Origin of the sequence: Pseudofrankia coriaricola (genome assembly GCF_001854805.1) — a bacterium.
In the GTDB taxonomy this organism is placed as follows: Bacteria; Actinomycetota; Actinomycetes; order Frankiales; family Frankiaceae; genus Pseudofrankia.
The window spans coordinates 1-56,451 of sequence record NZ_MBLO01000279.1 but is presented as its reverse complement, the minus strand read 5'-3'; the positions used below and the strand labels follow the sequence as shown (position 1 = coordinate 56,451).

The 56,451-nt window shown below is 70.9% G+C and carries 52 protein-coding genes and 3 pseudogenes (1 of these 55 only partly in view); 26 read left to right on the top strand and 29 right to left on the bottom strand.

Going from position 1 to position 56,451, the window contains the following annotated elements; all coding sequences use genetic code 11:
• The 10 genes from BCD48_RS44615 to BCD48_RS44570 all read right to left on the bottom strand — a co-directional run.
• Positions 1–555, bottom strand: the 5' end (the start) of a protein-coding gene (locus tag BCD48_RS44615) for a DUF2207 family protein (RefSeq protein ID WP_071054899.1). The gene continues 1,353 nt to the left of window position 1, outside the view; only the first 555 of its 1,908 coding nucleotides appear in the window; its start codon is at positions 553–555; the stop codon falls past the left edge of the window.
• Between the two features lie 13 nt (positions 556–568).
• Positions 569–1,144: a LemA family protein gene (locus BCD48_RS44610; RefSeq protein ID WP_071054897.1), complete on the bottom strand. Its 576-nt coding sequence runs from the start codon at positions 1,142–1,144 to the stop codon at positions 569–571.
• Between the two features lie 53 nt (positions 1,145–1,197).
• A complete protein-coding gene (locus tag BCD48_RS44605) occupies positions 1,198–1,635 on the bottom strand; it encodes a type II toxin-antitoxin system death-on-curing family toxin (protein ID WP_071054895.1) in 438 nt (145 codons plus the stop codon).
• 2 nt (positions 1,636–1,637) lie between these two features.
• A complete protein-coding gene (locus BCD48_RS44600) occupies positions 1,638–1,832 on the bottom strand; it encodes a ribbon-helix-helix domain-containing protein (protein ID WP_241842471.1) in 195 nt (64 codons plus the stop codon).
• Positions 1,833–2,037: 205 nt separating this feature from the next.
• Positions 2,038–3,471 carry a 4-hydroxyphenylacetate 3-hydroxylase family protein gene (locus BCD48_RS44595; protein WP_071054891.1) on the bottom strand — a complete coding sequence of 478 codons (1,434 nt, stop codon included), beginning with the start codon at positions 3,469–3,471 and terminating at the stop codon, positions 2,038–2,040.
• Between the two features lie 23 nt (positions 3,472–3,494).
• A complete protein-coding gene (locus tag BCD48_RS44590) occupies positions 3,495–4,916 on the bottom strand; it encodes a dihydrolipoamide acetyltransferase family protein (RefSeq protein WP_241842470.1) in 1,422 nt (473 codons plus the stop codon).
• Positions 4,913–5,920 (bottom strand): alpha-ketoacid dehydrogenase subunit beta, encoded by a 1,008-nt coding sequence (locus tag BCD48_RS44585; protein ID WP_198543665.1) that lies wholly within the window; start codon positions 5,918–5,920, stop codon positions 4,913–4,915. Before BCD48_RS44585 ends, BCD48_RS44590 begins: the two co-directional genes overlap by 4 nt.
• A 173-nt stretch (positions 5,921–6,093) precedes the next feature.
• On the bottom strand, positions 6,094–7,218 hold the full coding sequence (gene pdhA, locus BCD48_RS44580) for a pyruvate dehydrogenase (acetyl-transferring) E1 component subunit alpha (protein ID WP_071054888.1): 1,125 nt from the start codon (positions 7,216–7,218) through the stop codon (positions 6,094–6,096).
• On the bottom strand, positions 7,215–8,414 hold the full coding sequence (locus BCD48_RS44575) for a prephenate dehydrogenase/arogenate dehydrogenase family protein (RefSeq protein ID WP_131804245.1): 1,200 nt from the start codon (positions 8,412–8,414) through the stop codon (positions 7,215–7,217). Before BCD48_RS44575 ends, pdhA begins: the two co-directional genes overlap by 4 nt.
• Positions 8,411–9,943 carry a wax ester/triacylglycerol synthase domain-containing protein gene (locus BCD48_RS44570; protein ID WP_071054884.1) on the bottom strand — a complete coding sequence of 511 codons (1,533 nt, stop codon included), beginning with the start codon at positions 9,941–9,943 and terminating at the stop codon, positions 8,411–8,413. The genes BCD48_RS44575 and BCD48_RS44570 overlap by 4 nt, the downstream gene beginning before the upstream one ends.
• 1,127 nt (positions 9,944–11,070) lie before the next feature.
• Between BCD48_RS44570 and BCD48_RS44565 the strand changes: the two genes are divergently transcribed.
• The 4 genes from BCD48_RS44565 to BCD48_RS44550 all read left to right on the top strand — a co-directional run bounded on the left by BCD48_RS44565 (position 11,071) and on the right by BCD48_RS44550 (position 14,682).
• Complete coding sequence (locus BCD48_RS44565; protein WP_241842469.1) at positions 11,071–12,336, top strand: wax ester/triacylglycerol synthase family O-acyltransferase; 1,266 nt, start codon at positions 11,071–11,073, stop codon at positions 12,334–12,336.
• 153 nt (positions 12,337–12,489) lie between these two features.
• The gene (locus BCD48_RS44560) at positions 12,490–13,938 is read left to right on the top strand and encodes an MFS transporter (protein WP_083420167.1); all 1,449 of its coding nucleotides are present in this window, start codon (positions 12,490–12,492) and stop codon (positions 13,936–13,938) included.
• 64 nt (positions 13,939–14,002) lie between these two features.
• On the top strand, positions 14,003–14,263 hold the full coding sequence (locus BCD48_RS44555; protein WP_071054878.1) for a hypothetical protein: 261 nt from the start codon (positions 14,003–14,005) through the stop codon (positions 14,261–14,263).
• Between the two features lie 11 nt (positions 14,264–14,274).
• A complete protein-coding gene (locus BCD48_RS44550) occupies positions 14,275–14,682 on the top strand; it encodes a hypothetical protein (protein WP_071054957.1) in 408 nt (135 codons plus the stop codon).
• A gap of 801 nt (positions 14,683–15,483) precedes the next feature.
• Here the strand turns inward: BCD48_RS44550 and BCD48_RS44540 are convergent.
• Positions 15,484–15,897: a winged helix-turn-helix transcriptional regulator gene (locus BCD48_RS44540; RefSeq protein ID WP_071054874.1), complete on the bottom strand. Its 414-nt coding sequence runs from the start codon at positions 15,895–15,897 to the stop codon at positions 15,484–15,486.
• 67 nt (positions 15,898–15,964) lie between these two features.
• Here BCD48_RS44540 and BCD48_RS44535 point away from each other — a divergent pair, with 67 nt between their 5' ends.
• The 5 genes from BCD48_RS44535 to BCD48_RS52835 all read left to right on the top strand — a co-directional run bounded on the left by BCD48_RS44535 (position 15,965) and on the right by BCD48_RS52835 (position 18,939).
• Complete coding sequence (locus BCD48_RS44535) at positions 15,965–16,213, top strand: hypothetical protein (protein WP_071054872.1); 249 nt, start codon at positions 15,965–15,967, stop codon at positions 16,211–16,213.
• A gap of 10 nt (positions 16,214–16,223) precedes the next feature.
• Positions 16,224–17,162, top strand: a complete 939-nt coding sequence (locus tag BCD48_RS44530) for an NADP-dependent oxidoreductase (protein WP_071054870.1) — start codon at positions 16,224–16,226, stop codon at positions 17,160–17,162.
• A gap of 322 nt (positions 17,163–17,484) precedes the next feature.
• A complete protein-coding gene (locus BCD48_RS52845) occupies positions 17,485–18,447 on the top strand; it encodes an IS1634 family transposase (protein ID WP_198543664.1) in 963 nt (320 codons plus the stop codon).
• Positions 18,429–18,599: a hypothetical protein gene (locus BCD48_RS52840; protein WP_198543663.1), complete on the top strand. Its 171-nt coding sequence runs from the start codon at positions 18,429–18,431 to the stop codon at positions 18,597–18,599. Before BCD48_RS52845 ends, BCD48_RS52840 begins: the two co-directional genes overlap by 19 nt.
• A gap of 109 nt (positions 18,600–18,708) precedes the next feature.
• Complete coding sequence (locus BCD48_RS52835) at positions 18,709–18,939, top strand: hypothetical protein (RefSeq protein ID WP_198543662.1); 231 nt, start codon at positions 18,709–18,711, stop codon at positions 18,937–18,939.
• 86 nt (positions 18,940–19,025) lie between these two features.
• Here the strand turns inward: BCD48_RS52835 and BCD48_RS44520 are convergent, their stop codons facing one another.
• The 3 genes from BCD48_RS44520 to BCD48_RS44510 form a co-directional block, all read right to left on the bottom strand.
• Entirely contained in the window at positions 19,026–19,595 is a 570-nt protein-coding gene (locus BCD48_RS44520; protein WP_241842468.1) for a cupin domain-containing protein, read from the bottom strand.
• Positions 19,588–20,340, bottom strand: coding sequence for a CGNR zinc finger domain-containing protein (locus BCD48_RS44515; protein WP_071054868.1), 753 nt, complete (start codon positions 20,338–20,340; stop codon positions 19,588–19,590). The genes BCD48_RS44520 and BCD48_RS44515 overlap by 8 nt, the downstream gene beginning before the upstream one ends.
• A 507-nt stretch (positions 20,341–20,847) precedes the next feature.
• On the bottom strand, positions 20,848–21,633 hold the full coding sequence (locus tag BCD48_RS44510; protein ID WP_083420166.1) for a TetR/AcrR family transcriptional regulator: 786 nt from the start codon (positions 21,631–21,633) through the stop codon (positions 20,848–20,850).
• 130 nt (positions 21,634–21,763) lie between these two features.
• Between BCD48_RS44510 and BCD48_RS44505 the strand changes: the two genes are divergently transcribed.
• Entirely contained in the window at positions 21,764–23,407 is a 1,644-nt protein-coding gene (locus BCD48_RS44505) for a DHA2 family efflux MFS transporter permease subunit (protein WP_083420165.1), read from the top strand.
• Positions 23,404–24,249 carry an SDR family NAD(P)-dependent oxidoreductase gene (locus BCD48_RS44500; protein ID WP_071054866.1) on the top strand — a complete coding sequence of 282 codons (846 nt, stop codon included), beginning with the start codon at positions 23,404–23,406 and terminating at the stop codon, positions 24,247–24,249. Before BCD48_RS44505 ends, BCD48_RS44500 begins: the two co-directional genes overlap by 4 nt.
• A gap of 261 nt (positions 24,250–24,510) precedes the next feature.
• Here BCD48_RS44500 and BCD48_RS44495 read toward each other — a convergent pair whose 3' ends face one another.
• On the bottom strand, positions 24,511–26,805 hold the full coding sequence (locus BCD48_RS44495; RefSeq protein WP_071054862.1) for an effector-associated domain EAD1-containing protein: 2,295 nt from the start codon (positions 26,803–26,805) through the stop codon (positions 24,511–24,513).
• A gap of 190 nt (positions 26,806–26,995) precedes the next feature.
• Entirely contained in the window at positions 26,996–27,355 is a 360-nt protein-coding gene (locus tag BCD48_RS44490; RefSeq protein ID WP_071054860.1) for a helix-turn-helix transcriptional regulator, read from the bottom strand.
• A gap of 66 nt (positions 27,356–27,421) precedes the next feature.
• Between BCD48_RS44490 and BCD48_RS44485 the strand changes: the two genes are divergently transcribed.
• A complete protein-coding gene (locus BCD48_RS44485) occupies positions 27,422–27,877 on the top strand; it encodes a flavodoxin family protein (protein WP_071054858.1) in 456 nt (151 codons plus the stop codon).
• Positions 27,878–27,925: 48 nt separating this feature from the next.
• Here the strand turns inward: BCD48_RS44485 and BCD48_RS44480 are convergent, their stop codons facing one another.
• Complete coding sequence (locus tag BCD48_RS44480; RefSeq protein ID WP_071054856.1) at positions 27,926–28,867, bottom strand: AraC family transcriptional regulator; 942 nt, start codon at positions 28,865–28,867, stop codon at positions 27,926–27,928.
• Positions 28,868–28,947: 80 nt separating this feature from the next.
• Here BCD48_RS44480 and BCD48_RS44475 point away from each other — a divergent pair, with 80 nt between their 5' ends.
• Entirely contained in the window at positions 28,948–29,793 is an 846-nt protein-coding gene (locus BCD48_RS44475) for an NAD(P)H-binding protein (RefSeq protein ID WP_071054951.1), read from the top strand.
• 245 nt (positions 29,794–30,038) lie between these two features.
• Entirely contained in the window at positions 30,039–30,491 is a 453-nt protein-coding gene (locus BCD48_RS44470) for a flavodoxin family protein (RefSeq protein WP_071054854.1), read from the top strand.
• Positions 30,492–30,583: 92 nt separating this feature from the next.
• On the opposite strand, the gene BCD48_RS44465 is transcribed toward BCD48_RS44470, so the two are convergent.
• Positions 30,584–31,024 carry a MerR family transcriptional regulator gene (locus BCD48_RS44465; protein WP_071054852.1) on the bottom strand — a complete coding sequence of 147 codons (441 nt, stop codon included), beginning with the start codon at positions 31,022–31,024 and terminating at the stop codon, positions 30,584–30,586.
• 98 nt (positions 31,025–31,122) lie between these two features.
• Here BCD48_RS44465 and BCD48_RS44460 point away from each other — a divergent pair, with 98 nt between their 5' ends.
• Both BCD48_RS44460 and BCD48_RS44455 read left to right on the top strand, forming a co-directional pair.
• Entirely contained in the window at positions 31,123–32,025 is a 903-nt protein-coding gene (locus BCD48_RS44460) for an NAD(P)-dependent oxidoreductase (protein WP_198543660.1), read from the top strand.
• Positions 32,026–32,231: 206 nt separating this feature from the next.
• A pseudogene (locus BCD48_RS44455) lies at positions 32,232–32,471 on the top strand (flavodoxin); the annotation flags it as partial.
• 171 nt (positions 32,472–32,642) lie between these two features.
• Here BCD48_RS44455 and BCD48_RS44450 read toward each other — a convergent pair.
• Positions 32,643–37,304, bottom strand: coding sequence for a trypsin-like peptidase domain-containing protein (locus BCD48_RS44450; protein ID WP_198543659.1), 4,662 nt, complete (start codon positions 37,302–37,304; stop codon positions 32,643–32,645).
• 98 nt (positions 37,305–37,402) lie between these two features.
• On the opposite strand from BCD48_RS44450, the gene BCD48_RS44445 reads away from it, so the two are divergent.
• Both BCD48_RS44445 and BCD48_RS54700 read left to right on the top strand, forming a co-directional pair.
• Positions 37,403–37,831, top strand: coding sequence for a hypothetical protein (locus tag BCD48_RS44445; protein ID WP_071054844.1), 429 nt, complete (start codon positions 37,403–37,405; stop codon positions 37,829–37,831).
• Between the two features lie 80 nt (positions 37,832–37,911).
• Positions 37,912–39,585 (top strand): TIR domain-containing protein, encoded by a 1,674-nt coding sequence (locus tag BCD48_RS54700; RefSeq protein WP_241842467.1) that lies wholly within the window; start codon positions 37,912–37,914, stop codon positions 39,583–39,585.
• A 31-nt stretch (positions 39,586–39,616) separates the two neighbouring features.
• Here BCD48_RS54700 and BCD48_RS51845 read toward each other — a convergent pair whose 3' ends face one another.
• Both BCD48_RS51845 and BCD48_RS57130 read right to left on the bottom strand, forming a co-directional pair.
• Positions 39,617–39,757 carry a WD40 repeat domain-containing protein gene (locus BCD48_RS51845; RefSeq protein ID WP_157910646.1) on the bottom strand — a complete coding sequence of 47 codons (141 nt, stop codon included), beginning with the start codon at positions 39,755–39,757 and terminating at the stop codon, positions 39,617–39,619.
• A gap of 16 nt (positions 39,758–39,773) precedes the next feature.
• Positions 39,774–39,833 (bottom strand): annotated as a pseudogene (locus BCD48_RS57130) (hypothetical protein); the annotation flags it as partial.
• A gap of 248 nt (positions 39,834–40,081) precedes the next feature.
• On the opposite strand from BCD48_RS57130, the gene BCD48_RS44430 reads away from it, so the two are divergent.
• Complete coding sequence (locus tag BCD48_RS44430; RefSeq protein WP_083420163.1) at positions 40,082–40,333, top strand: flavodoxin; 252 nt, start codon at positions 40,082–40,084, stop codon at positions 40,331–40,333.
• Positions 40,334–41,210: 877 nt separating this feature from the next.
• On the opposite strand, the gene BCD48_RS44425 is transcribed toward BCD48_RS44430, so the two are convergent.
• Positions 41,211–41,600: a hypothetical protein gene (locus BCD48_RS44425; RefSeq protein WP_071054840.1), complete on the bottom strand. Its 390-nt coding sequence runs from the start codon at positions 41,598–41,600 to the stop codon at positions 41,211–41,213.
• Between the two features lie 74 nt (positions 41,601–41,674).
• On the opposite strand from BCD48_RS44425, the gene BCD48_RS44420 reads away from it, so the two are divergent.
• Both BCD48_RS44420 and BCD48_RS44415 read left to right on the top strand, forming a co-directional pair.
• Positions 41,675–42,262 (top strand): TetR/AcrR family transcriptional regulator, encoded by a 588-nt coding sequence (locus BCD48_RS44420; RefSeq protein ID WP_157910645.1) that lies wholly within the window; start codon positions 41,675–41,677, stop codon positions 42,260–42,262.
• Positions 42,263–42,338: 76 nt separating this feature from the next.
• Positions 42,339–42,806 carry a flavodoxin family protein gene (locus BCD48_RS44415; protein ID WP_071054836.1) on the top strand — a complete coding sequence of 156 codons (468 nt, stop codon included), beginning with the start codon at positions 42,339–42,341 and terminating at the stop codon, positions 42,804–42,806.
• Between the two features lie 36 nt (positions 42,807–42,842).
• Here BCD48_RS44415 and BCD48_RS44410 read toward each other — a convergent pair whose 3' ends face one another.
• Positions 42,843–43,712, bottom strand: coding sequence for an NAD(P)H-binding protein (locus BCD48_RS44410; RefSeq protein ID WP_071054834.1), 870 nt, complete (start codon positions 43,710–43,712; stop codon positions 42,843–42,845).
• Between the two features lie 109 nt (positions 43,713–43,821).
• On the opposite strand from BCD48_RS44410, the gene BCD48_RS44405 reads away from it, so the two are divergent.
• Positions 43,822–44,613, top strand: coding sequence for an AraC family transcriptional regulator (locus BCD48_RS44405; RefSeq protein WP_198543658.1), 792 nt, complete (start codon positions 43,822–43,824; stop codon positions 44,611–44,613).
• A 221-nt stretch (positions 44,614–44,834) separates the two neighbouring features.
• Here the strand turns inward: BCD48_RS44405 and BCD48_RS57125 are convergent, their stop codons facing one another.
• On the bottom strand, positions 44,835–45,809 hold the full coding sequence (locus BCD48_RS57125; protein ID WP_083420162.1) for a nitroreductase/quinone reductase family protein: 975 nt from the start codon (positions 45,807–45,809) through the stop codon (positions 44,835–44,837).
• A 159-nt stretch (positions 45,810–45,968) separates the two neighbouring features.
• Between BCD48_RS57125 and BCD48_RS44390 the strand changes: the two genes are divergently transcribed.
• The 3 genes and pseudogenes from BCD48_RS44390 to BCD48_RS44380 form a co-directional block, all read left to right on the top strand.
• A complete protein-coding gene (locus tag BCD48_RS44390) occupies positions 45,969–46,283 on the top strand; it encodes a flavodoxin (protein ID WP_241842466.1) in 315 nt (104 codons plus the stop codon).
• A 196-nt stretch (positions 46,284–46,479) separates the two neighbouring features.
• Positions 46,480–47,976, top strand: a complete 1,497-nt coding sequence (locus BCD48_RS44385; RefSeq protein ID WP_116271867.1) for an AAA family ATPase — start codon at positions 46,480–46,482, stop codon at positions 47,974–47,976.
• Positions 47,977–48,048: 72 nt separating this feature from the next.
• A pseudogene (locus BCD48_RS44380) lies at positions 48,049–48,291 on the top strand (flavodoxin); the annotation flags it as partial.
• A 117-nt stretch (positions 48,292–48,408) separates the two neighbouring features.
• On the opposite strand, the gene BCD48_RS44375 reads toward BCD48_RS44380, so the two are convergent.
• The 3 genes from BCD48_RS44375 to BCD48_RS44365 all read right to left on the bottom strand — a co-directional run bounded on the left by BCD48_RS44375 (position 48,409) and on the right by BCD48_RS44365 (position 51,743).
• On the bottom strand, positions 48,409–49,551 hold the full coding sequence (locus tag BCD48_RS44375) for a hypothetical protein (RefSeq protein WP_198543656.1): 1,143 nt from the start codon (positions 49,549–49,551) through the stop codon (positions 48,409–48,411).
• 415 nt (positions 49,552–49,966) lie between these two features.
• Positions 49,967–50,671, bottom strand: coding sequence for a DUF4386 family protein (locus BCD48_RS44370; RefSeq protein ID WP_071054831.1), 705 nt, complete (start codon positions 50,669–50,671; stop codon positions 49,967–49,969).
• Positions 50,672–50,807: 136 nt separating this feature from the next.
• Positions 50,808–51,743 (bottom strand): NAD-dependent epimerase/dehydratase family protein, encoded by a 936-nt coding sequence (locus BCD48_RS44365; protein ID WP_071054829.1) that lies wholly within the window; start codon positions 51,741–51,743, stop codon positions 50,808–50,810.
• Between the two features lie 123 nt (positions 51,744–51,866).
• Here BCD48_RS44365 and BCD48_RS44360 point away from each other — a divergent pair, with 123 nt between their 5' ends.
• On the top strand, positions 51,867–52,538 hold the full coding sequence (locus BCD48_RS44360) for a TetR/AcrR family transcriptional regulator (RefSeq protein ID WP_071054827.1): 672 nt from the start codon (positions 51,867–51,869) through the stop codon (positions 52,536–52,538).
• Positions 52,539–52,659: 121 nt separating this feature from the next.
• Here BCD48_RS44360 and BCD48_RS44355 read toward each other — a convergent pair whose 3' ends face one another.
• Together BCD48_RS44355 and BCD48_RS44350 are read right to left on the bottom strand one after the other, a co-directional pair.
• On the bottom strand, positions 52,660–54,240 hold the full coding sequence (locus tag BCD48_RS44355) for an MFS transporter (RefSeq protein WP_083420160.1): 1,581 nt from the start codon (positions 54,238–54,240) through the stop codon (positions 52,660–52,662).
• A gap of 421 nt (positions 54,241–54,661) precedes the next feature.
• On the bottom strand, positions 54,662–56,014 hold the full coding sequence (locus BCD48_RS44350) for an APC family permease (protein ID WP_071054825.1): 1,353 nt from the start codon (positions 56,012–56,014) through the stop codon (positions 54,662–54,664).
• Positions 56,015–56,451: the final 437 nt, after the last annotated feature.

Genomic DNA, 56,451 nt, shown 5'->3' with positions numbered 1-56,451 from the left:
CGTCGCGACGAGCACCGCGAGCGTCGCCGCCGCCGCGGCCACCATCAGCACGGTCTTGATCTGGCGGGAGAACCGGCGGCGCGTCAGCCCGCGCCGGCGGGCGTCGGCGATCACCTCGGCCTTCAGCCGCCGGGACCAGGCCTTCGCCTGTCCGGGGTCGCGGAAGGTGAGCGCGGTCATCGGGACCACCCCGCCGGTGGCGAGGCCCTTTACCCGGTCGAGGACGCGTCGCTCATAGTTCGTGAGGCCGGCGTCGCTGTCGTCGCCTGCCTGCCTGGGCAGGTGGATCGTCGTCTGGCGCGGGTCGCCACCGGGCTGGCGCAGCTCGAGGCGGCGGCGGGCGGCCAGGTCGAGCAGGGTCGAGCGGGCGGCGTCGCCGGTGTGCTCCCAGCCGTGCGCGAGCAGGCTGACGACGGCCGGCGGCTCGTCGCCGCCGAAGTCCTGCGTCGGCGCGGTGGGTGAGACGCGGCGTGGCCTGGTCAGCAGCACGAAGGCTCCGAACAGTGCGAACCAGCCGACGATCGCGGCGATCGCGAGGCCCAGCTCGAAGCCCATCAGCCGAGGCCCATTAGAACTGGACGCGGATGTCCGCGCGCTCGGCCTCCGCCGCCTCGAAGAAGGGCTCCTGGTGGAAACCGCCGAAGGCCGCGACGATGTTCGTCGGGATGGACTGGACGGCCGCGTTCAGTGACTGGACGGCGCTGTTGTAGAACTGGCGCGCATAGGCAATCTTGTTCTCGGTCTCGCCGAGCTCGCCCTGCAGCGGGAGGAAGTTCCGGCTGGCTTTCAGATCGGGATATGCCTCGGCGACCGCGAAAAGCCGGCCGATCGCCTGGGTGAGCATTCCTTCGGCGGCGCCGCGCTGCCCGGGGCCTTGCGCCGCCGCCATGGCGCCTGACCGCGCGGAGACGACCGCGTCGAGGGCGGCGCGCTCGTGCGCGGCGTACGCCTTCACGGTCTCGACCAGGTTGGGAACCAGCGACTGGCGCCGCCGGAGCTGGACGTCGATCTGCGCCCATGACGACTGGACCTGCGTGCGCAGCCGGACCAGCCGGTTGTGGGCGCGCACCGCCCACCAGGCCAGCCCGACCACGACCAGGACGACGACACCGCCGACGACCGGCAGCAGGACGGAGGGGCTCATCTGCGATCTCTCTGTGTGGAATCTCTCTGTGTGGAATCGGAGCGCTGCGGTGCTCATCTGCTCGTGGTGTGCGGGCCGGTCGTGGACCGCGGGCCGGCCCTCCGGGACGCGTGAGGCACCGCGAGCACAACCAGTCGATCGGCAATCTCTTCCAGGTCGGCCTTGCCTTGTGCTGCGTCCATCACCAGGTCGAAGGTCGCGTCGTCGGTCATCTCCACGGCTAGTCCATTGAGATCGAGGAAGACGGCTACGGCGAGCCAGGCGAGCCGTTTGTTCCCGTCGACGAGTGCGTGGTTGCGGACGAGTGATTGCAGCAGCGCGGCAGCCTTGAGTGTGACCGTTGGATAGGCGTCCCGTCCGAACGCGCTCGATCGGGGGCGGGACGCGGCCGCGTCGAGCAAACCCACATCGCGTACCGGGCCGACGCCGAGAGCGCGGATGAGCGCGAGCAGATCGTCGAGATCAAGGTAGATGACCGGGTTCGCCGGCATCGTCACACTGTGCCGAGACGGTGCAGGACGTCGCCCCAGCGTTCGATCATCCGGTCTGCGCTGTCCTCAACCCGAGCGGCGTGGCCGGCACGTTCGTAGCGCTCCAGTACCGCCCGTCGGATGATCTCCTGGCGGGACGTTCCCTCGGCGGCGGCCAGCACGGTGAGCGCGCGCTCCAGTTCGTCATCCGTTCGCACGGTCAGAGCCATGGCCGATACGATACCGAGTTGATACCAAGAGCGTCATCCGGCTTGGTCGCGCCGGCCGTCGAGCGAGTCCCGGCCGTCGGCCGAATGCCGCGTTGTGGGCAAGTGCTGTGCCCGCGCCACTGGTTGTCCGCGGTCCGCGGTCCGCCGTCGCGGGTGACGCGGGTGAGGCGAGAGGCGGTGCTCGCCGGGCGGGTCAGGGCAGGACCGAGGCGACCAGGGCGAAGTCGGCGTCGCGGGCCGCCTGGCGCTGGGCGAGCTGCAGGAAACGGCCCGGCGAGCCGAGGTAGAACCGCTCGTACAGGTCGGAGCGGCCGGCGAGGCTGGTGCCGACGAAATCCCAGGCCAGCCGGAACAGCGCCGTCCGCTCGTCGGCGGGCAGGCCGTTCGCGCCCTGGTAGTAGCGCTCCACCAGCGGGCGCAGCAGTGGGTTCGCCAGCTCGGCCCGGGTCGGGGTGGCCAGCAGGCTGTGGCTGCCCAGCAGCTTGATGATCTCGGTCACCCGGGGGAACCAGCGGGGCAGGGTGGGGCGCAGGGCCGCGAATGGGGGCTCGGCGCAGAACCAGGTGCCCGACCCCCACTCGTGGGCGCCGGCCTCCGCGGCGATCAGCGTCGACCGGGTCAGCTCCAGATAGCTCCAGATCTCGCCGAGCATCTCGACGGCCGCGGGGCTGGTGTTGTTGACCGCCTCGGCCATCCTGGTCGCGAGCTCCCAGGCGAACTGGAGTTTCGAGATGGCCCGGATCGTCGTCTGCTGCATGACGTTCGCGGTCCAGCCGGACCGTTGCATCACACGGTTGTACAGATCCACGTCGCCGTCGAGGAACACGCGGTGGCGCGGCACCTCGACGTCGTCGAACACGATGACGGCGTCCTGCTCGTCGAACCGGCTCGACAGGGGCGCGTCGGCCGCCGGCGCCGGCGAGGAGTAGCTGTCCCGGCAGAGCACCCTCAGGCCCGGGGTGGCCATCGGGATCGCGAAGATCACGGCGTAGCGCTCGTCGCCCTCGGCCAGCGGATAGCCGGGGTAGACGAAGATCTCGTCGGCGAACGGCGCGAGGGTCGCCAGCGCCCGGGCGCCGCGCACCACGATCCCTTCCGAGGTGTCGGCCACCTTGTGCACGACGACCTCGCCGCCGCCGGCGGCGGTCTCCGGCAGCGACCGGTCGACGGTCGGGTTGACGATCGCGTGGGTCAGCGCCAGGTCACGGGACATGACGTGGCGTTGATAGGCGAGCAGGTTGGCCGTGCCCTCGTCGTTGCCGCCGCGCCTGAACACGTCTGGGCGCCCGGCGAAGCCGGCGAGCGTGACGTTGAGATAGTCCGGGCTGCGGCCCATGAGCCCCAGGGTGCGCCGCGCGATGCCGGCGATCGCGTCGTGCCGGCGGGCCAGGTCCGCGGCCGAACGGGGGATCAGGTGCGTGACCGCGACCGTCTCCCCGCTCTCCGGCTCCACGGCCAGGTACTGGTCGGGCCGCTCGTGCTGCAGGTCGAACAGGCCGGCGAGGGTCCTGGCGGCGCCGGCCGTCCGCGGATGCGTGGTCACGTCGGCCACTCGTTCGCCGTCCAGCCAGACCTCGCGGTCGTCCAGCAGTCCCTCCAGGAACTCCTTACCGGTTCGCGCGCCCATTTTCGGTACCTCGTCCTTCTTTCCTACAGCTCGGTGATCATGAGGAGTGGCTGCTCGACGCAGTGGGCCAGGAAGGTGATGAAGCCGGCGACCGGCGCGCCGTCGCAGGCGCGGTGGTCGAAGGCGACGGTGAGCTGAGCCACGCGCCGCGGGCGGATCTCGCCGTCGACGACCCACGGCCGCTCGGCGATGCGGCCCACCGCGAGCTGCGCGACCTCCGGATGGTTGATGATCGGGACGGCGCCGTCCGTGCCGAGGGCGCCGTGGTTGTTGAGGGTGAACGTGCCGCCGGTGAGCTCGGTGGGCACCAGCGAACGGTCGCGGGCCCGGGAGGTCAGCTCCCGGAACCGTTCGGACAGCCGCGGCGCCGTCATCGTGTCGGCGTTCCTGACGACGGGGACGACGAGGCCCCCGGCGCCGTTGACCGCGAATCCCAGGTTGACCGACGGATACCGGACGATCTCGCCCCGCGCGGTGTCCACGGTGGCGTTGAGCTCGGGATGGCGCGCGAGCCCCGCGACGCAGATCCTGGCCAGCAGGCCCAGCACGCTCACCGGCCGGTCCGGACTCCGGGCGTTGATCGCGTCGCGGGCCGCGAGCAGGTCGGTGAAGTCCACGTCGCGCCAGGCCGTCGCCTCCGGGATCTCCTGGCGGCTGCGCACCATCCGCTCGACGACCACGCGCCTGGCCGCCAGGGGGATCCGACGGACCGCCGGTGCGGCGGGCGGCTCGGGGGATGCCGGGGGATGGCCCTCGGCGCGGCCGGCCGCGGCCAGCAGCCGTTCGACGTCGGCTCGGCGGACGATGCCGTCGGCGCCGGTGGTGGGCACCGCGGCCAGATCGAGGCCCGCGGCCTGGGCGAGCCGCCGAACCACCGGCGAGATGACCCTCGGCGCGGTGGTCGCGGTGGTCGCGGTGGTCGCGGTGGTCGTCTTCGGAGGCCTCGGTCGCCTGGCCGGGACGGGTTCCATCGCGGCGGGGCCGAAGCCGACGAGCGCCGGCGCGGCCATCGCCGGAGCCTGGCGCGGAGTCTCGCCCACCGCCCCCGGCGGGCCTGTGACCGGCGGGTGCGACGAGTCCGGGACCCGCGGGCGTGCCGGCCGGGCCGGCTGGTCGGTGCCCGTGGCGGTCCGCTCCCGGACCCGCACGAGAGGAGAGCCGACGGGAAGGACGTCGCCGGCACGCCCGTGGCGGGCCTCGATGATCCCGGCGTAGGGACAGGGGACCTCGACGAGCGCCTTCGCCGACTCCACCTCCACGAGGGGCTGGTCGATCTCGACCTGGTCCCCGACCTCGACGAGCCACCGCACCACGACGGCCTCCGTCAGCCCCTCGCCGAGGTCGGGGACGGCGAACTCGGCGACTCCGCCCATGCCGCCGGCGCCGCCCGCGCGGGCGGCGGTACCTGTCGGGGCCGCGGGGGCTGCCTCACGCGAACCGGTCATGACGTCCGGCCCCCCGGCGGGTCGAGCCAGCGGGTGTCCGGCTCGTCGTCCCACTGCAGGCGCTCGAACGCGGCCAGGATGCGCGCGACGCCCGGCTGGTGGTGGTGCTCCAGCTTCGGGGCGGGGTACGGGACGTCCCACCCGGTCACCCGCAGGACCGGCGCCGCGAGCGAGTGGAAGCAGCGCTCCTGGACGCGCGCCGCGATCTCCGCGCCGACCCCGGCGAATCCCTGGGCCTCGTGCAGGACGACGCAGCGGCCGGTGCGCCGCACGCTGGCGACGACCGTGCCGTCGTCGAACGGCACGATCGACCGCAGGTCGACGACCTCGACATCCCAGCCGCGCCCGGCGGCGGCCTCGGCGGCCTCCAGCGCGACCGGGACCGTCGCCCCGTAGGTCACGACCGTCACGTCCCGCCCGGCCCGGCGCAGCGCGGCCCGGCCCAGCGGCTCGGCGCGGGCGGGCAGGTCCACCGGCGACCGGGTCCAGTACAGCCGTTTCGGCTCCAGGAACACCACCGGGTCGGGATCGTCGATCGCGTCCCGCAGCAGGGAGTAGGCGTCCGCGACGGTCGCCGGGGTCACGACCTTCAGGCCCGCCGTGTGCGCGTAGTACGCCTCCGAGCTGTCCGAGTGGTGCTCCACCGCGCCGACCCCGCCCCCGTAGGGGATGCGCAGCACCATGGCGGGCCGGAGGCGGCCCGCGGTCCGTGCGCCCAGCTTCGCCACATGGCTGACCACCTGCTCGAACGCCGGATAGGCGAACGCGTCGAACTGCAGCTCCACGACCGGCCGGAGGCCGTACATCGCCAGGCCGACCGCGAACCCGACGATCCCGGCCTCCGCCAGCGGCGTGTCGAGGCAGCGCCGCTCGCCGAAGGCGGCAAGCAGCCCGTCGGTGACGCGGAAGACCCCGCCGAGGCGGCCCACGTCCTCGCCGAGGACCAGCACCCGTTCGTCCGCCGCCATCGCGTCCCGCAGCGCCTGGTTGAGCGCCTGCGTCATGGTCATGGTCACCGTCGACGCCGGACCCGCCTCGTCCCCGTCCGCGTCCGTGTCCGTGTCCGGGGCCAAAGCCGCCAGGGCCGGCGGAACATCGGCCTCTCCGCGAACCCGCCAGATCCGCTCCGCCGAGCCGGCGGGCGCCCTGGACGGGACCGCGGTGGATCGGCCCGTGGTCATCGCGCGCCCTCGCCGTCCGCGCCGAGTTCGGACAACAACGCCGCCCGCTGCTCCGCCAGGACGGGCGGCGCGGCGGCGTAGACATGGTCGAACATCTCCGTCGGGGCGACCCGCGCGTCGTCGGCCACGCCGGCCCGCACCTGGGCGGCGAGCGTCTCCGCCCGCGCCGCGACGGCCGCCTCGGCCGCGTCGCCGAGCAGGCCGCGCCCGCGCAGGTACGCCCGCAGGCGCTCGATCGGGTCGCGCACCCGCCACATCGCCACCTCGTCGTCGTCCCGGTAGCGGCCGGGGTCGTCCGAGCTGGTGTGCGGTCCCATCCGGTAGGTGTGCGCCTCGACCAGCATCGGCCCGAGGCCGGCCCGGGCGTGGCCCACGGCCTCGGTCAGCACCGCCAGGACGGCCACGGCGTCGTTGCCGTCGACCTGCTCGGCGCGTACCCCGTAGCCGACGCCCTTGTAGGCCAGCGACGGCGCCGCGCTCTGCCGGGAGAGGGGGACGCTGATCGCGTAGCGGTTGTTCTGCACCAGGAAGACCACCGGAGCGCGGAACACCGCGGCGAAGTTCAGCGCCTCGTGGAAGTCTCCCTCGCTGGTCGCACCGTCGCCGAGCAGGACGAGCGCGACCTCGTCCGTGCCCTTCCAGCGGGCCGCGACGGCGAGGCCGGTGCCGTGCGGTGCCTGCGTCGCCAGCGGTGTGCTCATCGGCGCGCACCGATGGGCGAGGGGGTCGTAGCCGCAGTGCCGGTGGCCACGGACCGGGGCCAGCACCTCCAGCGGGTCGACGCCCCGGGACAGCAGCGCGCCGCTGTCCCGGTAGGTCGGGAACAGCCAGTCGCCCGGGCGCAGCGCCAGCGCCGCGCCGGCCTGGCACGCCTCCTGGCCCGAGGACGACGGGAACGCCGCGATCCGGCCCTGCCTGGCCAGCGCCGTGGCCTGGGTGTCGAAACGGCGGACCAGCGCCATGGCCTCGTACGCCCGGACCGTCAGCTCGTCCGACGGCGGCCGGTAGCCGCCGTGCTCGTCGACCGGCTCGCCGGCGGGGTCCAGGAAACGAATCGGCGACGGCGAGGGGAGCAGCCCGGCGACGAGTTGGCCGAGCCCGCCGGTGGCCTCGGTGGTCATGCCGACAGCCGCCCGTTGACGCCGCTGAGGTGGTCGACGCCGCTGAGGTGGTCGTCGACGGCCGCCCGGGGGGCGGGCAGGGCCTTTGCCGCCTCCAGCCGGCAGCGGCCCGTGTTCCCCAGCCGGAACAGCGACTCGACGACCGGCGCGGTCCCGTTGCCCTGGGCCGCGCCCGCGCCGAGGGCGTCCCGTACCGCGCCGAGGTCGGCGACGACGTCGGCGAGCAGGTCGGCCAGCGGGGAGGCGTTGGCCTCGACGATCTCCGTCCACAGGTCGGCGTTCGCCCCGGCGATCCGGGTGAAGTCCATCAGGCCGGGACCGGCGAGGCGGGCGAGGTCCTCCGGCATCGTCGCCAGCCGGGCCGCGAAGGCGCTGGCCACGATGTGCGGCAGGTGGCTGAGCAGGCCGAGCGCGAAGTCGTGCGTGCGCGGGTCGAGCCGCGCGACCCAGGCGCCGCAGCCGATGGCCACGAGGCTCGCGTGCCGCTGGGCGAGCCGGGACGTCACCGCCGACGGGGTGATGACCCAGGGCCGGTTGGTGAACAGGTCCGCCACGGCCCACTCAGGACCGCCGCGCTCGCGGCCGGCCACCGGGTGGGCGCCGCAGATCCGGGACATGTCCGCGCCCAGCCGCTCGGCGTCGGTCAGCGGCTCGACCTTCACCGACGCCGTGTCGCTGAAGGTCGCCCCGGGGAGCAGGCGCTGCCAGGCGACGAGCGTCTGGCCGACGTCGCGCGGGGGGACGGCGATCACGACATGGTCGACGGCCTGTCCGGCGCTCGCCGCGAGGTCGCCGGCTCTCGCCGTCAGCTCGTCCGCCGCCGGGTCGTCCGCTGCGCCTGCCTGGCGCGGCCCGACGACGCCGGCCTGGCGGGGGTCCGGGAACGGCCAGGCCCGGCCGGCGCCGCGGCGCGCCGCCACGGCCGTCTGGGCCGGGTTCCGGTCGTAGAGCAGGACGTCGGTCCCGTGCCGGCTCAGCGCCATGCCGACCGACGTGCCGATCAGGCCGGTCCCGACCACCAGGACCCGCAGGCCCGCGAGGTCGGCGAGGTCGGCGGTGTCCACGAGGTCGGCCGCGGACGCGGGAGCCGCGGAGGCGGGAGCCGTGGGGACCGGGGCGGTGGGGACGGGGGACGCGGTGTCCGGGCCTGGCGCCGTCACCACAGTGAGATCAACCAGGCGCGCATGCATGGTCATCGCTGAACCGCTCTTTCGTCGCTGTCTGGTCTGCCTGACGGTCCCGGACCGGCGGTCGACGGATCCGCCGGCCGCGGGCCGGAGTCCATGGCGGGTGTGTCGAAGGAGTGGGGGGTGGCCGGGCGGGTCGGCCCGGCGAGGCTGCTCACCGGGCCGGCCACCGCCCCGTCCGAAGGGTTGGGGCGGATGCCGCCCGCGGCCTCGAGGGCGTCGAGCTCGGCCGCGAACAGGTCGGCCAGGCGTGTGTGGCCGGGCACCGAGGCGTCCGTCGAGAAGCCGACGCGCACCTGCCTGTCCAGCCCGCTGAGCAGGACCGCGAGGCGTTGGCCGGCGGGGACCGGCGGCACGGGGACGGCGTCGACGACCGGCCGGCCGAGGATCTCGAACGGGCCGGTCAGGCCGGCCGGGTTGGACGCGGTCAGCGCGAAGCCACGGGTGGCGATCCCGGTGGACAGCGCCGCGGTCCGCAAGGGCGCCGGGACCGTCCAGAGGAAGAGGCGCTCCGCGACGCCCGGGGCCCCGTGCCGCTTGAGCCGGATGGTCTGCCGACGGATCGCGTCGACCCGCCCGCGCATCGACGCCTCGCCGTAGGGCAGCGCGATCCGCACGGTGGTCAGATAGTTGCTCACCACGTCCCGCTGGGGCGCCAGGCGGGTGCTGACCGGCATCGCGGCGTGTATCGCGCCGCGGCCGCCCGCCGCCCGGCGCGGCCGGCCGGTTTCCGGGGGACACCAGGCCCGCAGGGCGCCGGCGAGTGCGGCGAGGAAGATGTCGTTCACGGTCGCTCCGTACGCCCGGCCGATCGCCCGCAGCCTGGCGAGGTCGATCTCCAGCCACGCGTGGCGGGTCCGCCCGGTCGGAGCCGCGGCGAGCGGGCCGATCGCGGTCGTGCTGGCGAGCCAGCCGAGCGAGTGCGCGGCCGCCCTGCCGACCGCCAGGAGGCTGTGACGGCGCCTGTCCGGCAACGGGCGGGGAGGTTCCCGCCGCGCCTCCTGGCCGGGCGGGCCGAACAGTTTCCCCAGCACCAGGTCCAGCGCGGCGCCGTCCATCCGGGCATGGCTGCCGCGGAAGAGCACGGCGAAGCCGTCGGGGCGGTCGCCGTGGAGCAGCCAGAGCTGCCACGGCGGGGCGTCCATCGAGATCTCGATGGTGGACAGCCGCTCGATCGCCTCGCGCAGCCCGGCGAGTCCCGAGCCGGCCGGCACCCTGCATTCCTGGACGTGCCGCGCCGGGTCGAAGGCGGTGTCGGCTGTCCAGACCAGGCGGCCCCACCCCGCCGGGGCGACCCGGTGCGTCAGTGGCGGAAAGGCGCGGGCCCGGTCCGCGACGAGGTCTCGTAGCTCCTGGATGTCCGGCGCCGGGCCGTGACCGACCAGCAGGTTCCCGACCGCGAGCCGCGTCCGTGGATACGCCCGCTGGTATCCAAGTGTGATCTTGTCGACGGCGGTGAGTGCTCGCCCGTCCGCGTGGCCGTCGGCGCTTGCCGCGGCCCGCCCGCGCGTTTCCGTCTCGCCGCTCGCCCTTGTCATCGCGGACCGCTCCGGATAACGCCGACGGTTCGCCGCGCGATTTTCACGACTGGCTCCCTTGGCTGGGCTGGAAACGGTTTGCATCCGGCATGCTGGGGCGGGGTGCAGACCCGTGCGGCGATGCCGGCCGTAAACCGAACGACGAGGATGAATATAGGTGCGTCGCGGCCCGAGCACCCGGGAAAGCCCTGGTACGCGGGCCCCGGGGTTTCCCGGGCTCGCCTAGGGGCGGGCTCCCAGGCTGCCTGGGAGAGGTTCGGCGCGACTGGCGGCCTGACCTGCGGAAATGTCATTGCCGGCGGCCCGCGACGGAGCTGGGAAGGCTGGCGCCCAGGTGTTGGCAACCCTGGGTTGAAGACAGATACTGGACAGCGCGTGCAGGCGGGCGGGGAGGGTGATGTCGGCGACGCGACAGCACGGGTACTGTTTTACGACTACCTATGGCGGGAGGCCGAGGTGTAATAGCGCCGTGAGCGCGGACTCCGCCGGAGATTGGCGAGGGTAAGGGTTCCGGACCGGCCACCGGTCCGCGGTCACGGGCCGAGCCTTGTCGGCCGAGTGCCGATGATCGTGAATGGTGCATGGAAACGGGCGCCCGGCGGGCCGGCCGAGAGCTATTCCCGGGAGGCCGCGGGAATGCTTCCAGACGCGCCGTCAATCCGCTGGAAGGCTTGCCCAGTCCGGGGCCGCCCGCCACCGCGGCCCGCACCGGTCAGGCGTCGAGGCAGGCGAGTACCGCGAGGGCGCGCCGGTGGTCGTCCCGTTCCGGGGGCAGGCCCACTGTCGGCACAGCCCGAAGGGATCTTCTGGGCCCCGCGGGTTTACCGGATCCGCACCACCTCGCGGCTGCCTGTTGGTGCGTCAGTAGGCTGCTGGCGCAGTACAGCCCATACAGGGCGTTACGGTCACGCGTGGTTACCGGCCTCGGCCGGCCGAGGTGGAGAACCCTCCCACGCGGGGCAGGCCTGGCGCCGGCGTAGGGCCTGCGTCGCGAGACGGGGGTCGGGATGCGCTCTGAATCCACGGCTGGCTCTGAGTCCATGGGTGGCTCTGAATCCGATGGTGGCGCGGAATCTCTTGAAGGCGCGCACGGGGGTGGCCGGCCGCTGAGCCGGATGGACCGGTACATGCTCGACTTCCAACGGGCCTATCCCACCCGTCCGGTCAGCGTCAGCAGTTACCTGCTGCGGCTGGCCGGGTCGCCGGATCTCGACCAGGTGCGGGCCGCGGTTCTCGACCGCGTCCGGGCGTTCCCCGCGCTCACGGAGCGGCTGGTGGAGCGCCGTGGCCGCGCGCCGCGCTGGGAGCCCGGCGGGGTGATCGACGTCACCCGTCACGTGCGGGAGTACCCGCTGCCGGCGGGTGCGACCGAGAACGACGCGCGGGCGGAGGCCGTGCGGCTGTCGGGGGTGGTGACGCCGCTGGACGGGCCGGCCTGGGAGGTCGGCCTGCTCACCAGCCCCGGCACGGGCGACGTCCACATCATCTTCCGAGCCAGCCACGTCTGGGTGGACGGGCTCTCGCAGAACCGGGTGTTGACGTACCTGTTCGGCGACGAGGCCACCGCGATGGCCGGCCCGGCCTGGATACGGCCCGGGAAGCTCACGCCCGGCATGCTTGTGTCGGCCGCGCGACGCCAGGCCGCCAGCTGGGCCGGGCCGTCCGGTGGGCTCGCGGCGCTCACCGGCCCGGGCGGCGGTCGCCCCAGTGTGGGCTGGGCGTCCATCGGGGTCGACCGGCTGCGCGCGGTCGGCCAGGCCTACGGGGCTTCGGTCAACGACGTCTACCTGGTCACGGTGGGTGGGGCGCTCGCGGCCTGGTCGTCGCCGGTTGGCCAGTCGCCGGTGCGGGCGGTGCTCTCGGTCAGTGCCCGGCGCACAGCCGAGCGCTCGATACTCGGCAATGCCTTCGTGGCGACCCGGGTGGCGCTGCCCCTGGAGCTCGCTTCTCCGGCCGAGCGCTTCGAGCAGGTGCGCCGCCAGACTGCTCCCTACAAGGGGGGCTCGAGCGCGAGCCTCGGCGAGCGCTTCTGGTCCGACCGGGTACCCAGCCGGCTCGGGCGCCGGACCATCGGGGGCGGCCAGGAGCTCCGCACGGCCGCGGTGAACACGACGAACCTGGGGCCGATCCCCGGGCCGCTGGCGGTGGCGGGAGCTCCGGTCATCACGGCGTTGCCGGTGCCGGCCGTACGGGAAGGGCGCCGGCAGGTGGTCATCACGCTCGGTGGCCTCGGGCGGACGGTCACGGCCGGCTTCACCGTGCCGGCGCCGGGCGGCGAGGAGCTGGCCGAGCTGTGGCTGGCCGAGATCGAGGGCCTGGAACGCGCGGCCGGGATCGTCCCGGTGATGGACGAGGCCGTGGTCACGCTGGCCGCGGGTCCCGCGCCGCGCTGATCCCAGGGGGTGGGCCGGGCGTGTCCTCTCGGCCCAAATGCCTGTCCTCGCGCGTCCCGACCTGAGGCAGGCAAACGACGCATGTCACGATGGCGCCTGGCCGGACAGCAGGGCTGAGCACACGATGCCGCAGGCCAGGGAGGAGACACGGACGTGGTGATCGAGGCCATGCCGCACACGGCCGCCGAGACAACCCAGGTAGTCAGGTTCCGCGCGGGCGCGCAGTACGCGCTGCTCGCCGGCCCGCTGTTGACGATGCTCGACTCCAGCATCGTCAACGTCGCGGTCGAACCGATCGCCCGGCAGACGGACACGTCGCTGCCGACGGTGCAGTGGATCGTCAGCGGCTACCTGCTGGCCCTCGGCACAGGGCTCGTGCTCACCTCCTACCTGTCGCGGCGCTTCGGCACCATCCCCACCTACACCGCGTTCCTCGCCGCCTTCACCGGCGCGTCGGCGCTGTGCGGGGCGGCGCCGGGCGTGGGCGTGCTCATCGCCGCGCGGGTGCTGCAGGGCCTCGCGGGCGCGCCGCTCGTGCCGCTGGCGATGTCGATGCTGCTCGGCGGGTCCGGCGGGTCGAGGCGCATGTCGCCGGCCGCCGGCGTTCTGCTCTTCCTCGGCCCGGCGCTCGGCCCGAGCGTCGGCGGCATGCTGCTCGGCGCGATCGGCGGCGGCGAGGGCTGGCGGGCCATCTTCCTGATCAACGTGCCTATCGGGCTGCTGGCCGTCGCCGCGGCCCGGCGGCTGCCCGCGAACCTCGGGCCGCCGGCCCAGCCAACGGCCCGGCCCGACCTCGCCGGCCTCGGCCTGCTCGCGGTCGGGCTCGTCGCTGTGTTCTACGGCGTCGACCGGATCACCCGAGGCGCGTTGACGCCGCCCGCGACCTGGGGGCCGATCGTCGTCGGCGTGGCCGTGCTCGCCGTATACGCGGTCCGGTCCGGCCGGGTCCCGTACCCGGCGCTAGACCTGTCGATCCTGCGCCAGGGGTCGGTGGCGCTGGCCTTCACGCTGTGCGGGGCGGCGTCGGTCGCGGCCTGGTCGATCGTGTTCGTGGTCCCGATCTTCCTGGAGTCGGGCCAGGGCCATTCGGCGTTCATAACCGGTGTGGCCCTGCTGCCGCAGGGGATCGTGACCGGCGTCGGCACGCTCGCCGGTGCGGGCGCCGCCGCCCGGATCGGGGTACGCCCCACGGTCCTCGGCGGGTTCGCCCTGCTGGTCGCCTCCAGCGCGGGCCTGTTCGCGATCGGCGCGGAAACCCCGCTGTGGCTCACCGGGCTGATCCTCACCCTCCGCGCGGCGGCGGTCGGGCTGGTCATCACACCGCTGGTCCTGGTGGCGACCGAACCGCTGCGGCCCGAGCAGCAGGCGGATGCGAACACCGCCTTCAACGTCGTCCAGCGGGTTCTCGGCTCGTTCGGGATCGGGGTCGTCGCGACCCTGTTCACCCATCGCAGCGCCCACGCCGGGCAGGTGCCCGCCCTGCACACCGTCGCCATCGCGATCACCGTCCTGGCCGCCGCGGCGGCGATCGCGGCCCTGTTCCTCCCGGAGGCCCACACGGAGGACCTGCTGGCAGTGGGCAGGCAGGGCGACGGCGGGTAGCCCGGAACCTGGCTCGGCGGACCCCTCGGTGCCGATACCCAGGGCCGCTGGGAAGGAGCGAGCGGTGGAATTCTCCTGGCCTGAATTCGCGAGGAACGAAACCATCAATGGGGAGCGCTCGTGGACGGCGGCATTCGACAGCTACGACCAGTACCGCGAACTCTGCTATTACCTGGTCAAGATATTCGACGGTGACCGGCCGGTGGGCGAAGTCAGAGCCGAGGTGGGGACCGAGTTCGCCGGCGACGACTGGACCACGCCGGCCTTCGAAAGCGAGTTGCGAGAGCGGATAGCGCAGGTCGCCGCTGCCCGCCTCGAGTTGTAGGGTGTGTGGACATGTCTGACGCCCAGCTCTCTGTGCGCGAGTTCGTCGCCGCTACCTCGAAGGCCTATCCGTGCTTGACCGTTGAAGCCGATCAGTGGCACGAGGTCGGCTACTTCTTCGACCCGATCGAGAACGTCTACGCCTACTACTCGATCGACCGCAAGGATCCACAGGAGCTTGTCGAACGCTTCTCCAGCGCCGAGGCGTTGCTCGCCGCGCGAGGTGCGGACGAAAGGGTTGCCTCCTGGGTCGGCTCGTTCCGGCTCTGCGCGGAATTCGGCGAGCGCTTCGTCTACTATCCCGCATCCCGGATGCTACAGCGATTTCCGGTCGCCGCCTCGACCGCGATGACAGCCGAGGAGGGCCTGTCGAAACTCGAAGGACGCCCTCTTTCGTGGCTGCGCGAGCAAGTTGCCTGATCTTCAAGGGATCGTTGGCCGCCGTGCGGCGGGCTCGGCCCACGGAACGCCGGCTCGTAAAGCACCGGCAGTTCCACAGCAGCGCGCCGGAACGTAGCTAGTCGCTGGTTGGTCAGGTTGGGGCGGCTAGTGGGTGGGAGTGGCTCACGTGGTCAAGTAGCGCTGCCAGTTCTGGTGGGGGTGGGGTGGTCGACCAGCGGTGCCAGTACAGCCGCAGACGTGCCCAGGGCAGAGCCAGCCGCGGACCTGCCGCGGGTTTTCTTCGGACGGTTGCCTTTCGCCGTTGGCCCTGTCGGCGGTCGCGGGTGTGGCCGCACGGGCGGCGGCCTTGTTCTTCCTGTCTTCGGCGGGAAGTACGCCCTCTTCCTCGTTCGTATTGGTGTCGACCTGATATGTTCGGCCGGCGGGACTCGTCCAGATGAAGACGCCCGGTTCGGGCTGATTCAGCGTCCAACCACCGCGGTGTTTGGCGGCATGGTGGTGGTGACAGAGCAGGCCGCGGTTGTCGAGCGCGATGCGGCCGACGTCGGCGGGGACCGGGCCGTACCCGACGAGTTCGCCGGGATGTCGTGGAGGCCGGCGAGCGTTCCGGCGGCGGCGATGACCTGGATCTCGACCTTCACCCAGTTCGCGTCGGTTGCCCAGCAGCAGCTGCCTTGCCTTCGCGGAAATGTCGAGCGAGCAGGAGAATGCGATCTCACGTCGTCGGCCGGCCGCCGATGCACTCCGAAAGGAGTGTCGGCTTCCCGGTTCCTGAGCCCCTGCCGCGCCGCGTCCGATGAATCGGCGCCTGTTCCGTTCCTACTCGGCCGGTTGCGCCGTGTCGTACTGGAGCCGGGACGTCGCGATGTAGTCCCGGTGCTGGTGGGCCCAGTAGATGAGGGCGTGTACCGGGGCGCGGAGGGTCTCGCCGACCGGGGTGAGCATGTAGTCGACCCGGGGCGGCGAGCTCGGAGTGACGGCGCGGTGCACCAGGCCGTCGCGTTCCAGGCTCCGCAGGGTCACCGTGAGCATCCGCTGCGAGATGCCGTCGATGGCGTGGTGCAGTGCGGAGTACCGCTTCGGCCCGCTGCCGAGCAGGTTCATGACCAGGACGCTCCACTTGTCGCCGACCCGGTCGAGGACGTCGCGTAGCTGGCACGTGGGGTGCCCTTCGTCGACCGGCTCGCGCACCTGAATGTGCGGTACGTAGCTGAAAGTGCCGTCTTCCGCCATACCCGGATCCTCGAACAGACTGTGCCCGCGAACAAGAAGTAACCAACGCACAGAAGGTAGGGGATCCGTGGATGTCGATCTGACCGCGCCGCCCGTGCGCGCCGGCGACCGGCCGGTGACCACGGGGCTGGAGATCCCGCACGACCAGCTCGACCAGTTCTCGCCGCCGGAGATCCGGGCCCGCCTGATCGAGGTGGCGCGGGCGCTGCCCGGCGTGTTCACCGGGCCGAGTCAGGTGTCCGTCGCCGCTCTGCGGGCGTCATGGCGCCATGCGGCCACCCCGTTGGCCACCTCGGCAACCTACCAGCCTCGGTAGGGAGATCTCCATGCGTGCTGTGGCCTTTGCGCACTTCGGCGCGGCGCCGGCCGTCGTCGACCTGCCGATACCCGAGCCGGCGCCCGGCGAGGTGCTCGTCCGGGTGCGGGCATCGTCGATCAACGGCTTCGACCTCGGCGTGCTCGGTGGCTTTCTCAAGGGTGTGTACGACTACGACTTCCCGGTGGTGCTCGGTAAGGATTTCGCCGGCGTGGTGGCCGCCGTCGGCACCGAGGTGACCACCGTGCAGGCGGGCGACGAGGTGTTCGGCGTGGTGATGCGGCCGACCCTCGGGCAGGGCGGCCTCGCCGAATACCTGACGGTAGGTGAGCAGTACGGCCTGGCGCCGATTCCCGAGGGTCTCGACGGTGTCCGGGCGGCCGCGCTCGCCCTGGCCGGCACCGCCGCGCTGAACGCGGTCGACGCGGTCGCCCCGGGGCCTGGGGACACCGTTCTCGTCTCGGGCGCGACCGGCGGCGTGGGCGCATTCGCGGTGCAGCTCGCCGCGGCGCGCGGGGCCACGGTCATCGCCACGGGCAGGCCGGGACCCGAAGCCGCGTTCGTCACCGGACTGGGCGCCGCCTGGGCTGTCGACCATGCCGATCTCGTCGCCCAGACCCGCGCGCTCGCGTCGCGGGGCGTGCAGGCCGCCCTGCACCTGGCTGGCGACGGCGCCCTGGTGGCGGGCTTGACCGCCGTGGGCGGGCGGTTCGCCTCCACGACGCACTTCACACCGGAGGACCACGCCGCACGGGATCTCAAAGTAACCACCGTGATGGCTGACCCCTCCGCGGCCACCCTTACCAGCCTTGCCACGCAGGTTGTCTCCGGGCGGCTGCGGGTACCGGTGGCCAGGATCTACCCGCTCGCCGAAGCCACCAGAGCCATCACCGACTTCACAGTCGGCAAGCTCGTCGTCACGGTCGAGGAGTCTCCGGCTCGGAGCTGATCGGGGACTACATCGCCCCGACCCTCACCGAGGCGGCCGCGCGAACCGGGCGGCCGGTGGCGCGGGCCCTTGTCGTACCTGAACGTCGATCGTCAAGAAGCGGATCGCGGGGAGGACGTACCTCTACGCCACGACGTCCGCCCGGGTCGACGGGCAGCCCCGGATCGTAGACCAGGTCTACCTGGGCGCCGAGGACGAGGTGATCGCCCGGCTGACGGGGCAGGGCGGCGGCGAGCCGGGGCTGCCGGACGCCACGGTGCACCGCCGGTTCGGCGACGTCGCCGCGGTCTGGGGCATGCTCGCCTAGCTCGAGGCCATCGCCGTGATCGACGGCGTGGTCGGGGACGCGAAGGTCAGCGGCGGCGCGACGGTCGGGACGTACCTGGCGCTGGCAGCGCTCAACCGGGTCTGCGACCCGCGGTCGAAGGCGGGCTTCGCTGACTGGTCCGCGTCGACCTCGCTGGGGCGGATCACGAAGCTGTCGGCCGGGATGCTGGACCACCGCCGGTTCTGGGACGCGATGGACCGGGTCGAGATCGCGGCGATCGACGAGGTAGAGGCGGCCCTGACCCGGCGGATGATCGAGGTGTTCGGCCTCGACACCCACGCGCTGATCCTCGACATGACCAACTTCGCGACGTTCATCGACTCCACGAACACCCGGGCATCGGTCGCCGCGCGCGGCAAGGCGAAGCGGAAGCGCTACGACCTGCGCCTCGTCGGCCTGGGCCTGGTCGCCACGAGGGACGGCGGAATCCCGCTGCTGTCCCGGGTCTACCCGGGCGGCCAGCCCGACATCACCCAGTTCACCCCGATGATCGAGGAGCTGGCGCGGCGCTACACGGCCGCAGTCGAGCGGCCGGTCGGGATGACGCTCACGTTCGACGCCGGGCAGAACTCGACACCGAACTTCGCCCGGCTCGCCGAGCTCGGCCTGCACTTCGTCGGCTCGGTCCCCCCGAGCAGCCACCCCGAACTGCTCACTCGCCCCGCCACCGACCGCGCGATCGTCGACCGCTACGCCGACGAGGGCCTGACCGCCCTCGACGCCCGCGCCCAGGTCCTCGGCACCGACCGGCGGGTGGTCCTCACTCACTCGCCGAGTCTGCACGCAGCCCAACAGGTCGGCTTCGCCAGACGCTGGCCAAGGCCACGGGCAAGCTTGACGAGCTGGCCGCCCGGCTCGCCCGCGGCCGGACCCGCCGGCAGAGGCCCGCGGTGCAGGCCGACATCGACACGATCCTCGCGCCGCGGTGGGTCGCCCGCGTGCTGCGCACCGAGCTGACCGGCGACACCCCCGACAGCCTGCGGCTGACCTGGGTCCACCACGAGGTCGCGCACGACACCCTCGAAGAGGAGATCTTCGGCAAGCGGATCCTGGTCACCGACCACGACGACTGGCCAGTCGACACGGTGATCGACGCCTACCGCTCTTAGGAGGACCTCGAAAGCCGGGTTCCGGCAGGCCAAGGACCCGCGCGTCGTCTCCTTCGCCCCGATCCGCCACTTCACCGACCACAAGATCCGGGTTCACCTGTTCACCTGCGTGCTCGCCCTCGCGGTCGCGCACCTGATGCGCCGCGAGACCGAGCAGGCCGGCCTGGCCCTGTCGGTGCCGGCGCTGCTCGGCGAACTGGAGGGCATCGGCGAGACCGTGCTGCTCTACCAGGGCGACCGCGGCCGGCCCCGCGCCCGCCACATGATCACCCGGATGAGTCCACGTCAGCAGCGGCTCTACGACCTGTTCGATCTCGGGCGGTACGCGCCGCGGCGGTGAGTTAGGTACTACGCCGAAAACAAGATCAAAAATCACTCTGACCTGCGAGGACGCTTACGAGGGACCAAGATCTTTGGAAACTCGGGCTAGTAGGTGTGCCAGGAGCGGCCTCGGTTGGAGGTCTTGGCCGGGCCTCGCCAGCGCAGGTCGGGGAGGTTGACGACGATCGCCTCCTGGGTGGTGCGGGCGATGACGACGACCGCCTCGGCGTCGGGGTCGGGGTTCTCCTCCCGGTGGGGCACCCACGGCGGCACGTAGATGTAGTCGCCGGGCGAGGTCTCCAGCCGGATCTCCTCGTCGTCCCGCAGGAACACGAACGCGGGATGGCCGGTGACGACGTAGATCCCGGTCTCGGACAGGCCGTGGTGATGGTTGGCCGAGCGGGTGGCGGGAGCGACGTGGGTCTGGCCCATCCACAGCCGCGCGGTGCCGACGGTAGTGCCGGACAGCGCCTCGACGCGGCGCATCCCCGCCGTCTGAGCGGTGTGGGCGGACAGGCCGGTCGGGCGGATCTGGTGGAGCCGGCGGTGGAAGGCGTCGAACTCGTGCCCGGTCGGCTTCTCCGGCTCGGGCAGCGCCTCGTCGGCCGCGCTGGCCTCGTCGGCCGCGCCGGCCCCGGCCGCCGTGTTGGGCGAGGCCGCTGTTCGGTCAGGCATGGTGCGCCTCCTGATGCGGTGGTTCGGGAGCCAGGTTCGGCGACGCGGATCCGGTGATCAGATCGGCGGAGCCGAGGGGCGCCGTCGCGGCGGCGGCCGCGCGGCGGCGGCGGTAGCGCGCCGAGGCGACCCGTTCGCCGCACCGGCGCATCGAGCACCACTTGCGACGGCCCGACGGTGAACGATCGAAGAAGAGCGAGCCGCAGCCGGCGCACTCCCTCAGCCGGTCGAGCTCGGGCCCGGCGAGCAGGTTGATCAGATCGCGGGCGATGACGGCCAGCGACGAGCTGGGCTCGTACTCCTCGACCGCGGTCTTCTCCCGGCCACTCGGGCGCAGCAGGAAGACCGGGGTCGGGTGGCGGGCGGCTGCGTTGATACATCGGATGTCGTCCGGCGACGGAGCCTCGCCACGAAGGGCCACGCGGGCGAGCGCGTCGGCGGCGGCGCGCAGTTCGCGGGCGGCGCTCAGGTCGGCCGAGGTGAACCCGCCGGCCGGCTGGGGCAGGTCAGCGAGGGTGAACCAGGTCGCCAGGCCGCCCGGCTCCGTGATCAGATCGACCGGCCCGCCGTCCGCGTCGAGCATCGTGGCGACGAAGTCGAGGCAGAGGCTGCCGGCGCCGAGCGTCTCGTCCAGCGGTCCCGACGACTCGGGCGCCGGATGGTCCGTGACCGCGGACAGCGCCGCCGACTCCGGCTGCTCCACCCGCTCCGCCGGTCGTCCCGACCGGCGCTCGATCGCGCGCACGTTAGCTGCTCCTCACTTGACGTAGGCGTTCCGTCAGTATTACGTCCCCTGACGCCGTGGGCTGGGTGGCCGGGCCTCAATGGAGTCGCGGCGGCTCAGGAACCCAATGGCGGCAGGAAAAATGGCCAGATCGGATCACGCCGTACGCCTTGAGGAGTGCCCTGTCGGGCTGGAAGTCGGGCCACATCATCACATGATGAACTGTTGACATGCGCCCCCCGAGCCCGGCAATGTACGTAGCCATGCCGCCCCAGCCGCTTGCCAGCAAGCGACTCCACGTCGACTTTCGGTGTACAGCCAGCGCTCTCTGTCGATAGCTCGGTCGGCCGGGCGGCCGATCCGTCCGTCCGGCATCATGGGTTCATACCTTGACTAGCCCGCGCACGACCTGGACCGCCACTGGCGCAACGCCCGCACGCACACGCTCCACGACCCGGCGCGCTGGAAGTACGTCCACAACGGCAACCACATTGTCAACGGCGTGCTGCCCCCGAACCACGGCCTGATCTAGCTGGTTGTCGCGCCCGCCGGCGTCGGCGGGCCGAAGGCGTGCAGGAAGGTGTCGACGGCGGCCCGCGCCACGGCACGCTTCTCGTCGTCGGGGATGACGCGGGTACCGAACCGGCCCCGCGCCTCCAGCGAGCCGGTCAGCAGGGCGGCGAGCTGCTCGGCCGCCGCGGCCGGGTCCGCCGTCCGCAGCCGGCCGGCGAGAGCCAGGCGGGCCAGCCGGTCGGCCAGCGCCTCGGTGACCGGGTTCGCCGCCCGTCCCTGGATGATGTCGAGCAGGTCGGGGAACTGGCTGATCTCGGCGTAGAGCAGCCGGCGCAGCGCCCAGCTCCGCTCGTCGCAGAAGCAGCTGACGAGGCGGTAGCCGACGTCCTCCAGCGCGCCGCGGATGTCGCCGTCGAGGTCGCGCAGCCCGTCGACCGCGGCGAGGTTCTTCGCCAGCGCCTTGTCGGCCTCGGCGGCGAGCACGGCGCGCAGCAGGGCCTGCTTGTCGCCGAAGTGGTTGTAGATCGTGTGCTTGGCGACCTGTGCCTCGGCCGCGATGACGTCCAGGGTCGCCTGGGCGTACCCCTCACGGGCGAACACCATGAACGCGGTCGGGAGGATGCTCTCCCGTTTGTCGGCGCGTCGGCGGGTTCCGGCGCGGCCGAGCGCGGTTGCCGCGGCCGGGGTGGTCGGGCTGGCGGGCCGGTCGGGGTCGGGCGCCGTCTGGGCGGCGGCCGTCCGCGCTCCGCCAGTCGCCGCCGACCGGCCGGCGGCCAGTCGTTCGCTCGCCGTCCCGCTCATGGCCTCACGGTACTGCCAACCTCTCGTCGCACCCCTGCGGACAGCGATCAGGCGAGCCTCTTATGGGAACGACTCCGGGCGTTATAGTGCACTGGTCAGTGCAAAATTATGCCCCGATGGGAGCCATGTGATGGCTGGGTCTTCGGACGCGGATCGGCTTGATCCTTCGCTGCGGCGGCTGATCGCCGTGGTCCTGCTCGGTGGGATCATGGGAATCCTCGACGGGTCGGTGGTCGCGGTCGGCGTCGACACCCTCGCCACCCGGCTGCACACCTCGCTGAGCATGATCGGGTGGGTCTCGACCGGCTACCTGCTGGCGCTCACCGTCGCCATTCCGGTGACCACCTGGGCCGTGGACCGGTTCGGCGCGCGTCGGCTGTGGCTGGCCGCTCTCGTCGCCTTCCTCGCCGCGTCCGTCGCCTCCGGGCTCGCCTGGAACGTCGGCAGCCTGATCGTCTTCCGAGTGTGCCAGGGGCTCGCCGCCGGGGTTCTCGACCCCCTGGTGCTGACCCTGCTGGCCCGCGCCGCCGGGCCTCGCCGGGCGGGGCGGGCCATGGGCCTGATGGGCATGGTGCTCTCGGCCGGCCCGGTGCTCGGTCTGATCGTCGGCGGGATCGTCCTGGAGCACCTCTCCTGGCGGTGGATGTTCCTGATCAACCTGCCCATCGGGCTGGTTGCGTTGCTCGGAGCCGCGCGGGTGCTGCCGGCCGACCCTCCGCGCGCCGGGGAGAGCGGCGGTACTCGCCTCGACATCGTCGGTGTCGCCCTGCTCGGCCCGGGATTCGCGGCCGTCGTGCTGGCCCTGACACAGGCGGCCGACCGGACCGCCGTCGCGGCCTGGCAGGTGCTCGTCTCCGTCGCGGCGGCCGTCGTGCTGCTGGCCGGCTACGGGCTGCACGCCCGGCGCGGGACCACGACCCGGCGGGGCGCGCCACCGCTGATCGACCTGCGGCTGTTCCGCAACGCCGGGTTCGCGGCGAGCGTCACCATCATGACCTTGGTAGGTCTGACGATGTTCGCGACCCTGTTCGTGCTGCCCCTGTACTACCAGCAGCAGCATGGGCGGGGCACGCTCGCGGCGGGGCTGCTGGTGGCTCCGTTCGCCGTGGCCGCGGTCATCGCCATGCCGTTGTCCGGACGGCTCTCGGACCGGTTCGGTGCCCGTTCCCTCGTCCGGTGCGGCGCGCTCGTCGCCGTGCTCGCCGAGCTCGGGTTCACCCGGATCGGCGGGCAGACCAGTGAGGTATGGCCAGCGCTCGCCGCGTTCGGCGTCGGTGCCGGGCTCAGCTTCGTCGGGGCACCGACCATGGGATCGCTGTACCGGACGCTGCCGCCGGCGGCGGTGCCCCAGGGCAGCTCGGTCCTCTACATTCTCAACCAGCTCGGCGCGGCGATCGGCATCGCCGTCGTCACCCTGATCCTTACGACCGTCGGGAACGGCGGCGAGGACCCGATGGCGGGCTACCACGGGGTGTACTGGTTCGCCATCGTCGCGCTCGCGATCATCCTGGCCGCCAGCGTGTTCCTTCCCCGGCGTGAGGCGAGTCCGGCCGTCGCGACCCCGCCCGCCGCCGAGCCTCAACCCGCCGGTGCGGCCGTGCCGGCCCAGCCGGTCGCCAGGCCCACGACGGTCGAGCGGGGGTCGCCGCCGCTCCCGAGCACGACCGCCCACGGGGGGAGCGGCGACCAGGCGTCCACCGCGGTGGGAAGCGCCGGGCGCCCGGCGCCGACCGACCATGCCGAGAGCCTGGGAAAGACGGGAGAAGGCAGATGAGAACCATCGTGATCACGGGTGGCACCGACGGGATCGGCCGTGCCCTCGCCGCCACCCTGCTTCGCCGTGGCGACCGGGTCGTGGTCGTGGGCCGCAACGCGGACAAGGGCCGGGCATACCTCGACGCCGCCCGGCGGGACGGGGCCGGCGGACGGGCCTCGTTCATCCAGGCGGAGCTGAGCCTCGTCAGTGAGAACGAGATGGTCCTGGCGCGCCTGCGGGAGCGGTTCGACGCGCTGGACGTGCTCGTGCTCGGCGCGCGGCACTACCGCTCGGTTCGCCGGGAGACCACGGAGGGGTTCGAGGGGAACTTCGCGCTGTTCTACCTGAGCAGATTCCTCCTCAGCCATGGGCTGGTCGACCTGCTGGAGAAGGGCGCGAACCCCGCCATCGTGAACATTGCGGGCCCGGGCGCGGACCTCTCGGTCGTTCGCTGGGATGACCTGGAGCTGAGACGCGGCTACCACGGCGGCGCCGCGCTGGGGCAGGGAGGCAAACTGAACGACCTGCTCGGCGTCGCCTTCGCGGGCGCCTACCCTGACGGCAGGACCAGGTATGTCCTCGTCCATCCGGGCGTCGTGTCGACCAGCTTCTCGGGCGCGTACGACGAGGCGACCGCGTCCCAGGTCGAGGCCCTGAAGAAGGTCGGGAAGCCGGTCGACGAGAGCGTGCGGCAGATCCTCCCGCCTCTCGATGCCCCGCCGCCCGAGCCACTGAGCGCCTTCGTCGAGGGACGCCGGATCAGCCTGGACGACGGATCGTTCGACCGGGCCGCCGCGTCCCGCCTCGACGCGCTCACCCACCGGCTTCTCGCGCGGCCACGACCATCGTCCATCCCATGACGGGTGGCATCCGGTGCGGGGCGGTCAGAGCTGGAGAGCGTCGCGACCGGTGCGGATATCAGCCTTTTCCAAATCCTTTCTTAAGTCCTTTTGCGGCCTACATCACCCGACGATCCGGCCTGGAAAGCGAGCGAAGCGGCCGGCCGGCCCCGGGTATACCCATAGCATTCCCCCCGTTACATGAGCGGCGCGCTCAAGCGATCAGGTTTGGGCGAGTTGTTCGCGTACCGGATATCGGCCGCCTCCGCTCATGCGCGCCGTTCAGGGCCAGGACTTGAGGACGGTGTCGTCGACACCGCGGAGCGTCAGGAGGCCGTCGTCCTGGAGTATCAACACGGCGCCGGGGTTGCCGACAGTACCGCTTTCCCAGTGCTGGTTGCCCTCGGCGTCGTAGAGGGCCAGGTTGCCGCTGCTTTCAAGGAGAAGCTTGACGACGGGTTTGCCCTGGGTGTCCGAGACCCAGGCAGCATTCTTGTCGATGATGCCGTCGAAGTGGTAAAGCGCCAGGTTCCGGTCCCCCTGCAGGGTCAGACGGTGGCCGGCGACGAACAGCGACTCGTCAACATGAAGCTCCTCGCCAGATTCGAGACGATGCTTTGCCTGGATCGCGGTCGGCCGTGGCCACAGTTCGGCTTGGTCGTCCGTGACGGTCACGACGGCGCCCTCGAACTGCTGGRTGACGTCGGCCGAGGATGTGCGCAGCCGTTGCGGGCCGGCAAGCGGGAAGCCGCACCTGTTGAAGATCTCTGCGCTCATCGCGCTCCCCAACGGGTCAAGCAGGTGCCATATGGCCCCGGTCAGCGGTATCCCGCCGTACTCCCGGCTCCAGAAGATGGCGCCGCCCTCGAACCGTTGCCAGCATCGGTCACCGGGCCACTCCTCGCGGGCCGTCGGGAAACCGAGTTCGCTGGTGGTGCCGCCCAGGAGCTCATAGCAGCTGCCGATATTGCCGCGAACCCAGAACGTGCCGTGTCCTGAATGGTAGATCGTCGCCCCGCACCGCGCGCCAGCGGACACGCGCCGTTGAACCGCGAGGTTGTAGCGAAAGCGGCCTTCATAGCGCTGGAGATACCCGTCCGTAGTGCCCCAGGCGCCCCGAGATTCGGCCGCTGGCAGGATCTCTGACAACGGGAACCCCAGCCGGTCCGCGACACCACCCGCCGCGTCCAGTGATTCCGCGAAGGCTCCCCGCACCGGGAAGGCGCCACCGGACTCCGTCCAGTAGACAGCGCCGCGCTCGAACTTCTGACCGTAGCCAGCCGTCTTACGGGGAGACGTGACCTCGACCCGCTCGGCGACGGGAAAGCCTAGTTTCTTCAGAACGTCCGCGTTCCCGGTCACCAGCCGCGCCGCCGCGCCGAACATCGGCACCGACCTGTGCTCCAGGTTCTCGCCGAGATAGAAGATGGCGCCGCCCTCGAACCGCTGGTAACAGCGCCAGGGACCTTTTCCGCCTGGCCTTCCGTCGATCTCGCCTGACACGGGAAAGCCAAGCGGGCCGGAGGTGCCCTGGAGATGCTCGTACAGCTGGCCGATCGCTCCCCAGATCGCGTGCGCCCCGTGTTGCTTTGAATAGTAGATGGCCGCGCCGCATGGACCGCCGTGCTCGGGTAGCTGGGGAGCTACCGGCTCTGTATAGTCTTGCCACCACTCGAACCGCTGGTAGTGACCGCCTTCGGGAGTTCCCGACGACCCGGCCGCCTCGAGCTCCGGGCTGGTCGGGAGCCGCAGACCGCCCTCGAGGCCGCCGTTGTTCACCCACACCTGGCCGATCTCGCCGTCCACCGGCATGTTGCCCGCGGCCTCGCTCCAGAAGACCACGCCGTCCGGGTAGTTCCGGAAGAACACCCACCCGGGGTGCCGTCGCGGGCGAAGGGCGGTCAGCCAGGGCGTTGTGGGCGCTTGCCTGCGCAGCCGAAGCTTCTTGATCGCGGCGGTGGCCGTCAGTGCCTGCTGGAGGAAGTCGCCCAGTTCGGACGGGGCGGCCTCGACGATTTTGCCCGCCACGTTCGGGTCCATCCGCGCGATGACGGTCGCGACCCAGGACTCAGCCGCGCCGCCTGATGCGGGCTCCTCCAGCTCCTCGCTGATGACCGCGTCGAGCACGGCGGCCGCCTTAGCGGACTCGACATCCTTGTGCGCTAGCAACGCGACCGCTCGTTCCAGCCGCGCAGCACGGATATTGCTCGCGATGTCGTCCGGATGCTCCGCCGCGAATCGGTCGACGAGCTCGCGGACCGGCAGTCGGTTCCACACCGCTGCCTGTCCCTCGCCGGTGGTGCCATCAGGGGGTTCGGGCAGCGCGGCCCACGCGAACACAGGATTCGCCGGGAAGAGCGCGGCGGCCTCGGCGATGATGCGCCGGCGGCCGTCCTTTACCGCGCCGTCTTCCGCCAGCGCGCTGACCGACCGCCAGAAGACCATGGAGCTGCCGCCCCAGACAGGCTGAATCCTGCGACCGAATCCGGCGCGGCCGAGCAACTGCTTCGCGGGCTCCTCTTGGTGGCGGAGGTCCGCGAGCTCGTCGATCTCTTCGTCCGTCAGCGGCTCGTTCACTCTGCCCCCGTCTTGAACCGCGCCTCTGGGCGCAGTAGCCCTGGCAGCGAAGTTAGCGCCACCGAGCCACAGCGTGAAGGGGTGAATGCGCCGGCCTGAGTCGCTGCCTGTTTGAGGCTTGGCGCCGCGCGAGGGCTGGGCACGCGGCGGCCAGAGCCCGACTCCGCCAGCCCACGTCGGTCGGCTTGGTTCAGGCGGGGATCTGGTCGTCGAGGCACCAGCCGTAGGGGCTGGGCTGGCTAGCGCTGGCGCGGCGGGGCTCGTACTGCTGGACGTAGAGCGTGGCGACCAGTTCGGCACGGGTGCGCACGCCGGTCTTGGCGAACACCGCCTTGAGGCGATCCTGCGCGGTGAAGGGGGAGATGCCCAGCGCGGTGGCCATCTGCCGGGTGGACCTGCCCTGGGCGGCGAGCCCGATGACCTCGCGTTCGCGCGGCGTGAGGCCGTAGGCGCCGGCGATCACCTCGCTGACGACGATCGGGCGGGCGCCCTCGATGATGACGGCGATCGTCGACGGGTCGCCGCCGGGCATCGGCGAGCCGTGCAGCACGACCCAGCGGCGATCGTGGGCCGGGCCTCGGCTCCGGGTCGGACCGAGGTCATAGCATGGCCTGCGATGCCGACCCTGCTGATCGTCTACCACACCCCGTCGCCCTCGATGCAGGCGATGCTGGCGGCGGTGCTCGCCGGCGCCCGGGACGAGGCGATCGAGGGCGTGGAGCTGGTCGTCCGTCCGGCCCTGGCGGCCACCGCGGTGGATGTGCTGGCCGCCGACGGCTACCTGCTCGGGACGCCGGCCAACATCGGCTACATGTCAGGCGCGTTGAAGCACTTCTTCGACCGGATCTACTACTCGGTGCTGGCGGCGAGCGTCGGTCGACCTCACGCGCTCTACGTCCACAGCAACAGTGACACGACCGGCGCTGTCCGTGGCGTCGAGACGATCACTAGCGACCTGAGGTGGAAGCGGCTGCGCGACCCGCTCACGGTCGTGGGTGAGGTGGATGCCGCCGCTCTTGAGGCGTGTTGGGAGCTCGGCGGGACCACCGCCGCGAGCCTTATGCCCGGCTGATCATTACCGGGCGGGAGGATCGGATGCCGCGACGTGACGTCGCCTGCCTCATCCGGCCCGCCGCCCTGGTACCGGATTCCGATGATCACTGGGCCGTGTGCCGCGTAGCCGTTTGAACGCCGCACTCAGCGCGAAGGCGTTGGCGTAGCCAACCTTCCTCGCGATCGTGCCAACCATATGGTCGGTTTCCTGCAGCAGGTCCGCGGCCAGGGTGATCCGCCAGCTCGCCAGGTAGGCCATCGGCGGTTCGCCGACCAGTGCGGTGAACCGACGGGCGAGCGCCGCCCGCGATACCCCGACCTTGGCCGCCAGGTCGGCCACCGTCCACGGGTAGGCGGGTGCATCGTGCAGCAGCCGCAACGCGGCACCGACGACCGGGTCGTCCAGCGCGCGGCACCAGGCCGGGGCATCGGCGTCCGGGTCGGCGAACCAGCTGCGCAGCGCGGAGACCAGCATCAGGTCCAGCAGCCGGTCCAGCACCATCTGCTGTCCCGGCCGGTCTCTGGCGATCTCCTCGGCCACCATCTCCATCGACAGAGCGGGGCTGTCCCCGGCCGGCACCACCAGCACGGCGGGCAGTGCCCGCAGCAGCCGTTCGCTGAGCTCTCCCCGGCGCTCGAAGGCCCCGCTCAGCAGCACGGCGGCTTCGCCGACGGGTGTTCCGCAGGTCCGGGCGGGCCTGGAGGCGCGCTCGACGCCCTCGGTCGCCGAGCAGTAGTCGGCGCTTGTCACCACCAGTGAGGGTGTGGTCGCGGGGTCATCGGCCACCGTGTAGGGCACGTCGCCACGGATGACGGCGATGTCGCCGGCCTCGATGAGCACCGGTGCTTGCTGGTCGGAAACGATCCAGGCATGGCCGCGCAGCATTGTGGCCAGCGTTAGCGGGGCACCGCTGGCCATCCGCAGGGCCCAAGGGGGTCGCATGATTGTCTGGCGGAAGATGGCGGTGCGCGCCCGTACCTCGGCCAACGACTCCGACACGGCGTCCACGTCCCCATCGTAGACGCCTAGGCATCAAGTGGAGCTTCGTGGCCATGGATCGTCTCAGCGCCGGCCGGTTGACTGGCGTCATGTCTGAACATCCAATCCTGGTCACCGGGGCGACCGGTAAGTCCGGCCGGCGCGTCGTCAGCCAACTACGGGCACAGGGGCTGCGGGTTCGCGCGGCGGCCCGCAACGGCGAGCACGTCTTCGACTGGACCGACGGCGGCACCTGGGACGCTGCTCTGGAGGGCGCGCGGTCCCTCTACATCGTCCCGCTGGACGGCGCGAAGCACGTTCGCCCGTTCATCGAGCGGGCGGTGCGGCATGGGGTGCGACGGGTTGTGCTGGCATCGGGGCGCGGAATCGACGATCCGGACTACGCGAAGGACAGCAGCGGGACATTGGAGGGTGCCATCGACAGCGAGGCCGCTGTGCGGGAGAGCGGTCTGGAGTGGACGATCAGCAGGCCGGGCTGGTTCGCGCAGAACTTCAGCGAGGGCTTTTTCGCCGATGCCGTCCGCGCCGGTGAGTTGCGGCTGCCCGCTGGCGATGGGGCTGCCAGTTTCGTCGATGCCGAGGACATCGCCGCGGTGGTGGTCGCCGCGCTCACGGAGGACGGGCACGCGGGCCAGATCTACGAGTTGTCCGGACCCCGGGCGGTGACCCTGACCGAGGCAGTCGCCACGATCTCCGAGGCCGCCGGCCGGGAAATCCGCTACGTGCCGCTCTCGGTCGAGGACTACGTCGCGGAACTCGTTCGGCGGGGATTTCCGCCCGCGGACGCCGAAACCTTCGCGGATGTCATCGAACCACTCAGGGACGGTAAGGACGAGTATGTATCCGACGGCGTGCGGCGTGCCCTTGGCCGCCCGCCTCGGACCTTCGTCGAATTCGCCAATGCGACTGCTGCCGCGGGTGGTTGGTCGGCCTGACCGCCTTGGGTTCCTACGCTGCGAGGGTCCGTCCGCCCGGACGTCGGTAAGTCGGCTGTCCGTGGAGGCAACCCGGGAAAGAGTCTGCGTCCTGGGAAGTCAAGCGCACTGGAGTGCGCGGATGCTGTGAACACGGCAGGCGACGTGCGACTCGGCGCTCTTCGTGCCGAAGGCCGTGGTCGCGGTTCCCGTCCCGGCGGGCCGAGAGCGCCTCGGCACCAGACCGAGGGTAATAACGTTGCCCGATGCCGATGTTGCTGATCGTCCACCACACCCCGTCGCCGTCCATGCAGGCGATGTTGGAGGCGGTGCTCGCAGGTGCCAGGGATGAGGCGATCGAGGGGGTGGAGGTCGTCGTCCGCCCGGCTCTGGCGGCGACTGCGGTTGATGTGCTTGCCGCCGATGGCTACTTGCTCGGGACGCCGGCCAACATCGGCTACATGTCAGGGGCTTTGAAACATTTTTTTGATCAAGCCTATTACCCCTGTTTGGGAGCAACCATCGGTCGGCCGTACGCCCTGTACGTCCACGGCAACTCCGACACCACTGGCGCGATCCGCGGCGTTGAGACGATCACCACTGGTCTGAAGTGGAAGCGCCTGCGTGACCCGCTCACCGTGCTCGGCGAACTGGACTCCGCCGCGCGTGAGGCCTGCTGGGATCTTGGCGCGACCGTGGCCGCGAGCCTCATGCCGTAGACCGGCCGCGGACCGTGCCCCCCACGCTCATCCGGGAGTCCGCACCCGTACCAGGCGGCCGTGCGCTCTGGCGAATGACGAGATCGCCGCGGTCAAGTGGGTGCGCTACGCGCCGGGTCGTGAGTCCTCCTGCCCGCCGTTTCGGTCGCGACGGCTTCGCAGTTGTCGCCCTGTTCGCCCGTTCGGCGCGCGGCGGAGATCATGGCATCGAGTGCGTGCCGAGCGGCCAGCAGGTCATCGATGGCGGCGCTGATGCGGTCGCGGTCTTCGACGAGGACTGGTGCCAGTTCCCCGCAGACGGGCATCAGCATCTCCCCGTCCTCGATCATGCAGGGGAGCACTTCGGCGATCGTGACGGTGTTGAGACCGGTGGCGAGCAGTGTCCGGATCCCGCGGACCGTACGAACGTCGGTCTCCTGGTACTCGCGATATCCGCTCGGCCGTCGCGCCGGTCGAAGAAGATCCTGCTCCTCGTAGTAGCGAAGCATCCGCTCGCTGGCACCGGTTCGCCGGGCGAGTTCTCCAATCCGCATGTGTCCCGCACCACCCTTCCTTGACTCTCACATCGATGTCAGAGTTTACATTGATCATTATGACAACTCGGAACTCGGCCCACGACGATCAGCCCCGCGTGACCATTCTCGGTCTGGGTCGGATGGGCACCGCGCTGAGCAGGGCGCTTCTCACCGCTCGCTACCGGACTACGGTGTGGAACCGGACTCCGTCGAAGGCCGGCGGCCTGGTGGGGCTGGGCGCGGAACGTGCGGAAACCCCCGGCGCCGCGATCGCGGCGAGCCCGATGACCATCATCTGTGTCGCGGACTACGACGGGGTTCAGGAGGTGCTGGACGCGGGACGTGCCGCGCTTCGGGAACGTACCCTGGTCAACCTCACTACCGGCACACCGCAGGACGCCCGGGCCATGGCCACCCGGGTTGCCGGACGCGGCGCGGCCTACCTTGACGGGGCGATGATGGCCGTCCCTCAGTCCGTTGCCACCCCCAGCGCATTCTTTCTCTACAGCGGCTCCCCGGATGCGTTCGACCGTCACCGGCACACACTGGACGCCCTGGCGACCAGCCACTATCTCGGCAACGATCCCGCGGCGGCGGAACTGTGGGACTTCGCCCTGCTCGGTAGCGGGTACGCCGCCCTCACCGGCTTCCTCCACAGCCTCGCTCTGCTCGACACCGAGGGTGTTCCGCCGTCTCGTTTCGTGCCCCTGGTCGCCCAGTGGCTGCACGGGATGACCGAGTACATGTCCGAGCTGGCACGCGAAATCGAGTCCGGAGACTACTCGGCCGGCGTGTCGCCGGTCGGCATGAACCAGGTCGCGGTCGAGAGCCTGACCCGCGTCAGCGAGCATCTCGGCATCGACGCCGAGGTACTCGGTCCGCTCCGAGCCCTGCTTGAGCGTGGTGTCGCGCGGGGCCACGGCGACGAGAGCTTCGCAAGCCTGTTCGAGCTCTTGCGGCAGCGTCCGTCCCAGCTCCCGGGCCACGATGTCGGCCCGACCATCGCCAGGACGCGGTGACCGTGGCCGCCCAGGTAGGGCCGTATGAGCCCGTGACAGTGATCGGCACGCCGGACGCGAAGGACCGTGAAGGACCGTGAAGCCTGCTGGGAACTGGGTGCCGCTACCGCCGCGAGCCTGATGTTGTAGAGGCGGGTCGCGTGGTGGCCGTGCGCCGTTTCCCGAATCGTCGCGGAACGTGATACGGCGGTGGCCAGGGTTCGGCACATTTCTGCGATTGCGTCCATTATCCCTGCTTGGAAGCGACGATCGGGCGGTCGTATGCCCTGTACGTCCACGGCGGCTCCGACAACACTGGCGCGGTCCGCAGCGTCGAGACGATCGCTACCGGCATGAAGTGGAAGCGCCTCCAAAACCCCGTCACGGTGACGGGTACGCCCGATGCGAAGGACCGAGAGGCCTGCTGGGAGTTGGGCGCGACGATGGCGGCGAGCCTGATGCCGTAGCTGGACCGTTGGTCACGGTGGGTGAAATAGCCGCGACCAGGGTTTGGTGCATTTCTTCGATGGTGTGGATTACCCCGGCGGCCTCGCCCGGGTGCTCGACGGCCTGGCGGTGATCATAGACGCGGCCGGACCGCAGCCACCCACGCGCTCCTGACCTCCGGACCTGCCGGCTCAGAGGCGCAGGTCCAACCGGGCGTGGCCGGATCTCGTCCCGGCGACGACGCCGTTGTCGACCGCGACCAGGCAGGTCACCGCCTCCGTCAGCACAGCCGCGGCCACCTGGCGCGGGGGGAGGAGATCCCAGGCGCGCACGACGCCGTCGTCGTCGGCTGTGACCACCCGTGGCCGCGCGCCGACGGTCGTCGTGACGACGGCGCGGACGGCCGCGCCCCGCGGCGGGAAATCAGCGACCGGCTGTGCCTGGTCGAGGTTCCAGAAGATGACGCGACCGTCGTCGTCAGCCGTCACGGCGAGTGCCTGGCCGGGAACGATCGCGGTCGCCCGCACGCTGACCGCGTGCCTGCGCAGCCGCAGCGCACGCTGGGCCGGTGGGGCCGCCGGCAGGAACAGCCCGACGGTGCCGTCCTCGTAGCCGGCGAGGACGGTCACCCCGTCACCCGTGGACGTCGCCGCGAGCGACGTAAGGACTGTGGCCTTGCCTTGGTGGTCGAGCAGCCTCCTCCCGGCTCCGCATCCGCCGGCCGCGCCGACAGCGTCCAGGTCCCACAGCCACACCGCGCCGTCGGCGTCGGCCAGGACGACGCGGTGGTCAGGAACGTCGGCCACGGGGAACACTCGGGTCGCCTGCGCGCCGCCGGCGGTGAACGTGCCCACGGACGTGGTGGTGGCGATGTCCCATACCCGAGTGATCCCAGAGCTGCCCGTCACGACCGCTACCAGGGCCGCGCCTTGCTGGCACACGAGCAGGCTCGTCGGCCATCCGTCCTCGGTTGGGGTGTCGAGCGTGCCCACCTGGGCGCCGGAGTCCGCATCCCAGACAGGCATGGAGTACGCGGCGGCCGCCGACAGGACCCACCGCCGGTCGTGGTGTCGAGCGATGGTGACGCCGTGCACGGGACCGGTGTGCGAACCAAGATCGTGCAGCACGGACCCGTCGTCCAGGTTCCACGCGCGCACGTGCCCATCCCGGCCACCGGTCACCACGACCGAGGGTGTGAGCGACTCGTCCGCGCTTACGGCCACGGCCAGCGCCCGCGTCTCGCCGGGGCCGGCCCGCTCGGCCATCGTGGGCACGGTCGCAAGATGCCAGAGGCGCACTTGGCTGTCCTCACCCGCGGTCACGGCGACTCGGCGCCCGTCGACGTCTGCGACCCTGGCCACGAACACGTCCCCGCCGTGCTGGGTCAGCGCCGGGCGGGGCGTGGCGTCCAGCGGCCCGAGCGACCACATCCGTACCGCAGGGTCCTGACCCGCGACGAGGAGCAAGGGCTGGTCCGGGATGACGTCCGTCTGCGGGCTGCCCGCGTCCGCGCGTGGCTCTACGAGGGAAAGTGCCCAGACGCCGTGGGAGCCGAAGGCAACGGGGACGGGGACCGGCTCGCCGGAGGCGAGGTCCCAGCCGAGGATCCGGCCGCCGTAACCGCCGGCGACCGCCCATGTCGCGCCGTCGACGGCACCGACCGTGAGCGCGACGCCGTACTCTGCCCATCCCCCGGTGTCGGCGCCGCCGGACAGCATCCGGATCTGCGCTCCGTCGGCGCTACCGTCCGGCACCGTCCAAACCCGAACCGTGCCGTCCAGCCCGGCCGACACGGCCACCGGTTGTCCCGCGCGGGCACCGGCGCCGCCGGGCCACGTCGTGATCTCGACCGCGCCCACCGGTCCGTCGTGGCCGGTAAGCGCCTGCAGATGCGTGCCGGCCACCAGGTCCCAGACGTGCAGGGCGCCGTCGTCGTCACCTGTGCTGATGGCGAGGGGCACACCGCCGATCAGCGCGGTCGTGACCCGGGACGCCGATCGGGCGTCATTGTCGAGACTGGTTCGAGGCTTGCCCGTGGCGAGATCCCACACGCGGATAAGGGCGTCATAGCGCGCGACGGACACCGCGAGGGGGCCGGTTTCGCTGGCCGTGACGGCAATCTGATCCACCGCGACGGGGGTCTTGCCGACGGAGTCCAAGTGGCCGGCGAACGTGGCCATCAGCCGGCCGGCTTCCGGATCCCAGATCTGGATCGTTCCGTCGGCGGATCCCGTGATGAGCCGCGGTCCGCCGTGCGCCCCGGAGGGGGCCGTGGCAAGGGCGGTCATACCGGTGTCCGGACCGGCCATGGTGGCGTGCAGGTCACCGGTGGCCAGGTCCCAGATCCTGGCCGTGGCGTCCTGCGACGCGGTCGCGACGGCGGGCCGGTCGGCGATCGAGAGAGTCGCAGCCGTGGTGATGCTGGCGCTGTGCTCGGCCAGCACGAGGTGCGGTGACTGCAGCTGCAGGCCGGCCCAACGCGTCACGAAGGCCGGCGTGGCCTGGAGGGCGTCGAACGCGGCCGCCTCGGCGCGTCTGTCGTAGGCGAGCGCGTGCAGGGCCAGATAGCCGGCCCGGTCGCTCCCGGATGCGCCGCGCAGCCACCGGTGGATGCGGCCCGGGCGCCGGGACGCCGACGCCTTGTCCGGGTCGGGCAGGTCGCGCGACCGGTGGACGGCCGACAGGTAGATCTGCTCGAGCGGTTCGAGTCGCTCCCGCCGGAACACCCGGGTGACCAAGCCCTCCGGGTCCGCGGCGGCGAGGAACCGCGGGTCGGTCAGGTAGTTGCCCAGCAGGCCCGCGTCCTCGGCGTGGCCCGCGAGATGACGCCGGGTGTAGTCGTCGGCACGCAGCCAGTCCGGGCCGGCGTCGGTCGCCGGCACCCGGTCCGCCATGGTCTTGACGATGACTCGCTCGGTCTCGCTGCCGCTGGCGTCGCGCAGGTAGCCGACGACGAGGCGGTGAAACAGCCGGTAGTGGATCTGGCCAGCGTCGCCGGACCGGCGGCCGACGAGATACGCCGCCGCCGCCCGTGCCGCCTCCTTGACCGTGGGAAGGTCATAGCTTCGGCTGCCGAGGGTGCTCGCGACCGCGGCACACAGCTCGTCCGCGGCGAAGCCGTCCCCTCGGCCGTAGGCGAACGTCGTGAGCACGTCGCGCAGGGCGGCACCCTTGGCCTCGCCCCACCGCTGCGCATAGGAGTACAGGTAGTCCTCGACCGCCCCTTGCAGGGTGCCGGGAAGCCTGGCGCGCCACCCGGGCGCGCTGACGTCGACCGGGTCGTCGATCCGCAGCCGGTCGCAGGTCAGCTGCGCGAGCAGGAACAGCCCGTCCGCCTTATCCGCGATCGCGGCCGCCACCACGGCCGTGTACCCGTCGTCGCCGAGATACGCCTCGCCCGCCTGGTCGAGCGCCGTCCGCAGCCGGGCGGCGGCATAGTTCTCCAGGTCGGCCCGGTCAAGGTACCTATCGTCCAGCCGGTAGGAGATCACCTCGCCCAGCAGGCCGGGCTTCGGCGCGGCGTCGGCCGCGTCCGCGGGCGCACCCGGGGCCTGCGGATCGCGGGCGGGTCCCGCGAGCGGCAGCGCTCCCGCGACATCCTGCGCGTCCGTCCGGATGGCGGTGATGACCCGGACCCCGCCGCCCTGCGGGAGCTGGGCCAACTCGCGCAGCAGGCGCGCGATCCCGTTGACGTCCTGCGCGTGCTCGAGGTCATCCACGACGACCGTGAACGGCTGGGTCCGCTGCTCCAGCGCCCGGATGAGCCGCGTCTTCGACGTCGTGGTGAGCTCGAGCGCGGCGGCCATCGCCTCGATGAGGTCGCCGGTGCTCTTCCCGTCCGCGCGGACCGCCACGTCGATGAGCCCGCGCAGCCTGCCGGCCAGTGCGAGCTCGTCCGGCGCCGGCACGGGGTCGTGGACGCGGCCTGACGACGGGCCGACGACCGGGTCGGCCAGCCACACCAGGCGCGCGAGCACGGCGGACTTCCCAGCGCCGGGCCGCCCGGTGACGATGCGCACCAACTGCCGGTCCGGACCGGGCGGCGCTGTGAGCCAGTCGGCGAGCGCCCCCAGGACGCGGGCGCGGCCGGTGAAGGGCGCGCTCTGTGCCAGGCCGGCCGCCGAGCCGACGCCCGGGCCGCGGGCCAGCCGCAGCCAGTCCTCGAAGTCCTCGGCCATGTCCAGCCGCCAGCGGAAGCGGGACTCGAGTTCCGGCCAGACCTGGGCCCATTCCTTCATGGGTGTCATCGACGCGACCTTCTTGGCCGCGTCGTACTCGGTGACCGCGGTGCCGACGACGGCGGAGGCCGTCTCGTCCCAGACCGGGCAGCCCGAGAAGCCCTGGGTCACGGCCTCGCCCGTGCTGTCGCCGCTCTGCAGCTGGACGAGCCGACCCCGGCTACCGCCTATCCGCTGACCGAATGACCAGACCCCCTGGGTGTCGGCCGGATAGCCGAAGATGCGGAACGTGTGCCCGTCGAACGACTCGGGCCGCCGCAGCGGCGCGGGCACAGCCGCCGGGGGAACGTCGGTCACGTGCAGCACCGCGCAGTCGGCCGACTCCGTCGCTACCCGGCCCGGCCAGCTGACATATCGCAGCTCGGCCGGCTTCGCCTCGTTGTCCTGTGCGTGCTCGAAACGCACCTGTATCGTCGGCCAATCGCCTGGTGGGCTGCCTCCTTGGCCCGAATACAAGGCCACCTTTAGTTGGTGCACCTCGTCGCCGGCGTCGCGGTAAACGTGCGCGGCCGTGAGCACGAAACCGTCGCCGACGTAGACCCCACCGCCGACGGCACCGTCCGGACCGAGGATCCTGACCAGCCATGGTGGCGCTTGGAGCCAGTCCGCCTGCATCTGCGCTGCCACCCCCGTGCGCGACTCGTCATCCGGCCCGGCCGGCATTTCCAGGACCCGCTCGCGCCGCGTTTCCGCGTCTGGACAACACTGACGCGGTGGACGTCGCCGACCTGGTACTCGACTATGTCAGAACGCTGACGTGGCCCCTCATTCTGGTCTTCGCGCTCCTCTGGTTCCGCGGGCCGATCGCTGGCCTCCTCGGTGCTCTCGGGAAACTGCTCAGCCGGTCGACGAAGGTCTCCGTCACGGCGGGACCAGTCGAGGCGGCGATCGAGGCCCGGGCGGAACAGGCGGAGGCGCAGCTGGCCGCCGAGGTCCCGGTGGCAAGCGACGCGGTCGACGTGATAGCTCAGGTACTACGGAGCGAAGAGGGTGATACGCCGATCTCGGCGGCCGGCCGCAAGGTAGCCGCCGTCGACTCCATCCGGCTGCACGAGCTTCTCGCTGCGGCTGCCGAGCTCGGCTGGGCGCGCGGGCGGCTTGGGGACGACGGGCCGCCGTCGATCCCGGCATCGGGTCCCTAGCGGGCGCTGCGGACGGCGGCGCAACGCGGTTCGGTGCAGGCCGCGGCAACTAGGATCGGTGCGGAGCCGGGAGGGGGATCATGATGGCGGGCGGCGGCGGACTATCGGTCGACGAGATCGACATGCTGGCCCGCCTGTACCACACCCCGCTCTCCGCTGGGCAGGCCCTGTCTCGTGCCGGCCTTTCGCCGTCGCGGCAGCCGAGCTGGTCGGCCTCGACCTCCAGCCAGTTCTGGTACGACGTGAGCGCCCTGCTGGCCAGCGGCGTCATCGCGAACGGGCGCGCGGCCCTGATGAGCGTCGCGGCCAGCGACTATCCGGCCAATCCCGTGTTCCGCCGCGCCGCCGCCGAGAACGAGGCCGAGGAGGAATCCTCGCCGTGGCTACGGCGCCTCGAGGCGCCGCAGGCCTCGTCTTTCACCGGCCCGGCCGGCGAGGCATCGGGGACGAAATCCCTGGGCTTCTCTACTGGCGAGCCCTCGCCGGTGCGGCCGCCGGCACCTACCAAGCGCGAAACCCTGCCGGAACCGACCCTGGTGACGCTGGTGGCCGGCGACACTGTCGGGTTCGGCCGGCTCGGAACAATGGTCCAGCTAGAAGTGCGGGACGCGTTTCGCGCCATCCTGGATGAGGCGCTCGGCTCGGCGCCCATCAGCCCGGCGGATGTTCTTAGCCTGCAAGACCGCGGCGACGGGTTCGTGCTGGCCATCGCCGGGGCTTTTCCCGCGACGCTCGTCGTCGACGACTTGGTCGGAGCCTTCGAGCGCGCGATCCGCAAACGCAACCGCTACCGGGCCGAGTCGGCACAGATCCGGGTGCGGATGGCGGTGCACCGCGGCGAGGTGCTCCTCGACGGCGGCGGCGTGACCGGCAGCCCGGTCACCGCGGCCACCCGGCTGATCGACGCGCCTCCCCTGCGGGCTGCCCTCGAACGCGACCTGCGCGCAAACCTGGGCTTGATCATCGCGGACGAGCTGTTCCGGGCGACCATCCAGGAGGGGCTGACCGGGCTTGACCCGCGGCTGTTCGCGCAGGTGACGATGCCGCTGGCGGTCGGCGCCGCCGCCCCGGGCACACTCGTCGGCTGGCTCGCGCTGCCGGGTATCGGGCGTCCGCCCCAGATCGGCGGCTCCGCCGTGGATGAGCCTGCGTCGTTCCTGCCGTCCGACCGCGAAGGCGCCACCGCGGTCACCGGCGGCGGCCAGGAGACCGGCCAGGCGCTGGACCGGCCTGTCGTGCACGGCGCGGACGAGCCGGCCCGCGCGCATGAGGGCGGCGACGACACCGCGGCGACCGGTGCGCGCGGCTGGGACTTTCACGTCTCCTACTCGGCGGCCGACGAGGACTGGGCCATCTGGATCGCCTGGACGCTGGAGGCGGCGGGCTACCGGGTCCACGTCGAGGCGTGGGACGCTATGGCGGGATCGCACTCGGTGGAGCTGCTCAGCGAGGCGATCAAGCGCTCGGTGCGCACCGTGGTCGTGCTGTCGGCCAGCTACCTGGGCGCAGCCCGGGTGCAGGCCCAGTGGCAGGCGACCTGGGAGGCGGATCCGCAGGGCCTGCGCCGGTCGCTCATCCCGGTGCGGGTCGAGGAGATCGAGCCCGAGGGCCTGCTGCGTGGGATCAAGTACATCGACCTCGTCGGCCTCACCGACGACGCGGCCAGAGGCCGGCTGGTCAGCGAGGTCGAGGCATCGCTGCTGGGCCGCCGCGGCCGCCCGACCAGCGCGCCGCCCTTCCCCGGCATCCGTTGACGGCGTCGCAACGCCGGGCCCGATCCCCGGCTCATCTCCAGAGCTGGATCTTCCCGTCGAAGCCGGCGCTGGCGAGGATCCTCTCCACCGGCGAGAAGGCGACGGACCAGACCGCGCCCAGGTGCCACTCCAGCCTGCGGCCGACCACGCGGGGCGCGGCGGGGTCGGTCACGTCCCAGCCGCATCGAGTCGTCGGCGCTGGCGCTGGCCAGCAGGCTGCCGTCCGGCGAGAACGCCACGCAGTACACCGTGTTGCGTGGCCGGTCATCGGCTCGCCCAGCCGGCGTGGCTCCCAGGCCGGCCCGGGCGGGGCGGGCGCGGGACGTCGCGGCGGCTGGCGCTCCCGGACCCGGCTTGGGCTTTCGGGGTGCGCTCGGTCGAGACGATCACGACCGACCTCCGTTGGGAGCGCCTGCGAGAGCCGCTGACGGTCGTCGGTGGCCTGGCCACGGTGGCGGCAAGCCTGATGGACACGTAACGTGACCGGTCTGCGCACGTGAGTTTCGCATTGTTCTGCGACCAGGCCTATTACCCCTGCCTGGAAGCAACCATCGGTCGGCCGTACGCCCTGTACGTACACGGCGGCTCTGACACCACGGGTGCGGTCCGCAGCGTCGAGACGATCGCCACCGGTCTGAAGTGGAAGCGCCTGCAGGACCCCGTGACGGTAACTGGCACGCTCGACGCGAAGGACCGAGAGGCGTGCTGGGAGCTGGGGGCGACTGCCGCGGCAGGCCTGATGCCGTAGCTGACTGGCACGCGTCGGGCCTCCGGGTTTCCGGGAGGGATGAGCGCGCGGAACTCAGTCATGACGCGGCACGCTGATCGGGCCTCTTGCCCAGTACCGCGACCAGTCTTTGTCACCTTTGCCCCGTGCGTTGAAGAGATTTCGTCGGGGCGAAAGATTCTCAAGCGCCGCCTCGACGCCATCCTCACCCGCCTCGGAGAGCGACCGCACCTCAGTCGCGGTCAAGGGGATCAGCAGCGTGTACTGTGGATCATCGCTGTCCTGCCAGTCGATGGTCTCGCAGAATATCGATGCGTAGTCCTGACCGCATGAACGACATCGACGCAGCGTAACGAAGAAGTGGGACTCATCGGCGATTCGCGCGACGAACCCGAGACTGCCAGACCGTTCCCGTGCGACGGCCGGATCGGCGTCGGAACACTGCCCACAACCGGCTCCTGAAGACATTTTGCCAGAATAGCGAAGGTAGGCTCCAGACGCCCGACAGACATGTTTCCGCGGGTAGCTGAGTAAAGGTCACTAGTCTCGGATGGGCTTCGCTGGGCGACAGAGGGTAACGGTGACAGGCACGCTCGACACAAAAGACCTAGCGGCGTGCTGGGAGCTGGGTGCGACGACGGCCGCGAATCTGATGCCGTAGCTCGTCGGACGATCGGTTACGGCGAGTGAGGATTCCGTGACCAGGGTTCGCGGCATTTCTTCGACCAGAAGTAGCGCGAGCAGGGTGGCCGAGATCTTCGGTATACGAAGATTGCGAGCATCGATTGGTCTCTGTCTGCTGTGGAATCGGTGAGTAGACAGGAGGCTGATCGTGTGTCACATCTGCCGGGCCAGCGTGGCTGGTCCGGCAGGGCCGGGGTACTTCGGCCGAGAGCGGTCAGTCCTCGGTGGCGGGGGTGCGGGTGAGCTGATGTGCGTCGGTGAGGCGGCCGTCGGGGGCGAGGCGGCCGAGCATGACGATCTCAGTGACGATCGGGGCGCCCTTGCGCATGGTCGCGGACAGCGTGTAGCGGGCGGCAACCCGGTCGCCCGCTACCAGCGCGTCGGCCACCTCCACGGCGACGGCGACGGCCCGTCGGCGCGCGGGGGTCACGTGGTCTATGAGGCGCTGGCGGTCCAGCGCGACGCCGTCGCTGACCATGACGAAGTCCGGGGTGTGGTAGCGGTCGAACACCTCTCCGGGAGGCTCGTCGCCGAAGGTCAGCTCCTCGGGATAACGCGTCAGGTAGGCCCGCAGGTCTTCGCCGGGCAAGGTGGTGCCGCTCATCGTTCGATCGCCTCCTTTTCCTTGACAGTCATGTCAAGGAAAAGGATAACGCCTTTCGGCTACCCTTGACAACCGTGTCCAGGAACGGGCAGCCGGCTCCGCGTCGCCGCCGCGGCGACGCGGAGGTCAACGCCTCGCGCATCCTGGAAGCCGCCGTGGACCTGCTCGGGCGAGCCGGTGACCCGTCCATGGCGGAGATCGCCGACGTCGCGGATGTCAGCCGCCAGACTCTCTACGCACACTTCGCCAGCCGCGAGATGCTCTACCAGGCGGTCCGAACGTCCCTGACCGGGCGTGTGGCCGAGGCGCTGACCTCGGCCAGCGCCGAGGGCGACGTTCGAGACGCGCTCGCGAACTGGGTGGACACGGCCTGGGTGCTGCTGGACCGTTACCCGGCGCTGCTCAACCCCGCCCTGTTCACCCAGACCTCGGGCGCGGACGTCGAGGCACATGGCCCTGTCGTCGTGGCGCTGCGCGGGCTGCTGGACCGTGGCCGCCGCGAGAACCGGCTGCATCCCGACGTCTCGACACCCTGGCTGCTCGCGGCCATCCTGAGTCTCGGCCACGCCGCCGCGGGGGAGGTCGTCGCGGGCAGAATGACCTCTGCGCGGGCCGGCGCCGCCTTCCGCGAAGGCGTCCTACGCCTTTGTCTGCGTCCTTGACCGTTAGCGAGCGACGGCAGCCCCGACGCCGACCCGCCAGGGGCGCGACCAATGCGCCGTCTGGCCGGGTCATAGCATGGTCGCGGTGCCGACCCTCCTGATCGTCCATCACACGCCGTCGCCGACGATGCAGGCGATGCTGGAGGCAGTGCTGTCGGGCGCGGGTGACGATGCAATTGAGGGCGTGGACGTCGTCGTCAAGCCGGCGTTGTCCGCGACCGTCGTCGATGTGCTCGCGGCCGACGGCTACCTGCTCGGTACTCCCGCCAACATCGGCTACATGAGCGGCGCGCTCAAGCACTTCTTCGACACTGTGTACTACCCGATCTTGGAAGCGACGGTCGGGCGGCCGTACGCGCTGTACGTCCATGGTGGCAGCGACACGACGGGCGCGGTGCGTTCGGTCGAGTCGATCGCGACCGGTCTTCGTTGGAAGCGCCTGCGCGACCCGGTCACCGTGATCGGCACCCCGGACACCGCGGCCCGCGAGGCCTGTTGGGAACTCGGGGCCATCGCCGCCGCCAGTCTGATGGCCGCCCAGTGAAGGTCGACCGCGCGGGTATGACTCCGATTTTCCGGATCATTTTGATCGTCTTTGCGTAAAGGTGCCGAGGTGGTCGAGTGCCCAGGCCTCGAAGCTGGTGGCGGGGCGTCCGAGGAGCCGGGGCACGTCCTCGGTGAGGACTGCGTTGTGTCCCGCCCGCGTCCACCCGGAACCGGTGACGATGACGTCGACGACGGAGCTGTCCAGTCCGGAGGCGATCATCTCGTTGCGTGCCGCGTCGAGCGGCACGTCGATGGTGGTGACTGGGCTGCCGAGCAGCCTTTCGAGCTGGGCGGCCTGGTCGGGCACGGCCAGCAGGTCCGGGCCTGTCAGGGTGTAGGTCTGGCCCTCATGCGCGGAGGAGATCAGGGCTTCGACGGCGACCGCGGCCACGTCGCGTGGGTCGATGACGCCCTGCCTGCCGTTTTCCGTCAGGTTACGCACCGGGCTTCCAGATCTGATCGCTGGGGCCCAGTACAGGGTGTTCGACGCGAAAGCGGACGGCCGCAGCACTGTCCAGGCGGCGCCACTGGTGTGCACAGCCCGCTCCGCCTGCTGGTGCCAGGCGCCCACTGTCCTGTTGTGGTCGTCAATCTCGCCGGTCCCGATGGCTGAGAGTTTCACCACTCTGCTTACGCCGGCCGCGACGGCGGCTTCGAGCAGGGCCACGTCGTGGTGGGGCGAGGGTGATGCTGGCACGGTCAGCAGGAACACGCTTTCGACGCCGGCGACCGCCGCGCGAAGCGACGCGGTGTTGTCGAAGTCGGCCTGTGCGATGTCCACACCCAGCGAGGCGGGAACGCTCGCGGGGTTGCGCGTCATCACGCGGACCGCCGCGCCACGGGTGACCAGAAGCCGGACGACCGCGCGACCGACGGTGCCGGTGGCACCGGTGACAAGGATCATGTGGGCAACGGTGCCAGTGGCATACCGCGGCGGATAGGACGTTTCGGCACGCCCTGTCGGCACGGGCACCGCGGTCGCTCACCACGGACAGGCTTCTATCGTGGGGCCGGTGGTGAATGACGACTCCGAACGCGTCACCCCGCTGCCTGTCGTGCTGCGGCCATGGATCTCGCAGCTGAGTGCCGCCGCGTCCAGCGGCGCACCTGCGCACCCCGTCCGCGCCGAGGCTCCGGACGCCGCGACGGCGCTGGTCGTACGTACGACCAGCGATCGCACTGAACTCGTGGTCATGGGGCCTCGTACTCACGCCGAATATTTCGAGGTGAGCCGGGTGCCGTTCTGCGTCAAGATGCGAATGCAGCCCGGCCGGGCTCAGTCGTTGCTAGGCGTTCCCCTGCGCGGACTCGTCGACCGGGTCGTCCCGCTGAGCGACCTGTGGGGTGTGGCGGGTGATCGGCTCGCCGATGACCTGTCCAAGGTCGGGTCAGATCCCACCGAAGTCGTCGGACTACTCGCGGCCACGCTGATAGACCAGGTGCGGACTCGGTCGCCCCACGACCTGGCTCGTGCTGAACTCGTGCGCAGCGCGACCATCGCCCTGACCTCCCTGACCAGCCCTGGATCGCGGGTTCGGACGACAGCCCGGAGCCTAAACGTCAGCGAGCGACACCTGCGCAATCTCTTCACGGAAGCCGTTGGCATTCCACCTAAACATGTGGCCCGCATCGCGCGGACGCGACATGTGCTCGCGGGCGCGAGCCAGCAGTCCCTCACCCAACTCGCCGCCGAAGCAGGCTACTACGATCAGTCCCACATGACCGCCGAGTTCCGCCGCATGATGGGAGTCTCTCCCGGAGCCTTCTTCACCGGGCAGCTGCCCGCCGCCCTGCCCTGCCATTAAGCACCCTTGTTGATGTTACTTCTGCGATCAGATCTACTGAGCAATCACGCTGGCGGCCGTGAACGCACCACACCTCGTCGCGCTCGCTGGCGCCGGCCTCCGCTTCGAGAACGGGAAACTCGTCAAACGGCCGACGACCACGCACCACCGTCAACCGCCTAAAAGATCTTCATTCGCAGGTCATGACTTTCTCCGATTGAGCTCGTCGTAGGTGAGCGGCGCTATCCCTCGGTGCCGTCATCGGCCGGTGTGCCCCCGCTGACCGGTTCGAGTACGAAGACCGGGATCTGGCGGTCGATCTTGCGCTGGTAGTCGGCGTAGTCCGGGAACGCGTCCACGGCCCGGCGCCACCAGAGAGCCTTCTCGTCCCCGAACACCTCGCGCGCCCGGTACTGGCGCGTCACCGTGCGGTCCTGGAGCTCGATGATCGGTTCGGCGAGCAGGCTCGGGTACCACTGCGGGTTGGTCGGTTGGGCGCCGTTGGACGCGACAGCCGCGTAGCGGCTCTCGTGCTCGACACGCATCACCGGCGTCTTGCGAACCTTGCCGGTTTTGGCGCCCCGGTAGGTCATCAGCACCATGGGCCGGTCTTTCATCGTGACGCCGTCGGTCGTGCCGGTGCGTATGATCTGCTCGACATACTCGCGCACAAACCCCAACCCGCTCGGTTCGTAGTCGCCAGTCATCGGCTTGCCCTGATCCATGCGCCCGGCCCGTCGCGATTGCGCGACCGGACCGTGCCGGCGGCCGTGTGGGTGATCGGGGTGCCTGGTGTCCACGTTTCCGGTCAAGGTGTTGAGGATGCCGGGTAGTTCCGTCACCGTTTCGGCGGGCAGGCCGGTCACGGTCTCCTGCGCGAGAGTGCACCACAGGTCCTTGACCTGGTCGGCTACCGCCTTGCCGCTGCCGGTGAGTTCGACGATGCTGGCGCGCTTGTCGGACGGGGCGGGTTTGCGGCGGATGTGGCCGGAGGCTTCGAGCTTGCGGGTCATGAGTGTGACGCTGGGTGGCTCGCAACCGAGGGCCTCGCTGAGTTGTGCCTGGATCATCGGGCCGGTCCTGGCGAGTTCAAGCAGGAGCGCCTCCTGTCCGGGGTGCAGGCCGAGCGGGGCCAGCAGGGCCGCGGCCCTGGCCCGGTGGCGCAAGCTCAGGAGGCGGATGGCCTGGTTGATGGCGTCGGCGTGCTCGAAGTCCACGGTCTCTCCTTGCGAGAACTAGTTATGCGCATAACGTTATGCGCATAACTAGTTGTGCGTCAAATGGGGGAGCCGGACTCGGCTGACAGCGGCAACACCAGGGACAGGGTCGGCTGGGCCTTGCGGCGGTCATCGACGAGGCGAGTGGCGGGGGAGGTCATGCCAGGGGCGGGCGAAGGGATCAAGGGCGATGACACGCTACGTAGCCACTCGACGCATCTGACTTTCCGCAAGTTCTGCGACCAGATCTACTATCCGGTCCTGGACGCAACGGTCGGCCGGCCGTACGCCCTGTATGTCCACGGCAACAGCGACACGACTGGCGCGGTCCGCGGCGTCGAGACCATCGTCACCGGCCTGAAGTGGAAGCGCCCGCGCGAACCGCTGTCGATCGTCGGCGATCTTGAGGCGGCGGCCCGCGAGGCCTGCTGGGAACTCGGCGCCACGGTCGCCGCGTCCCTGATGACCGACTAAGACTCGGAAAACCGACAGCCGTTCCAGCGCACGCCTCGCCGCGATCGCTAGATGGTGCGCCTGAGCACGCGGGGGGACTTGGTGTTCGCGGCTGCGCGGCGGGTGCCCGCCGTGCGGCTGGCCAGCTGACGCCACGCCAGTTCCATAAGTATGGTTATGATAACTGTACTTCTGACTCTTGGGATGGGGTGGCTGGTTGGCTACGCTGGAGCGGCCGGCGGACATGTTCGACCGGGAGTTTGAGTGGGACGCGTTGACGCGGTTCGCGGCGGACACCACGGCTGGCGCGACGCTGGGAGTCGTGTCCGGCCGGCGTCGGCAGGGCAAGACGTTCCTGCTCCGCGCGCTGTGCGAGGCCACTGGCGGGTTCTTCTTCGGGGCGGACGAGGCTACGGACGGCGAGTCGTTGCGTCGGATCGGCATGGCGCTGGCCGACCGGCTGGGCGCGCCAGCGCCCTTGGTGTTCGACGACTGGTACCCGGTGTTCGACGCGCTGCTCGCGCTGGGCCGCGAGCGTGCCATGCCAGTGGTGATCGACGAGTTTCCCTACCTTGTCCGGGCGAACCCACGACTGCCGTCGATCATCCAGAACGTGCTGGCGCCACGGCGCGCGCAGCGGGACGACAGCCGGACGCGTCTGTTGCTGTGCGGGTCGGCGATGTCGTTCATGGGTGGCCTGCTCGCGGGCAGCGCGCCGTTGCGCGGTCGAGCCGGTCTGGAGCTCGTCGTCCCGACCCTGGACCATCGGCTCGCGGCCCAGTTCTGGGGCATCGACGACCCCGTCACCGCGCTGAAGGTGAACGCGATCGTCGGCGGCACCCCAGCCTACCGCCGTGAGTTCGCCCGCGACGACACTCCGTCCGGCCCCGACGACTTCGATGCCTGGGTTACCCGTACTGTGCTCTCGCCGACCAGCGCGCTCTTCCGCGAAGGCCGCTACCTGCTCGCCGACGAACCCGACCTGCGCGACACGGCGCTCTACCACTCGGTTCTCGCGGCGATCGCCGAGGGTAACGCATCACGTGGCGGGATCGCGTCCTACCTCGGCCGGAGGTCGGGCGACCTCGCCCACCCGCTCACCGTCCTTGCTGACTGCGGACTCATCACCCGGGAGCCTGACGCCTTTCGCGACAACCGCACCCAGTTCCGCATCGCCGAACCGCTCGTGACCTTCTACCACGCCGTGATGCGACCAATGTGGTCCGACCTGGAACATGCGCGAGGCGGCCGCCGGCTCGCCCAACTCTGGAAGATCGGCCAGCGCCGGTTCGTCGGCAACGTCCTCGGGCCGCACTTCGAGCAGGTATGCCGCCACTGGACCGCCCACCACGCCGCGCCAGAACGCTTCGGCTCCACCCTCATCAGTCGGGTTTTGTCGGGCGTCGTCAACGATCCGACCGCACGCGCCAGCCATCAACTCGACGTCGTCGCCTTCGGCTACGACGACGACCAGGAGCAGGAGCGTCTGTTCATGATCGGTGAGGCGAAGTGGGGTGACGCAATGGGCCTCGCGCACCTCGACCGGCTCAGGCGGATCCGCGACCTCCTCGACACTCAGGGTCGGCCGGGCGCGGCCACAGCCAGACTTGCCTGCTTCAGCGCGGCGGGTTTCAGCGAACAACTAACCAGAGCCACGGAAGAGTCGCCGGACATCCTGCTCATCGGCCCTGCCGCTCTCTACGAAGGGATCTGACGAACATCGGACGGCGTGACGCTATCCCGACCGGCTTGTTACTCAAAGTGCCCGCCTCGTGACCAGCCTTCGCGACATTTCTGCGACACCGTGTACTACCCGATCCTGGAAGCGACGGTCGGGCGGCCGTACGCGTTGTACGTCCACGGCAGCAGCGACACGACGGGCGCGGTGCGTTCGGTTGAGTCGATCGCGACCGGTCTGCGCTGGAAGCGCCTGCGCGATCCGGTCACCGTGACTGGCACTCCGGACAGCGCGGCCCGCGAGGCCTGCTGGGAACTCGGCGCCATCACCGCCGCCAGCCTGGTGCCCTAGGTCGCGGCTGTGCCAGCCCGTGAGGCGGCCTTTGGCCTGTTGCGCAGGCGGGGACCGCGTCGGGGAGTGGGCGAGGGCCGTCGATCAGAGCCCGCACGGGGACGACGGGCGAACTGGTCAAGGGGTGGTGTGGGGTGGCCGTGTGTCCTCGGCGGTGAGGACGGTGGTCTCGGTGCCGTCGTCCCAGCGCCACGGCACGCGCCTGCCTTGTAGGTGCACCCCACCGATCCAGCGGTCGATGCCGTTGAGCGTCACGTGGTCGGCCGCGCCGGCGAGCACTCGTGCGCCGGTATCGGTCAGGCGCAGACCGGTGCCGCGGCCGACCGGGCGGTCCGTCGGCTGGAGGTCGAGCAGCGGGGCGGAGGCGCGTGCCATCCGGTTGATCATCGCGAAGCACCAGGTGTCGCCGAGATATGGGCGCGTCTCGCGCGCCGCGGCCCGCACGAACGCGGTCTCGGCGTTGGACGCGCCGTCGGCGACAGCCGCCAGGATCCGCCGCTCGGTCAGCGACAGCCCGTCTCGGGCGGCCGGATACTCCCGGCTGAGACGGTCGAACGCCTCGCCCAGGAAACGCAGCTCACCGGAGCGGCTGTCGGCGATCGTGCGCAGGCCGTCTGGGACCGTCGCCCGGAACGCGGCCCAGGCGCGGGTGGCGAGCCGCAGCGCCTCGTTGGTCAGCCGGATGCACGCGTTGGTGGTGGGCAGCTCGCGCAGCTGCGCCGCCGTCAGCTCGCCGAGACCGCCAAACCGCGCGATACCGGCATGCTCGCCGATACAGATCAACGTGACGCGCCGCGCCGGCACGCCGAGGCCGGCGAGACGGTCGAGAATCTGGATGATTTGAAGCTGGTCGTACAGATCCGCCTCGAACCACAGCACATACTCACCGTCGCGGTTGTCCGCGAGGACCCGGTCCCGCTCGGCGAACATGTCGGGGCCCTCGTCCCGGTCGTCGCAGCCCGCCTCGAGGAGGAAAGCGGATCTGACCTGACGCAGCTCCCGCGGCCCCACCGCGGGCACCGGCCCCTCATGGAGCACATCGCGCCAGAACAGCACGCGCTCGGCCAGCCCGGTCCCGGGCAGATCCGTGCAATCCCCGTTGCTCACGTGCAACGCCGCACGCATCCAGCCGTCATCGCGAGCGACAGCCGCGGTGTCAGGCCGTTCGGCGAGGACTTGGCCCCGAGCAGTCGCATACGACTCGCCGGTCTTGGCCATGCGGGCGCGCACCCGCTGCTTGAAGTCACTCTGCCTGGTCATCGCCGTCTCCCGCGGCCCGTCCGCGGATCCCCCAGCGACCGGCACGACGGGCACACGATCGACAACGCGTCAGCCCGGCCGAGGAGCAGACCCCCCTTTGCCTCCTGAGGTGACCCGGCTGGGGCGGATCGCTGGAGGTTGGGCGCGGACGGACGCCAGCCATCAAACTACCTGGCCCAGGCCGAGACCGCGAACTGTTCGCGATTGCGGGCTCGTCTGCGATCAAGCCTAAGCCGCGAGCCTGATGTGGTGGCGGGCGGCCTGTGTGGTGGCCCTCCGCGCCGATCCCCCGACCATCGCGGAAAGTGACATGCCCGTGACCGGGGTTCGATTTTCGGGGCTTTCCGTCTGCTGTCGGCAGACGGATTGACCAGGGTTCGGCACATTGCTGCGACATCGTTTACTAGCCGTCGTGCTATCCGGAAACGACAGGCACCTCGGTCGCCGTGCTGGGGACGGGACGGCCGACGGGGCGGTCTCGCATCATCGCGATTCCGACAGCGAGCAGCCAGATCGTGATTGCGGCGCTGGACAGCGACACCAGGATGCCCGCGTCGACGCCGGCGAGCTCGATCGCTGGTGCGGTGAGCGGGACGAGCACCAGCGCGCCGGTGACGCGTGCCCACCGGGGAAGTCCCGGCCGGGCGACCGTCGCGCCCAGCCAGACGGCGGCGAAGACGCTGACCCCGAGGGTCTCGCCGATGGCGCCGCCGAAGTTGTTGAGGGTGTCGAACTGGATGGCGAGGGCCTCGCGCGAGGTCGCGGACGTGGTCTCCTGCCACTGCTCGGCGAGCGGGAACGCGGCGGATAGCCACCGCGTGATGCCGATGGCTCGAGCGAGGGCGGATACCGCCGCGGCACCGACCGCGATCCCGAGGGCAAGCGTGGCGGGTCCTTCTCGGCGCCACATCGAGATGCTCACCGCAACCGGGAAGAAGGCAACGCTGTACGCCAGGTAGGCGAGGTAGCCCGACCTGGTGGCGACCTCGTGTTCGAGGAGCCGGGGCAGCGCGACGTCCGCCGGGTCACCGAGCGAGCCGGGCCAGCCAATGGCCGTGCCGAGGACGAGCAGTGGAACGAAGATGAGCAGGCTTTCGATGATCGTGGTCAGGCCTTGCATGCGTCGTGTCGACGGAACTTCGAGGGCTGGGCCTGCGGTGAGCATCGGGGGTATCTCCTGGAGGGATTCGTCTTGACGGGGCCGTACGTGGCGGCCGACATGCATGACGGAACTGCCGGACAGACGGGTCTTGGTGTCAGGCCTCCGCCCGCCGGTACCAGGCGACTGTTTCGGCGAGCGCGCGGTCCAGCGGCGTCGGCGGCTGGCCGAAGCGGATCTCCAAGGCCGACGAGTCCACGACGAAGTCCCTCTCGAACTCGTAGAGCATCTCCACCGTCTCCCGGGCGCCGGCGTTGAAGGCGCCCACGAGGCGAAGCTGCCACGGCTTCACCGCGACGAAGGCGGGCGGTACGCCGGCGGCGCGGGCGGCGGCCTCGACGAGGGCGAGCTGAGTGATCCCTGGAGCGGTCGGCGCGTGCCAGGCTCGCCCCCAGGCTGAGGGATCCTCGGCCACGCGCACTGCCGCCTCGGCGAGGTCGGGCACGTAGGTGATCGCGTGCCGAGCCTGGGGCGACCCCAGGATCTGGGCCTTCCCGCCGGATACGAGTGGGGCGAAGAATCGTTCGCCGAACGCCGAGGCTCGAACCCCGGCACCGAAGAAGTCGCTGGCCCGAACGGCCGCGACGCGGACCCGACCGGACTGGTGGGCGTCTTGCAGCTCAGCCCACATGGCGGCGCGCACCGCACCCTTCCGGGTGGTCGGCTTCATCGGAAGGTCCTCGGTCATGGGCACGGACACGGGCCCGTACCCGTAGAGGTTCTCGATCGCGACGAGCGCCGCGCCACGCGCCTCGCAGGCGCGGACGACGGATCGCTGGATGTCCGGGAACTCCTTCCGCCACCGGTGGTAGGGCGGTTGGGCGCACTGGAACACCACGGTGGCGTGGCCGACCGCGGCACGGGTGCCGTCGGGGTCGGCCACATCGGCCCGACAGGGTTGGGTCCCGTCGATCGTGGTTCCTGACCTGGTGACGACGCGCGGGCGGATCCCGCGGGCCACCAGCGCAGCCGCGACCGACCGGCCGACGGGACCCGCGCCCAGGACGACGGGCGCGTCGAGGAGGTCTGCCATTTCACGTTCTCCAATCACTATTCGAACTTCGAACACTGTTTGGAGATCGTATCCAAACGCTGTTTGGCAAGTCAAGGCTGTTCGGAAGATCAAGGTTGTTCGGCTAGTCTCGACGGCGTGCGCATGCCTACGGAGTCCCGACGGGACCGGCATCGTCGGGAGCTGGTCGAGGAGATCACCGCCGTCGCCCGCCGTCAGCTCGACGAAGGCGGCCCGGGCAATGTGTCGTGGCGAGGTGTCGCCCGCGAGGTCGGCATGAACCCGGCCTCGCTCTACACCTACTTCGGCAGCCTCGACGACCTGTTCACCGCGCTGATCACGGAAAGCTTCCACAGCCTCGCGGGCGCCGTTGACCAGGCGTTCGACGACAGCGAGGGCGCCGAGCCCGTCGACCGGCTTCTCGCATGCGTCCGGGCGTACCGGGCCTGGGCCGTCGCCAACCCCCGGCAGTTCAACCTGATCTGGACCGACCAACTGCCCGGCTACGCGGCACCGCCGGACGGACCCACCGTCACCGCCGAACAGACGGTCTATCGGCCGTTCCTGCTAGCGGTCGGGGAGGCGGAGGGATGCGGCGACCGGCTGGTGGAGTTCGCCACGCTGCCCACCGACGACCAGCACCGCCTGTTGGGCCTGTTCGGCACCTTGCATGGCCTGGTGTCACTCGAGATCAACAGCCACCTCGCGCCGTCGATGGTTGACGGGGAGGCGCTCCTCGTCGACCGGATGGCACACGCCCTGCGACACGTTCACCCGCCCCGCGACAGGTCCCACATCGACACGTCGGAAAAATGATGTCCACCTATGGTCGGTCGCGGGCGGCAGCGCCGCCTAGGAGCTGGTCAGCGATGTCGGTTACCGGCGTCCCACGCCTGGCGGCCGTCTTCGGCGGCACGCCGGGGTGGGCGGGGTGGGGTCAGAGCCGGGCCGGTTCGGGCGTCATGTCGGAGCCGGCGGGGTGCTCGGCTTCGCCGTGCGCGTTGGGGCTGTGCAGCGCGATGAGGCCGGCGGCCAGGAGGAAGGCGCTACCGGTCAGCAGTGCGCGGTGGAAGAAACCCGCGGTGAGCGCGTTCGGCACGGCCGCATGCTGCCCGAGCAGGTGGTTCGTGCGTGAGGTAGCGACCGCGGAGAAGATCGCGAGCCCCAGCGCGGCGCCGACCTGCTGCGACGAGTTCAGCAGTGCGGCGGCCAGCCCCGCCTGGTCGGCGGGTACGCCGGCGTTCGCGGCCGTGGTGACGCCGACGAACACCGCCCCGAGACCGAACGAAACAATCATCAGACCGGGGAACAGGTCCGTCAGGTAGGAGCCGTCGACGGGGATCCGGGACAGGTAGTACAGGCCGCCGGTAGCGAGCAGGGCACCGACGACGATGACGGCCCGGGTGCCGATCCGGATGAGCAGTTGCGCGGAGATGCCGGCCGCGACGCCGACGCCGAAGCAGAGCGGGACATAGGCGAGGCCGGTTCTGATCGGCGAGTATCCGAGGACGTTCTGCATGTAGAGGGTAAGGAAGAAGAACATCGCGATGAGGCCAGCGAACGCGATCAGGCCGGTGAAGTCGGCGGCCCCGAGACCCCTGATCCGGAAGATCGACAGTGGTAGCAGCGGGCTGCTCTGACGCCGCTCGTTGGCCAGGAACGCGATCAGCAGGACGGCCGCGCCGGCAAGCTCGCCGATCGTGCGGGCCGAACCCCAGCCCTGGTCAGGCGCCTTCACCAGCCCGAAGACGAGCAGCAGCATCCCGCCGGTGACCAGGACTCCGCCGCCGATGTCGAAGCTCGCCGGCCTGCCATCGCGCCGGTCACGCTGAATCAGCCAGAAGACGGCCGGGAGCACCAGCGCGGCGGCCAGCGGGTTGACGAAGAACACCCAGCGCCAACCCGGTCCCTCGGTCAGCACCCCACCGAGCAGCACTCCGACCGCGGACGCGAGTCCGCCGACCCCGCCCCACACGCCGAGTGCCTTGTGCCGGTCCGCGCCGTCCCGGAACGTCGTCGTGAGGATCGACAACGCCGCCGGCAGCATCATCGCGGCACCAAGACCCTGCGCCAGCCGCGCGCCGATCAGGAGCCCGGGATCCCCGGCCAGCCCGCCGACGAGCGACGAGATCCCGATCAGGACCGTCCCCGTCACCAGGACCCGGCGACGGCCGAGCAGGTCAGCGAGCCGGCCACCCAGCAGCATGAAACCGCCGTAGGTCAGCAGGTAACCGCTCGGTATCCACTGCAGGCTCTGCCTCGAGAATCCAAGATCGGTCCGGATGTCGGGAAGCGCCACATTGGTGATCGACGCGTCGACGAAGTCAAGGAAAGCGACCGCGCACAGCAACGCCAGCGTGAGCTTGCCGCGTCGGGTCGCGAGAAACGATCCGTCGGCGTCGGTCTTCGCGCCGGAACCGCTGGCATTCGCCGTGGCGACGGTGGCTCGGGCACGCTCGGACGCTCGGCGCGTCGCGACCGGGTGTTCGGCCCTTGGGCCGGTGGTGATCGAGTCCATGTGGAGATGCCTCCTGTCCGCGGCCGTCGTCCCGCAACCTGGCGCCAGCGGGCGTCCGGCCGTCACCTGTCTGTCGGATCCCGCCCGGCAGATGTGACCGGCGGTTCCGCCGGGCGACATTCGTCACCTGTGCGGGCGTGGTCGACGGGGATAGCCCCGTCACATCGGCCGCGCCGCGTTCGTCATTGCCTGGGAGGGGTTCGATCGGACGGAGGCAACTCGTGGACCATGCGACCTGGCAGGCCGAGCAGTTCGAGCGACAGCGCCCGCGGTTGCATGCGGTCGCCTACCGCATGCTCGGCTCACTCAGCGAGGCCTGCCGGCTACGGGACAGCCACGAGGTCCGCGCGGTCCGCGGCCTGCGGAAGCCGGCTACATCGGCGGGGCGGTCCGGCCACAGCGCCGGACGGCGCGCGAGGCGTTACCGCGATGGCGGGCTGGCGGCACACGCGCGGAACCGGCCGCTGACGACTTTCTGGGCAAGGACGAGGACGGCGGCGAGCGCGAGCAGGCCGAGGGCGCGTAGGTAGACGGTGCCCTCGCGGTGGACCAGCGGGGTGGCCAACGCCGCGCAGGACAGCGCGCCGAGTGCCGGGGCCCAGGTGGGGGCACGGTAGGCGCCGGGCGGGGCGGGCTCGCGGCGCAGCACCAGCGCGCTGATGTTGACGACGAAGAAGACCAGCAGCAGGAGCAGGACGGTGGTATCGGCAAGGCCGGCCAGCTGGCCGGTGATGGCCAGCGCCACCGCCAGGGCCGTCACGAAGCCGATCGCTACCGGCGGGGTGCGTCGGCCGGGCAGCACCCGCGCGAAGACGGTCGGGATCGTGCCCTGGGCGGCCATGCCGTAGACGAGACGGGAGGCCATCACCATGTTCATCAGGGCGGTGTTGGAGACCGCGACCAGCGCGACCGCGGCGAACAGCTTCGACGGCACCGGCACGTCGGAGGCCTTCACCACCTCCAGCAGCGGGGCACTGGAGCCGGCGAGGATGTCGGGATCCACCAGCATCGCGCAGGTGAACGCGACGAATAGGTAGACCGTGCCGGCGATGAACATGCCGCCGAACAGCGCCCGCGGTAGGTCCCGGCGCGGCCGGCGGGCCTCCTCGACGAGGTTCACCGAGTTCTCGAAGCCGAGCATCGCGTAGAACGCGAGCGTCGTGCCGGCGAGCAGGGCGAGCGGCGCAGGCCCCTCGGCACGCAGCTCGAAGGCCCGTCCCGGTTCACCCGCTCCGGTAGCCAGCGCGTGCACGCCGATCCCGACGATCAGCAACAGCCCGGCCAGCTCGATCACGGTGAGCACGAGGTTCACCCGGGCCGACTCCTCGATCCCACGGGCGTTGAGGACCGCGGTCAGCAGGATGAACACAACCGCGACGACGACCATCGGGGCCGCCACGAACTCCGCCAGGTATTTGCCCCCAATGGCCCGGGCGGCCGTGGCGGTGGAGGTGATCCCGGCGGCCAGCACGGTGAAGCCGACCATGAAGGTGAGAAACGGGCGACGGAACGCCTCGTTGGCGTAGAGCGCTGCTCCGGCCGCCCGGGGGTACTTGCCGACGAGCTCGGCGTAGGCCGTCCCGGTGAGGAACGCCAGCGCGAAGGCGATCAGGAACGGTGCCCAGATCATCCCGCCGACGTCGGCGGCGATCTGCCCGGTGAGCGCGTAGATCCCCGATCCGAGGACGTCACCGAGCACGAGGAACAACAGCATCCGCCCACTCAGGACGCGCGCCAGGGTGGGCTGCGCGGCGGGCGCCGTTCGCCCGGTCACCGCCGTCTCGTCATCGGTGGTCCTGTCCCCGCGGGCTTGGCCGGCCGTCGTCCGGCCGATAGCGGTCGGACGCCTGTTCATCGTGTGGCTGCCCCCGATCCGAGGGCCGGTCGCTGCCCGCCACGCCGCCGGGAGAGCCGGGCCGACGTCCCCCGGGCCGAATACTGACACCGTGCCTGCCAGCCCGCCTGTTGGAGCTTGCCCGGCTCAGGTGGTCACGATCGGAAACCGCCGGACCCGGCGTGGACGATGACGGCGCTTCGCCAAGGGCCGGGTGAGATCATCGATCCCGCGTTCTGCCGCATTCACGACAACATGGCCGAGCCGGCCCGGATAGTTAGGCCGAACTTACTTGATCTAGGACGCACTGCGGGCTCGTGACTTGCGGGTTCGCGGCAGCCATTGATCGTCTTACTGACTACCAACGGTCTTGGAGA

Excerpts from the sequence above, each read along its gene's own strand:
- BCD48_RS44610 (WP_071054897.1), bottom strand. The coding sequence starts at position 1,144 with ATGAGCCCCTCCGTCCTGCTGCCGGTCGTCGGCGGTGTCGTCGTCCTG.
- BCD48_RS44605 (WP_071054895.1), bottom strand. The coding sequence starts at position 1,635 with ATGCCGGCGAACCCGGTCATCTACCTTGATCTCGACGATCTGCTCGCG.
- BCD48_RS44595 (WP_071054891.1), bottom strand. The coding sequence starts at position 3,471 with ATGGGCGCGCGAACCGGTAAGGAGTTCCTGGAGGGACTGCTGGACGAC.
- BCD48_RS44590 (WP_241842470.1), bottom strand. The coding sequence starts at position 4,916 with ATGACCGGTTCGCGTGAGGCAGCCCCCGCGGCCCCGACAGGTACCGCC.
- BCD48_RS44585 (WP_198543665.1), bottom strand. The coding sequence starts at position 5,920 with ATGACGCAGGCGCTCAACCAGGCGCTGCGGGACGCGATGGCGGCGGAC.
- pdhA (WP_071054888.1), bottom strand. The coding sequence starts at position 7,218 with ATGACCACCGAGGCCACCGGCGGGCTCGGCCAACTCGTCGCCGGGCTG.
- BCD48_RS44575 (WP_131804245.1), bottom strand. The coding sequence starts at position 8,414 with ATGACCATGCATGCGCGCCTGGTTGATCTCACTGTGGTGACGGCGCCA.
- BCD48_RS44570 (WP_071054884.1), bottom strand. The coding sequence starts at position 9,943 with ATGACAAGGGCGAGCGGCGAGACGGAAACGCGCGGGCGGGCCGCGGCA.
- BCD48_RS44565 (WP_241842469.1), top strand. The coding sequence starts at position 11,071 with ATGCTCGACTTCCAACGGGCCTATCCCACCCGTCCGGTCAGCGTCAGC.
- BCD48_RS44550 (WP_071054957.1), top strand. The coding sequence starts at position 14,275 with ATGTCTGACGCCCAGCTCTCTGTGCGCGAGTTCGTCGCCGCTACCTCG.
- BCD48_RS44540 (WP_071054874.1), bottom strand. The coding sequence starts at position 15,897 with ATGGCGGAAGACGGCACTTTCAGCTACGTACCGCACATTCAGGTGCGC.
- BCD48_RS44530 (WP_071054870.1), top strand. The coding sequence starts at position 16,224 with ATGCGTGCTGTGGCCTTTGCGCACTTCGGCGCGGCGCCGGCCGTCGTC.
- BCD48_RS44520 (WP_241842468.1), bottom strand. The coding sequence starts at position 19,595 with ATGCCTGACCGAACAGCGGCCTCGCCCAACACGGCGGCCGGGGCCGGC.
- BCD48_RS44510 (WP_083420166.1), bottom strand. The coding sequence starts at position 21,633 with ATGAGCGGGACGGCGAGCGAACGACTGGCCGCCGGCCGGTCGGCGGCG.
- BCD48_RS44505 (WP_083420165.1), top strand. The coding sequence starts at position 21,764 with ATGGCTGGGTCTTCGGACGCGGATCGGCTTGATCCTTCGCTGCGGCGG.
- BCD48_RS44500 (WP_071054866.1), top strand. The coding sequence starts at position 23,404 with ATGAGAACCATCGTGATCACGGGTGGCACCGACGGGATCGGCCGTGCC.
- BCD48_RS44485 (WP_071054858.1), top strand. The coding sequence starts at position 27,422 with ATGCCGACCCTGCTGATCGTCTACCACACCCCGTCGCCCTCGATGCAG.
- BCD48_RS44475 (WP_071054951.1), top strand. The coding sequence starts at position 28,948 with ATGTCTGAACATCCAATCCTGGTCACCGGGGCGACCGGTAAGTCCGGC.
- BCD48_RS44470 (WP_071054854.1), top strand. The coding sequence starts at position 30,039 with ATGCCGATGTTGCTGATCGTCCACCACACCCCGTCGCCGTCCATGCAG.
- BCD48_RS44465 (WP_071054852.1), bottom strand. The coding sequence starts at position 31,024 with ATGCGGATTGGAGAACTCGCCCGGCGAACCGGTGCCAGCGAGCGGATG.
- BCD48_RS44450 (WP_198543659.1), bottom strand. The coding sequence starts at position 37,304 with ATGCAGGCGGACTGGCTCCAAGCGCCACCATGGCTGGTCAGGATCCTC.
- BCD48_RS54700 (WP_241842467.1), top strand. The coding sequence starts at position 37,912 with ATGATGGCGGGCGGCGGCGGACTATCGGTCGACGAGATCGACATGCTG.
- BCD48_RS44425 (WP_071054840.1), bottom strand. The coding sequence starts at position 41,600 with ATGAGCGGCACCACCTTGCCCGGCGAAGACCTGCGGGCCTACCTGACG.
- BCD48_RS44415 (WP_071054836.1), top strand. The coding sequence starts at position 42,339 with ATGGTCGCGGTGCCGACCCTCCTGATCGTCCATCACACGCCGTCGCCG.
- BCD48_RS44410 (WP_071054834.1), bottom strand. The coding sequence starts at position 43,712 with ATGATCCTTGTCACCGGTGCCACCGGCACCGTCGGTCGCGCGGTCGTC.
- BCD48_RS44390 (WP_241842466.1), top strand. The coding sequence starts at position 45,969 with ATGCCAGGGGCGGGCGAAGGGATCAAGGGCGATGACACGCTACGTAGC.
- BCD48_RS44375 (WP_198543656.1), bottom strand. The coding sequence starts at position 49,551 with ATGACCAGGCAGAGTGACTTCAAGCAGCGGGTGCGCGCCCGCATGGCC.
- BCD48_RS44370 (WP_071054831.1), bottom strand. The coding sequence starts at position 50,671 with ATGCAAGGCCTGACCACGATCATCGAAAGCCTGCTCATCTTCGTTCCA.
- BCD48_RS44365 (WP_071054829.1), bottom strand. The coding sequence starts at position 51,743 with ATGGCAGACCTCCTCGACGCGCCCGTCGTCCTGGGCGCGGGTCCCGTC.
- BCD48_RS44360 (WP_071054827.1), top strand. The coding sequence starts at position 51,867 with ATGCCTACGGAGTCCCGACGGGACCGGCATCGTCGGGAGCTGGTCGAG.
- BCD48_RS44355 (WP_083420160.1), bottom strand. The coding sequence starts at position 54,240 with ATGGACTCGATCACCACCGGCCCAAGGGCCGAACACCCGGTCGCGACG.